The organism is Brucella thiophenivorans (assembly GCF_002252445.1).
GTDB lineage: Bacteria > Pseudomonadota > Alphaproteobacteria > Rhizobiales > Rhizobiaceae > Brucella > Brucella thiophenivorans.
The window spans coordinates 1-55,738 of sequence record NZ_NNRJ01000054.1 but is presented as its reverse complement, the minus strand read 5'-3'; the positions used below and the strand labels follow the sequence as shown (position 1 = coordinate 55,738).

Sequence of the window (55,738 nt, the reverse complement as noted above, 5' to 3'; positions counted from 1 at the left end):
GTGCGTTGGAATTATAGGCGACCAATAAGCTTAGCACAGCGCATAAAAATACAGTTTTCATAGAATTACCCCGTCGAAACATGAGGCAAAAAAACTAGTATTTGGTCAGGTGTCGAGCAAACCTAATAAGTGGGGAAAAATTTATTGGGGTCCGGCCTGGCGTTATCTTGGTCCGCATTGGCTATTTTTATTATTGCCCCGGTGATCTGCTTTTTGTCGCTGTATAAGAAAAGCCCCGGCACGTCTCCCAACGTCACGGGGCTGCGCACGTGGGCATGACCCGGTTTCCTCCACGCGGCGCGACCAAATTTTATCAAAAAATTTTTCGTTGAAAAGGGGTGAATGCAGCACACACGCAACACTGAACTATCTGTGAGTATATGGTGAGTAGAGATTTTGCCGGGAGGATGAAATTGAACTAAGTGCTTGATTTTACTGGTGCCGCTTAGCAGCATCTTATTGAAATAGCACAGAAAATCATCCCGTATCAGTCTCTATCATAGCTGTTGCACGTCAGTCGTGTTCTTGTTACGTTCGGTATCAAGGCTTATCATCCGCTTTCACCTAATCGCACATGTAAAGGTGGACTGTCGGGTGGATTAGAATGGCGCTGTAAGGAGCATCTTTGTGCGTTTAATGAATCGCTTGAGTGCAAGAGCAGTAGCTACGTTGGGGGCTGGCAAGCACAATGACGGTGCGGGCCTTTGGTTGCACAAACGCCCAGACGGAGGCGGGCAGTGGGTTCTTCGTATAACCATTCATGGCAGGCGCAGGGAAATGGGCCTCGGTTCTGCTCTTGAGGTTTCGTTGAAGGAGGCGAGGGAGGCCGCTGAGAAGTCGCGCGCGCTGGTCCGGTCAAACGTCGACCCTATCAAAGAACGGGAGCGCCAGAAGCAAGAAGCGACCCGGAATATGCATTTGCTCAGGGATATAGCTCTGGATGCATTCGAGAGCCGTAAAGCTGAACTGAAAGGTGACGGAGATGCTGGGCGCTGGTTCAGCCCACTCGAAATCCATATCCTGCCACGCCTTGGCAAGGTTCCGGTTGCTGAACTCAATCAGACAGACATTCGCGATACGCTTTTGCCGATATGGCATTCAAAAGCAGAGACAGCTCGTAAAGCAATCACGCGGCTTCAAATTTGCATGAGGCACGCGGCGGCGCTGGGCTTGCAGGTTGATTTGCAGGCGACCGATAAGGCGCGTGCGCTTCTTGGCAAGCAGCGTCATAAAACTCAGAACATCCCAGCTATGCCATGGCAGGAGGTGCCCGCCTTCTACGAAACTTTGGCCGACGACACGGTTACGCACCTTGCTATGCGCTTGCTCATTTTGACGGGTGTCCGCTCTGGTCCGCTTCGTTCAATTCATGAAAGTCAAATCGACGGTAACGTCTGGACCATTCCCGGTGAAGCGATGAAGGGGCGAAAGGATGCGACTGCCGATTTTCGCGTGCCTCTAACAGTTGAAGCAATGAAAGTTATCGAGATTGCTCGCCGCCATGCGCGTGCAGGCTTTCTTTTCCCGAATGTTCGTAGCGGCGTCATCAGTGATATGACCCTTGGCATGTTCATGCGCCGCGCGAAGCTTGACGCGCGTCCGCATGGTTTCCGCTCCAGCTTGCGAGACTGGATAGCCGAGACAACAGATACCCCTTACGACATTGCTGAAACAGTTCTCGGTCACATTGTCGGTGGATCGGTTGAGCGTGCCTATCGGCGCACTGATTTCTTGGAACAGCGGCGCGTTTTGATGGAGCGATGGTCCAAACATTTAACGCGCGGAAGCGCGCAAGTTCTAACAATAACAAGGGCGGTGTAGGTTAATGTCAAAAGGTAATGGTTTAAGTGCTTTTTCAAAATACCCGCTTGTCGAATTTGCGGGGCATAAATTCCGTAGTGTTCCGCGCAAGGATTACAGTTTGTTTCTCGATGTGGGCGCATCAGGTGAGGATTTTATATTATTCCCTGAAACGCCGGACGATGACTATTTAGAGTTTCCCGGCAGCGAACACGCGAAGTTTCAAGAATATGGCCCTTATGTAAGCGCTGGAATTGCCTCGTATGAGGTTCATCGAGGCGGCAAAACTCACTTTACGACAGGTGAAGATTTAGGCGGATTTACCGCGCGAGATGTTTCTTTTTTCAGCGAAATCGATTGGCATGGCGAATGCTTTTATGTTCTCGAAGCTCATAGATGGACGGTAAGCGGCAAAATATCCTCTGAATTGCAGGAAAAGCTGTCACAGCTTGAGGGTGCTGACTTTATCGAAGATGCTCGAGAGCAAGGAGGGGAAAATTGGCAATCGCTTCTCTTAGAAACAGCCGCAAAGCATTTCGCGAAGCCTCTTTCACGGCTTTGGTACGTGGCGAATATGATGGCACTCTATTACGTTCATGAGGATGATATTCGTTTCGGATATTTTTGGTGCGAGTATCAAGTCAAAAAGCGGCATGAGCTTTTTGCATTGAAGCACATGGAGCTCACCAAGAAAAACCGCGAAAACGGTAAAAATGGTGGCCAGGCTGAAAAGAAAGCTGAGCGCTATGAGGTTCTAAATCGGCTAGCTCGGATGAATTACAAGGAAATGGTCCCTGTCTCGGATAGGGAGCGCAGACGCAAGGCAAAACAGCTTGCAGCCAAGTATGATACCGAGAACGGCACCTGCCTGTTTGTGGAAAGACGGAAGCCGTTGAGCGATGGATGGTACGATGAGTGGATTACTCAGTTCCTGATTATCGCGAGAGGAGTTGAATAAACTCAAAGGGATAAGCCAAAGAGAACCAGTGGTTATTTGCGTATTTTCGGAATAACCAACGGTTCTTTACCAGTTTCATGTTCTACCATCGGTTAAGCAGAAATACCGGCCAGAACCGTCGGTTCTATTTTTGTTCTTATCATATGTTCAGCCCGTATCATTCAATTACGAGGCTGACAAATGCAAATCACCGATCCTCTTTTGACTGCTCGTGAAGGTGCTAAAATCCTTCAGGTGAGCATCCCTACTTTTTACCGCCGTATCGCTGACGGCACGCTGCCGAAGCCTATTAAGATGGGCAGCCTTTCCCGCTGGGCGCAGTCGGAAATCAACGCAGCAATTGAAGACGCCAAAGCAAAACGCCACGCCGCATAAAAAACGACCCCGCCAGACAAGGACGGGGCCGAAGGGCTTATTGAACTCTCTCAACGACAATAGCCCCTCCCGTTCTTTGGTGCAATTCCAAAGGATAGGCAGATGACTTCTAAAAATTATCTCTGGGGTTCTCGTATTTATCGCGTGACCAATCGCGGGGCAGAGCCTTTTTCCATTCGCGTGAAAGGCCGTGACCGTTGGGCGCTGGAAAACCTTATCAATGCCGGTGACGCTGGCTGCACACCTATCGATAATCCAGCCCCGCGCTGGTCGGCGTACGTTTTCAAGCTGCGCAGTTTCGGCGTTGATATTGAAACAGTTCATGAGAAGCATGAAGGCTCATTCAGCGGAACCCATGCGCGGTATGTCATTCATTCCAGCGTCTTGCCGTTTAATGGTGAAGGAGCCGCCGCATGACATCGGCCAGAGAGATTACCCGCGCTCTGGGTGGTCACTGGCACGGTCGGTATGGCGTAGCACGCTGTCCGGCTCATGGTGACAAGCGGCCCAGCCTGAGTTTATCGGACGGAACCGACGGCAGGCTGTTGCTGCGCTGTCATTCCGGTTGCGAGTTCACGCACATTCTCGATAGCCTCAAAGGGCTTGGACTGGTTGAGGGCGAGGGCAACTATTCCCCGCCTTCTGCTGCCGATCTGGAGCGCATCAGGCAATCCGAGATTGAGGAAGCCGAACGCAAGGAAGCGCTGGCACTTTCGTGCTGGCGTGATGCTCGTCCTATTCGCGGCACGATAGCGGAAACATATCTCAGGCATCGCGGCATCACCTGCGAGCTTGCAGACTGTCTGCGCTTTCATCCCGATTGCTGGCACCCTTCACGCAATCGCTTTCCGGCAATGGTCGCGCTGGTCGAGGGTGCGTCACGGCTTGCAGTGCATCGCACATATCTGCGCGCTGACGGTCTGAGCAAAGCCCAGATCGAACCAGCAAAGGCGATGCTCGGAACTGTGGCAGGCGGCGCGGTGCGGCTGTCTCAGGGCGATGACAAGCTGATAGCGTGTGAAGGCATAGAAACTGGCCTGTCGCTTCTGTCAGGGCTTGTGCGCGGTTCTGTGTCCGTATGGGCCGCATTATCAACCAGTGGAATGAAATCTCTCTCATTGCCGGATAGTCCGGCATTGCTGACAGTTGCCACGGATGGAGATGCAGCGGGCAGGGAAGCTGGCAATGCATTAGCAACACGCGCCACAGCAGAGGGCCGAAAGGTCAGCCTATTGCCAGCACCTGATGGTCACGACTGGAATGACATTCTGATGATGAAAGGTGCGGCTGCATGAATAGTCACGCCAATCCTGATGATATTTCTTTGGAAGCAGAGGAGTTTCCTTTTAGCCAATCGCAGGCAGAGGCAAAGATTGCTGAACTGTCGAAGCTGTCTGAGCTGGAATATGAGCAGTGCCGTGAAGACGCAGCGAAAGCGCTTTGCCTTCGCGTGTCCAAATTGGACGAGTTTGTCAGCGCAATGCGGCCAAAGTCTCCAGAGGAAGAAAGTAGTAAGCCGTTTGAAGATATGGATCCTTGGGTTGATCCGGTGGACGGCGCTGAGCTTCTGTCTGAGATACAAGCGACGATTCTCCGGTTTTCGGTTCTGCCGGAGCATAGCGCGCCTTTGATGGCTGTCTGGGCGCTGCACGCATGGTCACATGATACGGCTGACATTTCCCCTGTCCTTGCGTTCGTCTCACCTGAAAAGCGATGCGGGAAGACTACAGCCCTGTCAGTCATGAGCGCGCTTGTGCCGAAGGCAATGCACGCGGTGAACATCAGCACATCCGTTCTGTTTCGCGTGGTTGAAAAATATCGGCCCACTGTCCTGATCGATGAGGCCGATACATTCCTTGAAGCGAATGACGAACTGCGCGGCGTTCTGAATGGGGGGCATAACCGGCAAAGCGCCTATGTGTGGCGTTCGGTTGGCGATGACCATGAGCCGCGTCAGTTTCGTGTCTGGGCACCTAAGTGCATTGCTATGATTGGAAAGTTGCCGGACACGCTGGAAGATAGAGCGTTGGTCGTTCACCTCCGCAGAAAACAAGAGGGCGAGAAAGTTGAGCGGTTCCGAGCTGACCGCATCAATGAGTTTCGTCATCTTCGGCAGAAAGCGGCACGGTGGGCTGCTGATCATGAACAGCTATTGCGTGACAGTGATCCATCGGTACCGGACGAATTGAATGACCGCGCGCAGGATAACTCCAGGTCAATTTGTGCCATTGCAGACGTGGCAGGCGGAGACTGGCCGAAAGCTATCCGCGCAGCGCTGGTCGGTTCAGCAATCCAGTCAGATGAGGACTCGGCATCAACCGGCGTGACCCTGCTTCGCGATATTTCCGAAATATTCGAGAGCAGGCGTGCGGACCGGATTGGCAGCACGGAGATGGTTGAGGCTCTTTGTGAATTTGAAGAAAGTCCGTGGGCGGATTGGCGGCGAGGGACACCTATCACGACAAGAGGAGTGGCGAAACTCTTGAAGCCGTTTGGCGTGGTTCCACGTCGTGACATGAATCAACGCTTTTACGGGCGGTCGGACTTCGCAGATGCCTTCAATAGGTATCTCTCCGACAGCCCAAAAACAAGCGTCATAAGTGTCATAAGCGTCATGGATAAAGATAAGTCATTGAAAGATATGGAAAACTACAATGACGCTTTGAAGGGCTATGACGCTTCTAAGCGTCATAAAAAGTATGCGCAGGGGGAGGTTTGATGAGTGCAGTTTCTCTCGTAAAATCCCTGATTAGTGGCGGTGTCATCTTCTCGACAGACGGGGTGACAATCAAATGGGACAATGGTGGCAATAAGATTGACGATGCTGTTGTAGGTGAACTGCGTAAGGGAAAGGCGGAAATCATAACTTTCCTTTCATGCGACCAGCGCAACCCTATTGAGACTGGAAAGCACGAAGATCCGATATTCGCGGGACAATCCAAAGCGAAAAGCGAGCGCAGGCGCGTTATCCCGTTCCCCGGTCGAGAATGGACGCCAGACGCCAAAATCAGGCCGGACGATCCAGAGCGATACTTGGATGCGCTGCGCCTTCACGGCCCAATGTCTTACGGCATGGCAATGCGTGTCCTTCAGTGGGGCGGGACACGCGCAGGGCAGGCCGAAGATGCGCTTTTGAAGCAACGCCGGATCAAATTCAATGAACGCGGCTGGGCTTATGCCGTCGATAACTCGGAGGATACAAATGACCGATCCAGTTAAACGCGCCGCTCTATGGCTGGCAACCACACCAAACGCAGCAAAGCCGCGTCCTGTCATTCCATATCTTCGAGAGCAGTTTGGGCTGTCAGCGGTCGAGGCTGTGCGCGCAATCACTGAAAGCAACCTCATCAGAGCGAGGGCACAATAATGAACGCTATCGAGAAACGTATCCCACCAGCGGCAGGCAAGGGCAGGCCGAAAGGTGCAATGAATAAAACCACGGCTCTATTGAAGGATGCTATTCTGACCGCAGCGGCGGATGCTGGCAATAAGACTGGCGAAGACGGGCTGGTCTCATACCTGACGCAGCAAGCAGAGGAAAATCCGGTCGCGTTTATGGGGCTGCTTGGCAAGGTGCTGCCTTTGCAGATTTCAGGCGATCCAGATCAGCCAGTCAAAACCATTACGCGCATCGAACTTGTGCCGCTTCGTGCGGATTGAAGCGAGGGCACATAAATATTCACACTGCGTCCAATTTGGAAGTTGAACAGTTTCGCAAGATCTACGCGCCGAGCACTGGCGTCGCAACCGAGGGCGAACGCGCAGCAGTCAAGGCTAGAGCCAGCAAGATTGTCGTCTCAAGTTGTAAAGCTGTGGCAGTGTGATTATTAGAGGGTGAATGCTATCTCGGAGTTTGTCCTCAGCGGATAGTTTAATAAGGATGCATCGTGCCCTTGCCTTCTCGAAGAGTGTTAAAACGGACAGCGGCGGTATCGATTATCGCCGCTATTGTTTCCATCTCGATTTCAACTGGCATTCGCTTTGTTTTGGGTGTGCATTCTGACACCATCACCATTGTTGTTCGTTTAGTGCTGCCATTTTTAATCGCTATTCCAATAGCATTGATCTGGTTCAGCAAGCTTGAGCGCCTTGAAACGGCGTATCGGGTATTGATGCGACGAACTAATGAACTTGCACGAACGGCTAGTACAGATCCTTTAACTGGTGTCTTGAACAGACGCAGCTTTATCGAGCAATTTGAACGCGCAATGGAATTAGGTGTGCGGGGGTGGTTTCTTTTAGCGGACATTGATTATCTGAAAATGATTAATGACAACTTCGGCCATCTTGCAGGAGACGAAGCGGTGATTTCTACCGCGAGAGCGTTGGAAACTGTTTTGCCGGATGACAGCCTCATTGCTCGGATCGGCGGTGATGAGTTCTGCGCATTTGTTCCAGGCGTTTCTCAGGACAATATGTTCGCTTTCTCCAAACACATCAGTGATACAGCGGGAACGAATTTCAAAAAGGCCGTCCAGAGGGACAGAGCCGCCTTGTCGGTTTCGATAGGGAATATAGTTTGCAGGCCTATGCAGACGTTCAAGAACGTTATTGGCCAAGCTGACGAAAAACTGTATCGGAAAAAAAGGCTGCGTATTCTTCGAGCCTCATAATTATCCTGACAGGGCAGATTGTCGCACGTCTATGCCTCATCGGAATATGATGGAACATGATAGACGATGATGCAGCCTGATATAACTCAAGCCACTGATAATAAATAGCTTTATTCTGATGTTGCGCATCCTTTCGTGATACACTTGTTGCAACGAAAGGAGACCACCATGCGGTCAGAAGTTGCAATGTCAGGCTATATTCGCATCCGGGTTTTTCAGGAGGAAAAGCATTCCATGAAGAAAATGGCTGAGGAAAGGGGTGTCTCTCTTTCCGGCCTTATCCGTGACGCTGTTTTTGATGCTCCTCGTACTTCGAAGGCAACAAACAGGGAGCGCCGGATATGATTTACACGAAACAAAAGCCCTTTTCCGGTCTTCGGGAGCAGCCAGAGCCGTTTCGGGTGATAGGCTCAGTATCGCCTTCCGCAATGCAGCCGATCCGAGACCCGATGCAGGGCTTTGCGATGATGGCAAATGCGGCGGTGAAAAATACGACACAGGCAAGCAAGATCAAACTTGCTAGCTTATTCGGTCTTGGTCCAAGGGGGCTATACTAATGGCAACTTTTGAAATCCAACTTCCCGACGGTCAGATTTATGATGTCGAGGGCGCGAATGATGAGCAGGGCGCATGGCAGGCGTTGCAAACGCATTTAGGGCAGCAGCAGGCTGCGCCAGAACAGCAAGGTCAGAACGGCTTCCAAAGTGCGCCACTCGCAGACCCGCGGCAGGCAAGGCCTGTATCCAAGCTTTCAGAAATGCGCCAGAGATACCCTCAGTATCAGGATATGAGTGACCAACAGTTTGCGGACGCTTTTCATCAGAAGTTTTATTCCGACATGCCGCAAGCTGATTTTTATTCAAAGGTCGGGCTCGCTGAACAAGGCGGCGACCTGGTCACGCTCAGCATCGGCGGCAAGCGTGTAAAGGTCGATAGCAGTTTCATGCAGCTTTCACCTGAACAGCAGGATGTAACGGTAGATGAAATAGCAGCTTCGATTGGCGTTGGCCCGTCTGGAGCGCCAGCCGCTAAAAATTGGTGGGATGACGCACCATTGGTTCAACAAGGTGGTTCTACAGTTTCGCCTCAAGATGGATGGTCGCTTGATCAGAAAAAGGCCTTTGCACTTGCTTCTGCTAGGCGCAGGCGGGCGCAGCAGGAAGGCGAGGTGCAAGAACCTAATCAGGAATGGACCAGACAGCAGGCGGACAAGATTGAAGCTGCACGCCAGCCGGGAACCTTCTCCGATGCCACAGACAGCATTTTGCGAGGTATTCCGTTTGGTGACGAAATCGTATCTGGCGCTATGGCTCCATTGCGGGCCGGTGTCAGTGCAATTCAGGGCGAAGGTTTTGACATAGGCCGGGAATACAACCGTTCTATGGATTTGGAAGCAGAGCTGCGCCGCCGCCGCGAGGAACGCTCTCCAGTCGCTTCAACGGTAGGCAGTGTTGCCGGTGGCCTCGGTGTCGGCGGGGTAGCTGCGAAAAGTGGCCTGTCGCTTCTCAACGCTGCAAAGCCTACGCTGCTCTCTATGGGCGGTCGAGGCATGGTCGAAGGGGCACTTTGGGGCGCTGCCTATGGTGCTGGTGAGGGCAGCGGGCTGGATGAAAGATGGCGCAATGCTGTCGCAGGTGGAGCGATTGGGGGAGGTATCGGTGGTTTGACTGGCTCACTTGCACGCATCGGTGCTGGCAAGCTTGACACCTCCGCATTGCCAACGGCTGACGATTTGAAAAGCGCAGCATCAGCAGCATACCAGCGGGCTGATGATGCCGGTGTGGTTTATTCCAAACAGGGCATAGAGCGTATTCGTGATGCGCTGGTCAAAGACTTCACGGACTTTGGCTATCATCCTGAATTGCATTCTGGGGCAAAGGTTGCCTGGAATGAGGTAAATCGGCTTGCTGACGGTAATGTAACATTGAAGGGCTTGGACACTGCACGCAAAATCGCTGGCAATGCATTTCAGCCAGGCAACAAGTCGAACAATGCTCTGACGGCGAAAGTTTCGGGCGCGCTTGATGATTTTGTGGCAAGTCCGCAGGCCGATGACATTCTCATGGGTAACGGTGCAGAAGCCGCATCCGCTATCAAGGAAGCGCGCGGACTTTACGGCCAAGCCCGAAAGTTGGAACTGGTCAATTCGCTGTTTGAGAAAGCTGGCTTGCGGGCTGGTTCATCTGGTTCAGGCGCGAACATTGAAAATGCTACCCGTCAGGAGCTTTCAAAAATCCTCAAATCCAAGACGATGAAACGCGGCTTCAACAAAGATGAGCTTGCCGCCATAAAGCAGGCCGTCATGGGTACGAAAACGCAAAATGCGCTGCGTGCGGTCGGTAAGTTTGCGCCGTCTGGTGTTGTCTCTGGCGGCGTAGGAACGTCTACAGGCGCGTTCGTCGGCAATTTGATCGGTGGTCCGGTCGGCAGTGCTGTCGGCGCTGTTGGGCTTCCTGCTGTCGGCTTTGGCGCTAAAATGGCGGCTGATGCAGGCTCAAGGGGAAGCGCACGGCTTGTTGAGGCGCTTATTGCTTCTGGTGGTCGGTTGCCTCAAGCACAGCTTTCAGGGGGCATGAAGGCGCTCATCGATGCGCTGGCGCGTTCAGGCGCGCAGCAGCTTCCCGGCTACACAGGCCGATAGTAGAACACGCAACGTCTAATGACGCGTTGGCTATCGCGTCGGCAGTGGGCTTGATGTAGGGCTTTGCAAAAGGCACGAGAACTATCACGCAAAAAAGAACAAACGCCATCTGAAAGATAAACGGCTTGGCGTTTGCTCCGAAAAAGGGCTGCTTCTCTTTCGGCCTTTGGTCGAGTTCCTTCATAGCTTCCCGCAAATTTCCAACGAACAAAGGCTATATATGCAGGAAAACATTACTGATGTCGCGCTTGAATTGGCGGACTATGCTCGCGCCGCGCGTGAAGCAGGAAAATCGACCAGCGCAGACTTAAATGCGGTCATTGACCGACTGTTTCAGGCTGAAGGCGAGAAACCGGAGGATGCATTGGCTATTCTTGCTTATGCGCAGCTATTTCTTGTGGCACTGGCCACTTTAGATGATCCAGATAGCGATGACGGAGTGCTAAGGGGGGCATTCCGCTGTGTCCATAAGGCCGTTACCATTCTCGAAGGCTCGACCGGTAAGAAGGTGAGTGAGTATATTTGATCTTTACGGACCAGCGCAGACGTGAAGGAAGCGCAGTCAGGCTCTGATAATACAGGGAAAATACAGGGCAGTCACGTCCTGCTATCCATGCAAGCTTTACGAAGCCTTTCGCTCTGCTCTGGCGGCAGTGGTGCCGTCATCATCGAACGATATTTCATGCATTCCGCAGTTTCTTCCGCACCCGCTGGTCGCATATCGGTGCAGCCTGCTAACGGAAAGAAGGCCGCAAGGAAAACTGCCGCTTTTAAATTCATATCAAGTCTTCAGGAAGCTCGACACCGTCCATCAAATGGATGATAATTCGCTCATATTGTTGCGCTTCCTGAGTCAGCCATGTTTCGGCGTTCTTGATAGCATCGCGCACTGGCGACCGCTTGTCGCTGACATAACCCACCTTGTTGCGCGGGGAAGCCGTGCCATCGCTGAACAGCTTTACGATAATGTCTCTGTCTGTCCATTCAGAGTTATCGGTCGTTACATCATATTTCATGACTGCCTCGTGACTACGGTTAGGAAAAAGCGAGTTTGCTAAAGCTCATGACATCTATGGAAACAGGTTCAAGCGAAGTAAGTGAACCATTGTAATTCACCTTATAAGTCATGTCGTATTTGTCCGGCCCTGCCAACCACAGAAAAGCGGGCTGTCTCGCTCGTAAGGCTTTGACCTTGCGATAAGCGTTTAGTTTCGCTCCTTTGAGGCTGTCTTCTGCCACAGGTGGGACAGCGATATATTCTCGCATGTTTGTCGCTAATTGATCGACTTCACGGGCGGTCTTTTTTACTTCGCACAAAACATAGCCGTTCTCGTCAGCAGCATTCCTATAGATTACCGCATCGAACGCCCAATCACCTTTGGATTGCGCTCCTATGAGATTCACTGGCCAACCCAAATCTATATGCATTCTTGCTAAAACAGCCACGGTAATGATTGGCTCGAGCCAAAGCGAGAAGCCCCGAACTTCAACGCTTTTAGGACCTTCCCAGAAAAGCTTCTCCGTGGCGTTTGCTCGGCCAAGCCGATAGCTGCCATTGCCTGCATATTGGATGAAGCCAATATCCCAAGCATGCATGAACAGTTCTATGTCTGTCAGCGAAAGCTTATGTACATCGTTTTTAAAGCCTTGCGGGGTCATTCCCATTGTCGGGTGGGTGCAATATTCTGGTATCAGTGTGGTCTGAAGCAGCTCGCTAAATCGAGCAAACGCATTATCCATGAATAGTCCGCCCTAATTCATCGCCCAGAAATTCATCTCGCGAATAAACAGCGTAGCTTGAAAAATGACAATAGATGAGCAGTGGCAAATCGGATGCCGCGCCCCCTAATTACGGGAAGAATACGGGACAGGCCCCGTTTTATAACGGCGGATAACGGGCTGCTTTTTAGCGGGGAATAGCGGGTGAACGCTTTTTTTGAGTCAGCCTTTGGGCTGGATATGAGCGCTTTTTATCAGTGACCTTGCATACAATATTCCCACCCAATTTTTATGTTTCTCGATTTTGCATAATCGTTGCCGTTCGCTAGATTTTCGATTCAAAAAATCGAAGTAATGGGGAGAGAACTCAGGCTTCATATTTTCAACAATGATTCACATGTGTTCATTTGAACACTGGGGTTATCGGTGAAGCACAGTTTTCAAAGTTGAAATCGACATGTGACGCTGTTTGCATATCGCTCGGCGGGGATTTGTCCAAACTAGGAGCAAATCTATGTACTTGAGTGATTACAGCCGACACGCAGAAAGCGGACAGCGCGCGCGCAGACGTATGCAGTTCCTTGGCGAAACGCCGAAAGGTCATCCGCTATGGACGGCATCGGAAGATGCCATCTGCAAGCAGTATGGTTCAGATTATTCGGCATTGATGAAGAAGCTGCCGCACAGAACTTATCAGGCACTACGCAGTCGTTGTCAAAAGCTGGGAGTGAGGCCAAGACGTCAATTAATGACTGCCGCCGAATTGTCAAAGCTACGGCGACTTGGGCCTACCGCCCCCGTAAACAAACTCTTAGAGGAGTTTCCCACACGCACACTGCCTCAAATCCATGCCTTAAGGAAACATTACAAGATTCCCAGACCAAAACCGCCCCTATTGGCGACAGGTCATCCTGTCTTGGATGTTATTCGCCAGCGTTGCGCAGAGCTTCGATATTCAATGGTGGATCTTGATGAGTTGGCGGGCACCAAGTGTTATTTCAGGAAAGGTGACTGGCATAGGAGCGGCATCAACTACCTTGCTGTCTGCAAAGCAATCATCGCCCTCGATGGTGAAATCTCTGTTAGCTGGAGGTACGAATGAAACCCGACCGCTATTCAATCGCTGCCGAAATCGAACGCCTGATCGATATGCTTGACCAAATGGACGATGACCCTGACGTTGAGCCAGAGCCGCTAGAAGAACAGCACGACGCGGAGGATGATCTGACTTGGAAAAATGGTTGTGCGCCGGACTGGTTCGTTATTGCTGAGCGATCCAGACGAAAGGCTAACGGCAATTAGTTCAGGCTTCACCAGACTATTGACCATCCATTAGGACATGGGTGGTCAACAGCGAAATTAAAGTTTTATCAACTCAAGACGCTAAGCCTTCGGATTAAAATGCAAGCTAATTCCTTTGTGTCGAACACGAAAAGGGCGGCCCGTTTTGACATGCGGGTGCGTAGTACGGAAGACAAGACGATCTAAATCCAACTCCTCCACGCTTATTTCTTCCACGGAATCCGCTACCCGATTCCTCCATTCAGCAAGAATTTTATCCAGACGAGGTGCGTAAGTGTAAACTAGTATTTCTCCGCAGTCTTGCCCCTGCAAGCCGGTCGAGTAACGGGTACTTAGTTGCGACATTCCTTTTTGCAACCAGTTATAGTCTGAATGAATTTTAGCTTCACCAATCCATAAAAAGTCACTTTTAGCCCGCACCACAATATCGCAGTGCCCACCAATTTGCGTATCGTGAGCTGCGTCAAAGGTTAACGATTTCAGTATACCGATAATATCAATCGTTATTTTGTCTTCACCTAGTTTTTGATTGAGATGAGCATTTTCCGCCAGTTGAAGGGCAGCCCAATCAATTCCGTCTTCAATAAGTTTGTGTATTTCTTCGTGCGTATCAGCAAGGCACATTTCGAAAGCTATTCGACCAGGCGTAGTTGAACACATGGTCTTTTCGAGGTCCGTAATCGACAGGCCTAGGTGTGTCATTGCTTTGTTATCTCAGCATGTAGTCTTGCGCTGGCAGAAAATATCGGAAAAATGCGATCAGCAAAGTTAGGGACGTCTTCGCCAGTATCTGGGTGGATAAAAATCCCCGTACGTTTGGCATCATTCAGTTGTTTTAAAGATATCGGATATTCGGAATCGTACTCATCAACAAACATGGCATGAGTATCGAAAAGAGCAAAACTTGAGTTAGTCAAAATATTAACTGCTCCCAGAACTTCCAAATCGATAGAAGGGCGCTCAAGCATATTGGCAAAAGTCGTAAAAGTAATAAATTTCAGCTGATCTATTGGTATTACTTCTACTTTATCCAGTATTTTAACGCAGAGATCCGCTACCGGCAAACCTTGCCAGCGCTCCGCTATCTCCTTTTTAAAACGTTCTAGTGTCATTAAAGCCACTTTTTATTCAATTGTTATATTTTCACTATATAAGTAGTGCTCAATTCGTTCACGTACAAATAAATAATCTTCGAATCCCATACATTTGTGAACAAATGCAGTCGAAAGAACAGGGTTTTCAGAACCGGATGCTCTAGAGTTGCTATTTAGGCTAAGTTCTGGCGTCGAGAATGTTTCGGCATCAATAATGCGACGCCAAACGATACTTATTCTATGTGGCTCAATTTTGGTTTTAAGAGCGTTGCTGCCGCCTTTATGATATGTCTCTTGACGAAGGCACAGCCCTTTACGGCGCATTTTTTCGTGTTTAAGTGATGCGGTACTGGTACCAAAACCGAGTTCCACAACATGCCCCTCATTCGCAGCGAAATACATCCGATCGATAAGTGGAAATAGATTTACCTCCTGGGATAAAGTTTCCTCGCCCATCAGTGCATTAAAGCATTTTATCGTGTTTTTTAGGGCAGCTAGCGTTTGATCTATCTGTGCACCATTTGGGAAGTCTATCCGAATATCGATTAAATCACTATCATTAGGTATCCACACGATATCGAATGCGTGAAAGCGCCGTATCTTGAGCCCGACGATTTCATCAAACTTGCTAAATAGCTGTGCCGCTTCGTTGGGAAAATCTTTTTCATTAAGTGCTTCACGTGAAGTGAGTATACGCGGCGAACAAAAAACAATAGCAGTACCATTTTCGAATGCTTCGATGGCGGTCAGTTGAGCGCCTAAAGGCTGCTTAGAGAGCTCATCCTCACTTAGAACAAAGGGATACGCTGTTTGAAAGCTGTTCTTTTCGACAGAAAGACCTGTAACAGCGCGCCTCAATCGAACTGCGGCCTCTTTGTCCAGTGAAAAGAATGTACTCGCTTTCTCTCCACATAAAATGTGTTCCCGAAGCGCTTCTGTGAGTATATCCGTCTGTTGGCTGTAATCAGCCTTAGTGTCACTTATTTGCTCTAGAGTTCGGTCCCATCCCATCGAGCGATGAACTTCGCATTCAGCCAGAACTTTCTGTGCTACGCTCCACGGCATCCTGTTCTTCATATTGCGAATAATGATTTCGACCGACACGATTGTTAAGCCCCCCCACTAAAACAATTAACTAACCGTAAAGAGCCAACAATCCGGAAAAAATCCAGTCATATTCTTGCCGTAATTGACGACTGACGAATATGAGCGGCTCCATAAATAAAAATCCCAAGATTATTCAAAGGTATACATTTAATCTTCCGATTAAGGATTATCTTAGAAAAGCTTTGATGCTCGCAGATTTTTTCCAGATCAGGGAACTTCGTTGCCTGTCAGAAAAAGATTTCTCCGTAATGATTCGCTTGGTGGACGGCTGAATTTCGTGTTCAACGGGCTTTAACTGCCGACTTTCTTCAACGCCACTCCCGGCCCGTTTGCTACCTGTCCATCTTCGAGAAATTGGACGCCTGCTGCTTCCAGCACTTTTATTACGGTCTCGACGTTTCCGGCAGAGCTTCTCTGAGGGCCTATAGCATCATCTTCCATGCGTCGGATGGTTGTTAACGAGAGGCCGCTGGCTTCTACGAGCGCACCTTGTGACCAATTTAATAGAGCGCGGGCTGCGCGAATTTGTTTGGCGTCCATTGCTTTTCCTCATTTTCTGGTTATGGATAAACATTTTTTGCCTATATGTAAATTTTTATTGTTGACCATGGTAAACAATTAGTGTCTATATATAAACACAAAATGTTTATGGAGGCTAAAATGTTCAACCTGTCAGCAATCATGAATGAAGCATGGGCCACTTATCGCCGGTCGTACAGCAAACGCTCATTCAAGCGGAGCACGTTCAACTGGCTTTTGATGCTGGCGTGGAAGCGCGCCAAGGATGCAGCGTTGCGCATCAGCAATCCGGTACTGGCAAAGGTGGAAGCACTTCGCGAGCAGATTGAACTGCTTTCCTATAAGCCGTGGAGCGTCGACATTCAGAGCCGCCGCCGCGATATGGAAGCAAAGATTTCAAGGCTTTTGGCGGTATAGTATGACGCTTGCAAGTGTCATGATTTTCTAAGTGTCATGAAAAAACATAATAAAATCAATAGGTATGACGCTTATGACACTTATGACGCTTATTTTGAATCCCTCTGAGAGAGTATGCCCGACAAGGGCAAGACCGATCTAACCAATTCTGAAAATCTGGAGAAGTCCAATGACGGAACGCACCATTCCGGCTAACGCCGAAGGCTTGTCTAAAATCGTGCCTGACACCCTGCAAGCAGAAGACCCATGGATGAAGTCGCGTCGTCTTGCGCGAGAGTTGGCCCTTTGTTTGGGTCAGATGGACCCGAACATTGAATACGTCATGATCTGCCCTGCAAGCAAAGCTAAGCCCGAAGGCAGCAGCTTTATCGCATTTGGGCCGTACAACGAGGAAGGAGCGCCAGAATGATAAACCGTCGCTCTTTTCTAAGCGCCGCTCCTTGTGTCGGTGCCGCGCTAGCCTTTGGCTCTATTGCCGCTGTTCCGGTACCTGACCCTATGCTTGAACTGATACAGGCGTACCGAGCGGGAAAGATTGCGTTCAACGATATCCCGGATCACCTGATTCCAACCGTGGAAGATGAAAACAGGGCGATTGATGAAACGTACGGCCCTTATATGGAAGCGATTCTTCGGAATGGCGAAAACACGCCCGAAACAACCAGCATTGCGGGTGTTCGTGAGGCAATCCGTTTAGCCTTGGAAGAAGACACAATAATCGACTGCATGTCTGAAAATGCACTTCGGTCGGCGCTTCGATATTTAGAGACGGTGGACGTACAGCGCACGGAGCTTTCAGTATGAAACTCATCCGCGTTGTTCTGGCGCTTCTCATTCTCAAAGCCGCGAGGCGCGTTGCTTTCGCCTCATTCCCGAAGAATGGAGGCACGAAATGAGCAGCCCAGCCATTCACCGCCTTCGCCGCCTTTTTCTGGAGCAATGGATTGATGAAGCTATCGCGCTTCTCGATCAGATTGATGGAGATGCTGACTTTGAAGACACCGACGAGGATTTCGTAGACGAACGCGAAAACCCGGAAAGGATGCTGGGAGGGCAAGGAGCATGAACCAGCCCGCCAATTCATCAGCCGAGGTTCACGCATTCCCACGCCGTCAAAGCCCGAATGCGTTCGATCAGGCAAAGCAGGAACTCGCCGCGTTCAAGTTCTCGCTATTCGAGACGGTTGCAGCCGATCCGCTATTGCGCGCTGGTCAGTGCCTCAATCTGATTATCGTCTATGCATCCCTTGTCACCATCGACAAGAAGACGCTCCAGGCAACGACCGCTTACGCATCAAACAGTCGTGTCTTTATTCGCGCTGGTCTGCGTTCGCACCACACCGCTGTTAAGGCCCGCAGACTTCTTGAGCAGCACAGCTATCTCATCCCGGTTGGCCGCAGAAATGGCATCACGGTTTATCGCATCGACAACCCGCATCATGAGCGAGTTCAGATGCATATTCAGGAATTGGAAGAACGCCAGCGCGAGATTAAAGCCGATCAGAATGTACGCAATAGGCCGCAATCCAGCATGGCAAGTAATGCCCACCTTGAACCTGCAAGGGTGGCAGAAGTTGCCCACCCTGAAAATGACAAGGACGGCAATATATGCCCACCAAGGATGGCAGAAAGTGCCCATCAAGGTGGGCAGAAAATGCCACCAATTACCTTTAAGGAATACCTTACAGGATTACCTGTAATAAACGGCTATGAAGACAGCGACGGTTCTCCAGTTATGGGTGACGTTGAGGGGGAGCGAAGCGCGCAAATCAAAAGCGCTGTAGCAAGCTCCCCCGACTTCCCGGCAAAGAAAAAAAACGGGTATGCACTCGCGGCAAACGGCGAAGAAGAAAACACGCCATTTTCGGCTCCAGCATCGCAGCAAGAGGCCGATAAATTTTTAGCGACCGTACTCGGCTCAGATTTGAGCAGATTGCATGAGCGCGTGTTGGATGGATGCCGCAAGCGGCTGATGAATGGATTGCTCACCCCGGCGTTTGTTCGGGCGCGTATCGATGCACTGGAAAAACAGCACCCAGCTTTCGGAGGTGCTTCCCATCCTCGTTAAGCTCGTGCCCCGCCACGTTAAAGCGCCGAGCCAATCTATTTTGCGATTATTGTGATTGTGAAGGCCTTGAAACCGATAGATTGGTAACTAAATCGAAACCGTCATTCCAACATTTAACGTTCGATCAAATGGAGGTTTCGATGAGCGACCGTTTGTTTGACAGTCCTGTTTTTGTGAAGGACGGCCCTTACCTTGTTCGAGAAATTGCCAGCATCGGGGATGCTTTAGATTTGCTTTATGAGTGGCCCGAATACGACCGTGGCCTCATTTATGAAACCGCTTGGAAAGCGTGCTGCGATAGCCACGATGGCATCAAACCAGTGGAAGCAGCAGAGAGCGCCATTCGAGGTTTCGCCAAGAAGACCGGAATTCTCGAAGAACCAGAAGTCGCGCTTCCATGGATGAAGGGCAAAAAATCAGGAGGCGGCCTAGTTCAGGCTTGAAGACGCATCATGATTTGGTTTCTAATAATTGAAGCGGCTATTCTTGCAGCACTATCATATGTGTTAGCTTTTATCGGCTGGAAAGAGATCCGGTATTACCTGAACCACCGCCGTAAATTATAACCCGCTGATGAACCGAGCCCCGGCCTAATCGCCGGGGTTTTTGTTTTGGCTTGGTTTTTCGATTGCTCATCCGACCGAACAAGCGTTAGGCTCAAGTCTGTTCGCTTTAAAGGCATTTTAGGAGGGCGGAATATGTCCACAATAACTAGGTTCGCTTTAATTGTCTTGGCTGGCTCATTTTTCATATACCCGGCTACCGCAGCAGTGGATTGCACAGGAGTAGATCAAGCACTAACGAAAGAGCGAAAGACTGAATACGCGAAACTTATCTCTGAAAGCCTCAAAGAAAAGGTCAAACCAGCCAAGGTCGAAGTTGACAGTTTTATGCAGTCGGGTGACTGGACTGTAGTTTATGCCTCAACGCCTGTGGCCGATCCCGGATATTTTTTCTTTGACAATTCCTCTGGCAAGCAGACGTTCAAAGATGTTTGGGGCGGTATGGCTGATGACGGTGACGGGCCTAAGCTGGTGAAATTTGCAGAGGACCTCGGAGCCAACCAGAAAATCGCGGTTTGTTTTTCTAAGGTGGTCATGAGCGATTAATCATTTGCAATAATCTGGAAGCCCCTTCTGCGAGGAGCATTGCCGGAAAGCATACACAGGCAAAGCCGAACGCTTCATGGATCGGAGCCTAAAATAGGCTGTTTTACGGGGAAACCGCAAAACTTCCTGCAATGCACAGTGTCAGCGCCCCGCCGCGGGGCGAGTAAGCATCGTCTGGTTTTCAGATGATGTTGTTATGGATTTCGTTCCTACCTCAAACCGGGATAATCCCGCTTCGGTCAATATGGGAAATTTCCATAATGACGATCAGGACGAAATTTCCGGCAATGAACATGAGGGGAAAGCCATTCATCCAATTTTGGTGAAAAGTCCGATACGTCCAAAACTGGACGCATTAGGGTATGCTCAAAACTGAGCAGACCCTTCTACGGCTAACCGATATTCCTGATCTCCACTCGCCATAGCCGGACGCATACAAATAGTAAGGCACAGCCAATAACCGATGGCAGTGCAATTTGCGGAGGGTGTATTCCCGCAAATCCAGCTAAAGCGGCTCCTGTCGCTCCCCCAATAAAACCAGTCGCCATAATCCCAGAAACCCAAATGCCGATAACTCGTGCCTTATCCATTTACCCGCCCCGTTGATTTAACTGCGCGTCACTAACCCGCGCCAGGTAAACTTTCATTGAAGGTTGTGGTTGACCACCCGCTGCGCGTCTGCCAGCTTGCCTAAACAGGGGGCGACCATGAAGCGATTTATTCCAATCACTCTAAGCATCTGCGCAGTTGCGTTGGTCACGGCATGTACGACAAATGATGCCTCCAAAGGTAGCAGCTCGACACCTATCGCTACAGCTACGCAGGAAAAGGCTGCACCCAAGCTCGTAGACAGCTACACCGCTCATATCAGCGAAAAAGATAAAGTCGATAACAAGGGTGTTAAGCTCACCGATGCAAAAGCAATCTTATTGCAAGACCGCAGGAACTATTACGATTTCAACCTGCGAGATAAGGGCGACACTCCGAGCAAAGTATTCGCCAGCAAGGAAAATAGGTGGGGCGAAGGCAAGCCAATTTCCGAAATGAAATGGGAACCTGTTTCTTCGAGGCACCCTGAAAAGGGTTATCAATGGAAGATGCGGCAGGGGGTTGAATATGAAATCATCGAGGGCAATCCTGATCTGACAATCCAAATCTACAATGATGGCAACATTCACGTTGATCAAATGCAGCCGTATTAGCCGTTGCGGACGCAGATAAGGCCGTGATGTAAATTGGTAATCATGAGCGCCGGACGCACGAGAGACGCTGGCCGGACGCATCGCTCAAATCTGAGGCGTCTAACATTCCCCAGTGGGGAAATCCGGTCAAACCCAGCCATGCCACAAGCGCATGGTCCAGCATGGAATTTAATGTTCAGAGTTCAGCGGCTTTCGCGCCGCTTTTTGATAGCCGATAATTACCTCGCCCAACCCGAATGAATAGAACTTTTTCATCGAGTTGATTGCTATCACAGTTCGACGCGAGGAAACTAAAGTGATCAGTATAACGCCAGCCGGAAATTACTCGTCGTATATCCTTAGCCGTGAATGGCTCAATAAGGGTCCCATCGACGTGTACGGCAGTACGAATTAGCTCATAGGCCTTCTTCGCCGAAATTTTCATAATGCGATGGTATATATAACCAGCAAATTAGCAACCTAACATTCGTTAGGGTTATTGGTCTCGCTCACGCGGGCCTTTTTCTTTTTCTGCAACCAAAACGGATTTTATGGGTTCATCTGCCAGCCGGGATGCACCCCGCGTTCGGTATTACTCCAAGTGGGGTCAACGCCGTGGTAGGTGTCATATGCTCGCTTGAAAATCGCCACGATCAATACAACGCCGCATATGATCAAGATTGGAGTCAAGAACTTCCTAGGCGGCAGCATGTGAGGCATTCCACATCTCCAGTAATGCAAGATTTACTAGCAAGCTTGCATTTGGGGAGGTGAATATATGTTTAATATATCGAATTCGATTAGAATGATTGTACTAACGCGCCTGTCACGATTGCCCAAGTTAGGTAGATGCCAGCCACTGCCGATGAGATGTAGATTGATCTTTTTAGCAACGTATCCATCCGGGGCGTTTAGACAGGCTGTCTTTAAACTGCAATAAAAAAATAAATGAACACACAGTTCATCACCGCTTCGTTCGGAGTTTTGTCATTCTGGGAGAGGCAATCACGAGATGCTTTCAGCATGCAGAATAAGACGAGCTATTTGATAAGGTTCTTCAACGCCGCTGTCGTAGATTTTATAAACCATCTTCGCGATTTTCAGGGTTTCTACTTCTGTTGGCGATGACACTCCGAGCAAAATACACGTTTCAAGATACGCTCGTTGTAAGGCCCGCATCTGCGCTGGCTTATATGTTCCAACAAATTGGTCCGTACGGAATGGCAAAGCAGTATTTCCTGAATCTCAATTATCGTATCGCTCTCTCATTAAGCAATAGGGCTAAATAGTGGCGCTCGATTTAAAACAAGGGGCGAAAACAACCGCCAAGCTTCTCGTTCTCTCTGCGTTTATCCTCGTTGCCTCATGCGCATTGCAGACGGTGATAGTTTGCGCACCATTTGCAGCGGCGTTGATTTTCCCAATCGCTCAACAGTTTTCAAATGGCTTTCATCTCAGCCGGAGTTTTCCGACCAATACGCGCACGCGCGCGAGGCTTCACCGATTAATCTGCCATCACTACGCGAGAGAAACACCGATTTAAGTCCGGTCATCACGCGAGCAAAAGCGGGCACAGGTCTCTCCAAATCAGGATAGGCTGCTAGTGGAGAGGTTTGCGACCGAGCGTCTATTTCAAGGATAATATCAAACTGCTCAAGCCACCCCATGTTACCGAAACACCGATAGCTAAAAGCAAGAATGCGGTTAATCTCGTCAAAACCGCCGTTCCTGCTGGTCCGACTTTCTTAAAGATTGCGTCTGAGTACCTGTAGCAAATCGCAACGCATATGAAGACCAGAACGATTCCGCAGACCGCTCCGGCATAGGATGAGACCTCGTTCTGTAGGCCGCCTTCCATTTTGCTGGATAGTGTGAGGATTATTGCAATAGTACCGGCCCCGGCTGTGATGGGCATAGTCAACGGGAAGAATGCTATATCTGCTGACTTGTCGCGACCTGTAGGCGTTTCTGCTACACCCGCTGGCGGAGCAGGATCTGCTACCAACATGCGCCAAGCCGTAAAGAAAACGAATATGCCTCCTGCTACCTGTATATCGGCAAGAGCGACACCAAAGAACTGAAGGACGCTCGGACCGATGAACAACGTTATGATGAGCAGGATAGCGCCGTAGCAGGCCACCCTATAGGCAAGCTTGTGACGTTCCTCTTTGGGCTGGCGACTGGTTTGAGCCAAAAAGACAGGGGCCATACCAATCGGGTTGACCATTGAGAACACCGACATGAAGGTAAACGTCAGAGTGTGAATGAAAGTCCATTCCATACGTAGCGCCCCTGAGACAAATTCTATCCATGCCTAACATCATCACTAAATTACTGCGTTTTAGTGAATATACAGCTCGCGGTAGATCAGTGGTTATGAATTGTCTCACCGTTTCAGAAAGGTCGAGGCGTATCAAGCACAGTTGACGGACCAATACGCGCGCACGCGCACGCGAGGGCTTTCGGTCATGTGGCGGATTGGCTTTGAAAACAATCAGAGGGAATCAAAACGTGCCGGATGGAAAGGTGAGAATGAAAGGTCTTAGGGGACTTTTGGGAGCAGTACGCGCACGCGCGCGAGGGAAATCATTTCGGATGCGGAATTATGTGCAGCATCGGAGGCGGTTAACCGAATGCACAAGGGTGGATTTTAAGGGGGGTAGAAGTCTCCTTAATTAATCTAAGTATATGAATTTGAAGTAAAATTTATTTATATATGGTGCCGCTTAGCAGACTCGAACTGCTGACCCCATCATTACGAATGATGTGCTCTACCAACTGAGCTAAAGCGGCCCGGAACAAAAGTTCCTAACTCCGTAAGGAGTGTCGATTTTTTTAAATCGAACGTTGGGCTGATAACGAAAAGGCGGATGGAAAGCAAGGTCCAAAACGCACATTTTTGATGTTTGTTTCAGACATCGCCTACAATATCAAACAAGGGTCTTTAACAGTTTGCGCAGACGCGTTCGCGTGCCGCAGCATATTCGGTTGCGAGGCGGTCGACGAGTTGCGCTGCAGGCGTAATCTCTTTCACCGCACCAATTCCTTGTCCGCAGCCCCATATGTCCTTCCAGGCTTTTGCCCCTTCCTGCTGTGCTTTGTCGAAGTCCATTTTGGATGGATCGGCTACCGGTAGATTATCAGGGTCGAGGCCGGAATTGGCGATCGATGGTTTCAGATAATTGCCGGATATGCCGGTAAAATAGTTGGAATAGACGATGTCGGATGCGTTTGAGTCCACAATAGATTGTTTGTAAGCGTCGCACGCACGGGCTTCTGTGGTCGCGATAAAGGGTGAGCCGATATAAGCAAGGTCTGCGCCCATGGCTTGTGCTGCCAAAATTGCACCGCCATTGGCGATTGCGCCCGAAAGCAGCAGCGGTCCGTCAAACCATTCTCGGATTTCCTGAATGAGTGCAAAAGGAGACAGTGCACCTGCGTGGCCGCCAGCACCTGCTGCCACAGCGATAAGGCCGTCAGCACCCTTGCGAATGGCGGAATTGGCGTGGCGATTGTTGATGACATCGTGCAGCACGATGCCGCCATACGAATGGATTGCCGCGTTTACATCAGGTACAGCTCCCAGCGAAGAAATGACGATTGGCACCTTATATTTTACACATAGACCGAGGTCATGTTCGAGCCGCTTGTTGGAGCGGTGAACAATCTGGTTGACTGCAAATGGGGCCGCAGGGCGTTCGGGATTTGCGGCATCATAAGCGGCGAGATTTTCGGTAATCTCTGCCAACCAATCATCAAGCTGTGCTTCAGGGCGTGCATTGAGCGCCGGAAATGAACCGACAATGCCTGCCTTGCATTGCGCCAGCACCAAAGCCGGATTTGAAATGATAAACAGTGGCGCTCCGACCACGGGAATGCGCAGCCTGTTTTGCAAAATATCCGGCAATGCCATTTCATCCTCCAAAAAGTTGACGTTTGCGTAAACGTAATATTTCTAACACGGCTTTCGCCAACCACAACATGAAAAATTGAGTGGTAAAATGGCTGTTATTGGGCGTGAAATGTTGGTTGTTCCACCATAGGTGAGGGGAAAATGCGCCTTAAAGTTAATGTTTGGTATCTTTAACAGTTGTCACGGGTAGCCAAAATGGGTTCAGAACAGGTAAATGCCTTGATTCAGACGTTAATTTCGCTGAGGCTCATTTAATATACTGTGTCTGAAAGACTCAGTTAGCGTATGCAATCTCCTGAATACGGGAATCGAGGAAGAACGGCCCTTTGGAAAGTATCGAGCGCGCAATCAGAAATGCATTCGCAAAGTCGGATGCGCATAATCCGGCTACCCGTCAGCGTATTTACGAGGCGGCATGGGGGGCGCATGAGCGCGCGTTGACGTCCAATGCGGCACTGAGTGAAGAGCAGAAGCAGCAGCGACGCCAGAAGATCAAAGATGCTATTTCGGAAATAGAGGCCGAGTTTAAATCTGGTCGGCCGACAAGCGCTCAGCACGAGCCGTCGCTGGGTGTGCCGCATTCTTCTGATCCTGTTCTGGGCGGAAATGATTTCGAAGCTGGGCCCGCACTTGATACCGCAGATATTCGTTCGACTTCGAAAAAGGACAAACGCGCTGCGGCCGATCTTGGTTATGAGGCAGGTGTAGCGCGCAAGGATCGCAAAAAGAAGCGTAGCTCGCCGCTTATAAGCGTTGGCATTCCGGTACTGGTCATCATTGTTCTTGGGCTTATTGGATTTTCGCTTTATAATAGCTTTGCGGATTTCACGCGCGGAAGTGGTTCTAGTCCGCTGTTGACTGACAATCGCATGGCTCCGATCAAAGAAGGTGAGGATCCGGATGGACGCACCTGGATCAATATTTTTACCCCTGAAGATGCGACACGCATGTCAGTTCAAGGTGGGGCTACGGCAGATATTATGCGTGAGGGTACGAACAGCTTCGTGCGGGTTCAGTCGAAGAGTGCAAGTGACACTGTCACGTTTGATGTTGGCGAAGGTGTGCTCAATCAACTAGCAGGCAAGAAGGCGACGTTTGATATTGTTGGGCGTAGCGGTGACGGCCAAACCACTCAAATGTCGATCAATTGTGATTTTGCAGGCTTGGGCGATTGTGGACGCAGACGTTATGACGTTCGCGATTCACTGAATAATTTCCTGTTCGATCAGGAGTTTCAGACTGGTCAGTCCGCTGGTCGTGGCGGAAAGATCACGATCAATTCTGATTTGAGCGGTACCGGCAAGGTCGTTGATATTTTTGCAATTCGCGTAACCACTGCGGGTGAATAACTAAGCGAGAGCGTATCCCGAAAAGTGTGAAACGGTTTTCGTAATAGATGCGCGTCAACATAAATGTTTAGATCGCCGCTCTAAAAGTTTTTCGAGCGTTTCGAGACGATCCGCTTCGCGCGGTGGCTTGTCCCAGCGTAATCGCGAGAAACGCGGAAAGCGCATGGCAACACCTGACTTGTGACGGGTTGAACTGTTGAGGCCTTCAAAAGCAACCTCGACTACAAGCCCATGATCCGGTTCGGCGCGAACAGAGCGTACCGGGCCAAAGCGCTCAATCGTATTATCACGCACGAATTTGTCGAGGAGTTTTAACTCCTCATCGGTAAAACCAAAATAAGCTTTGCCCACCGGCACCAGAACAGGTTTGTCTTCTGGCCCCGTCCACACGGCAAAGGTGAAGTCCGAATAGTAGCTCGAACGCTTGCCATGCCCACGCTGGGCATAGACCACCACGGCATCAACAGTGAAAGGATCGCGTTTCCATTTGAACCACGGCCCCTTCGGGCGACCGGGAACATAGGCGCTGTCGTGGCGCTTGAGCATGATGCCTTCGATAACCGGGTGAGGCGGGTTAAGACGAAGCTTGGCCAGTTCATCAAAGTTGGAAAATTCCAGCACCGGCGAAAGATCAAATCGGCGCTTGTCGAGCTTCTGGATGAAATTGACAAGCCGCGCCCTGCGCTCTGCAAATGGGATCGCGCGTAGATCTGTGCCTGTCAGCCGCGTGCCGTCTTGCATAAGATCATAGGCACGAATGAATGCCGGAAATTCCTGCAATTGCTTTGCTGTCACGGTCTTGCGGTTGAGCCGCTGTTGCAGATCGGAAAATGTCGCGGTTTCAATACCTGTTTCGCCATGATGGCCGACAAGCAATTCACCATCAATAGCGCCTTCGAAATCCATGGCCTCCAGCACATCGGGAAACGTGCTGGAAATATCGTCGCCTGTGCGTGAATAAAGTCGTCTGACGCCGTTTTCCGAGACAGCCTGAACACGGATACCATCCCATTTCCATTCGGCACTATAGGCGGATGGATCAAGCGCGGGAATTTCGGCCTCGTCAAGTGCCGTTGCCAGCATGACTGGCCGGAAAGGCGCATCGGCAGCTGCCGCAGGTTTCGCTTCTCGGCCTTCCAGCCATGCGAAAAGTTCGGTGAACGGCGGTGCCTGTCCGTGCCAGAGTTCCTCGATCTCCACCACATCGACATTGCCGTAATCAGCCAGTGCCTGTTTTGCAAGACGCGCTGAAACGCCGATACGCAGACCGCCGGTGACTAGTTTTAGGAGAGCATAGCGTTCAGAGATACCAAGCAGATCGAGCCATCCAGCAATCAATAACGGACCTTCGCGACGCGAGGCATTTTGCAATTCGTGCACCACCACGCTTAACGGCAGATTGTCACCTGCGCGAGTTTCGTTCGGTCCCGGCCAGATTAGCGAAATGGTTTCGGCCAGATCGCCGACATAATCATAGGAATAGGCGAAAAGCGTGGGATCGCTGCGCTCAGCAATCAATGCGCGCAGCATAGCAGGTTTTACACTCTGCAATTCCAGATCACGTGTGATTGCTGCAAGTGCCAGACCGCGATCAGGATCAGGCGTGGTGCGAAAATAATCGACCAGCAGGCGCAGCTTGCCATTGCGTTGCGGTGTAAGCACGAGACGGTCGAGGAGTTCAGCGAAAGCTTGCATTAATCACCCTCATCTTCATAGCCAATGAGATGCAGAGGCCGCGCCGGAATATCCTGCAATTCGCACCATCGAACCAAGGCTTCTTCGCGCCCATGCGTAACCCAAACTTCGGCGGGTTTTATTTCGGTGATGGTGGCGATTAATTCGTCCCAATCACAATGATCGGAAATGATGAGAGGCAGTTCCACGCCACGTTGCTTTGCACGCTGGCGAATGCGCATCCAGCCGGAGGCAAAAGCAGGCAGAGGATCGGGAAAGCGCCGCGCCCAACGATCAGCCAGAGCGGAAGGCGGGCCGACCACGATTTTTCCGGCAAAGTCGGGATTGGCTGCGCCGCGTTCCAGTGTTGCCGGCTCCAATTGACCAAGATCGATGCCTTGCGATTGATAATAATCGCAGAGTTTCTGAAGACTGCCGTGAATATATATAGGCTCGCTATAACCTGCATCGCGGATAAGCTTTATAACGCGTTGGGCTTTGCCGAGCGAATAAGCCCCTACAAGATGCGCACGTTCGGGAAATTGCAACAGTGATTTCAGCAATGTTGCAATTTCATGCGAGGCTTCGGGATGGCGAAAAACGGGAAGCGCAAAGGTTGCTTCCGTGATGAAGACGTCACAGGCAATTGGCTCAAAAGGCGCACAGGTTGGGTCTGACGCGCGTTTGTAATCGCCGGAGGCGACAATGCGTGCACCATTTTTTTCAACGATGATTTGCGCCGAACCTAGCACATGACCTGCCGGGTGAAAGCTAATTCTGACGCCGTTTATAGTTAGGGCTTTGCCGAAATCTGCAGGTTGTGAACTGCCCGCAAAATTTGCGCCATAGCGAATAGCCATGATCTCTAGTGTTTGTTGGGTCGCCAGCACATGATCGTGTCCCGCACGTGCATGATCGGAATGACCATGGGTTATGAGCGCACGATCAACTGGCCGCACCGGATCAATATAGAAATCTCCAGGCGGGCAATAAAGACCATTGGGTGTTGAACGCAGAAGTTCGTTGAAGCGCATGAAGTCTTAAATAGGTCAGAGACTTGCAGACGGAAAGAGCCTGTAGTACCACTCCTGACAAAATGAGAACAAAAGTGAACAGGCATCTTGGCGACAGGCCACGCAAGCACTAGATTGAGCGTGTGAAGCTGAACCTGACCACCACAACGCAGACTGCTGCTTTTGATTTGCCGGACCGTTTTGTGCAATGGTTTGCGCAAAAGGGCTGGTCGCCGCGCGCACATCAGTTGGAACTTTTGTCGCGTGCAGAGCAGGGGAAATCGACGCTGCTGATTGCACCGACAGGTGCAGGCAAGACGCTGGCCGGTTTTTTGCCCGCGCTGGTCGATCTGGAGCGCAAGAGCAACAAAGCAATTTCAGGAAAAGTGGGAACCGGTTTTCCGTCAAGAATTGCGTCTAAAACAAAACAGGGCGTTCATACGCTTTATATTTCGCCTCTCAAAGCTTTGGCCGTCGATATTCATCGCAATCTGACGGTGCCTGTTGAGGAAATGGGGCTGGACATCACCATTGAAACGCGAACGGGCGATACACCAGCACACAAGCGGCAAAGACAGAAACTTGCACCCCCGGATATACTTCTCACAACGCCTGAGCAGCTTGCGCTCCTGATCGCCTCCAAAGGGGCGGAGCAGTTTTTCAAAAGCTTGCGTTATGTGGTGCTGGATGAGTTGCACTCACTGGTGATTTCCAAACGCGGGCATTTGCTGGCGCTTGGGCTTGCGCGGCTTCGCAGGTTGCAGCCTGATATGCAGACGATAGGTCTATCTGCAACCGTTGCTCAGCCGGATGAGTTGCGCCGCTGGCTGGTTGAGCAGGATGGCACCGATCCGAAATCCGGACTTGTTACAGTCGATGGCGGGGCAAAGCCCGAAATTACCATTCTCGATTCTGAAGAGCGCGTGCCATGGGCTGGGCATTCGTCGCGCTATGCAATTCCTGACATTTATGAGGCTGTGCGTGCGCATCGCACGACATTGCTTTTCGTCAATACGCGCAGTCAGGCAGAAATGCTGTTTCAGGAATTATGGCGTGTCAACGAGGATACGCTACCGATTGCGCTGCATCATGGTTCGCTTGATGCCAGTCAGCGCCGCAAAGTCGAGCAAGCGATGGCGTCCAATGCTTTGCGCGCCGTGGTTGCGACATCTACACTTGATCTTGGTATCGACTGGGGCGATGTGGATCTCGTCATCCATGTAGGCGCGCCCAAGGGTGCTAGCCGTCTTGCGCAACGTATCGGTCGTTCCAATCACCGCATGGATGAACCGAGCCGCGCTATTTTGGTGCCTGCCAATCGTTTCGAAGTGATGGAGTGTCGCGCCGCACTCGACGCCAATTATGTTGGCGCACAGGATACGCCGCCATTGATCGAGGGCGCGCTGGATGTGCTGGCGCAGCATGTATTGGGCATGGCCTGCGCCGAGCCGTTTAATGCCGATCAGCTTTATAGGGAAGTGCAGAGCGCTGCACCCTATTCGAATATTACGCGCCAAACCTTCGATCGTATTCTCGATTTCGTTGCGACCGGCGGCTATGCGCTCCAAACCTATGAGCGTTTTGCCAAAATCCGTAAAACCGTGGACGGAACATGGCGTGTTTCCAATCCGCGCATCGCGCAGCAATATCGTCTGAATATAGGCACGATTGTTGAAGCGCCGGAATTGAATGTCCGGCTCACAAGTCGCGGCAAGGGAGCGAATGCGAGAGGTGGGCGTGTGCTGGGTCGGATTGAGGAATATTTCCTTGAAACGCTGACACAAGGCGACACATTTTTATTCGCGGGAAAAGTGTTGCGGTTTGAAGGTATCCGCGAGAACGAATGCATGGCTTCCAATGCGGCAGGACAGGATGCAAAAATCCCTGTCTATGCGGGCGGTAAATTTCCGCTCTCCACCTATCTCGCCTCGCAGGTGCGGGCGATGCTGGCGGATCGCTCGCGCTGGCAGTTTCTGCCCGAACAAGTACGGGAATGGCTGGAAGTGCAGAAATTCAAATCCGTTCTGCCGCGCACCGATGAGCTGTTGATCGAGACTTTCCCCAAAGGAGGGCGTTTTTACATGGTCGCTTATCCGTTTGAGGGCAGGCTGGCGCATCAAACGCTTGGCATGTTGCTGACGCGACGTCTGGAGCGGATGGGCGTGCATCCCCTGGGTTTTGTCGCCACCGATTACTCCCTGGGGCTATGGGGTCTCAAAGATATGGGTGCGATGATCGGCGCTCGAAAGCTTAGCCTTTCCCGCCTCTTTGATGAAGATATGCTGGGTGACGATCTGGAAGCATGGCTGGATGAAAGCTATCTCTTGAAGCGGACTTTCCGCAATTGTGCGGTGATTTCCGGTCTGATTGAGCGGCGGCATCCGGGGCTTGAAAAGACAGGGCGTCAGGTGACTATTTCAACAGACTTGATTTATGATGTTTTACGCACGCATGAGCCGGATCATATTTTGTTGCAGGCAACGCGTGCCGATGCCGCGACCGGACTTCTGGACATCAAACGTCTTGGCGATATGCTGGCGCGCGTAAAAGGACACCTTCTGCATAAGCCGCTTGATCGCATTTCCCCGCTAGCGCTGCCTGTTATGCTTGAAATCGGTCGCGAACGCGTGGCAGGTGACGGTGACGAAATGCTGCTTGAAGAAGCGGCAGATGATTTGATCAGAGAAGCGATACAATGAGAGCAGTTTGGGGAAATGGTGAGGCGTACAGTCTGGCGCATGCAGAATTGCGCGGCGTCGCAACCATCTATGACCCGTCGGGTGCACTTTTTCTGCCGGATTTGCACATGCTGGTGGTTTCCGACCTGCATCTTGAAAAAGGCTCGTCTTTTGCGCGACGCGGTCAGTTGATCCCGCCCTATGATACGGCTGCAACGCTCGATATGCTGGCTGCTGTCATTGCACGCTATCAGCCGCGAACAGTTATCAGCCTCGGCGATAGTTTTCATGATCGGAAGGCGAGCGAGCGCTTACCATCGCTTTATGCGATCCGGCTGAAATCACTGATGGAGCATCGGGACTGGTTCTGGATCACCGGCAATCACGATCCTGAGCGTCCCGCAGACTTGCCCGGTGATTGTGTCGAGGAGCTTTCTATCGGGCCGCTTATATTTCGGCATGAACCAGCACGTTTGAAGACGCAGGGTGAGGTTGCGGGGCATCTCCATCCTGCAGCACGCATCGTCAAGCGTGGGCGTTCTGTGCGGCGACCGTGTTTTGCCAGTGATGGCGAGCGGCTTATCATGCCTGCTTTTGGTGCGTATACGGGCGCGCTTAACGTGCTGGACCGCGCCTTTCGTGGATTGTTTGTTGAGACAACATTGCGCGCTTACATGCTTGGGCAGGGCAAGGTTTACCCGATCGCACATGCTGCACTGGTCGGTGGTTAATCCCGTTTAAACAGCACTCGACCGGCCCAGCCGGTAAATACCGCAAGAAACACGGCGAAAAGACCATAAAAGAAGCTGTATTTATGGGCTGCATCATAGATGCTTTGCTCTACACCAGCTTTTACGATTTCAAGGCTTGCATTGGCTTCGCGCAGGAACACACCGTTGCGAAACAAAAGTGCGCGTGCGCGGTGACGGCCGATTGGCACGTTTGCCGACAAATTAAGCGTTGCGCGAAAAAGGGTACGGGAGAGGAATTCCACGCCGCCGATACGCTGGTTATAAAGGCCCTGCCGAATTTTCATCTCGCGCAGTTCGTTACCGAATTTGGGGATATTGCCTGACAGGCTCGCCGGATCCTCCGGTCGCAAATAAAAATTGCGGACACCAACGGAAAGCTGCCGGTAAACTTTTTCGTCTGCAATATCCTGCAAATTGCGCGTTGAAGCGAGCGAATAGGATAGCGGTACACCGAGAAATGTCTCGGAATCCGCGTTTACCCAGACACCGAGATAGCGCTCTTTCTTGCGCACAACCAGATCACGTGACGGCCCTTGCAAAACGACAATGATGTCATAACGCCCACGGCGCAGGATTGACGGATCGGCATTATCCAGAGCGCCAAAGATTGTGAGATCCGTGCCGCCAAAATTAGAGGTAATGGCAATTGTTTCGGTCGAAAGCCCAATCTCGATGGTTTCTTCGGCGGGGTTTTGTAATTGCGGAACGGTGTTCCCATCACCATTGGAATTGATTTGTGCGGATGCCGGGATGGTTGCAAAGCCTAGTAGCAAAGCCGATATGAGTGTGAGTTTCCTCATGTCACATATCCGCGATCGAGATTGAGAACAGATTATCGGGCCGCACGAACAAGCCAAACGCAAGTCGTAAACCCACGGCAAGCACCAGTAAGGCTAGCAGCAGGCGCAATTGCTCGCCGCGCAGTTTTTGACCGGCACGCGCACCATATTGCGCGCCGATCACGCCGCCGAGCATCAATAGGAATGCCAGTACAATATCGATGGACTGGTTGGTTGTTGCCTGCATCACGGTGGTAAAAGCAGTGACAAATGTAATTTGGAACAGCGATGTACCAACAACCACATTGGTCGGCACATGCAACAGATAAATGAGCGCTGGCACCATGATGAAGCCACCGCCAACACCCATTATCGACGACAGAAGGCCGATAAAAAAGCCGATGCCGAGCACCGGGATAATGCTGACATAGATGGTCGATGCACGAAAACGCATCTTAAACGGAAGCTTGTGTATCCAAGTGTGCTGACCGGGGCGACGAATAGCACCTGCCTGACCTTTTTTCACACGGCGAAGTGCACGCACACTTTCAACAAGCATCAACCCGCCGACAGTGCCGAGGAAAAAGACGTAAAGGATCGAAACAATCAGATCAAGCTGACCCAGATCACGCAGCCAGGAGAAGACGAAGATACCGATGAGTGAACCCAATATACCGCCCGCAACCAGAAATAGTCCCAGTTTTATATCGAGCGTTCGACGTTTGAAATGCGCAAGTGCACCCGAGACCGACGAAGCGATAACCTGATTTGCGCCGGTTGCAACGGCGATGGCGGGAGGGATGTTATAAAATATCAGCAGCGGCGTGATGAGAAATCCGCCGCCCACGCCGAACAATCCGGAAAGAAAGCCTACGGCAGCACCCATGCCGAGCAGAACCAGCATGTTGACCGACAATTCCGCAATGGGAAGGTAAATACCCAATTCCGAACCCGGTTTTACAACGCATAACACGCAGCCCTTTGCGGTCGCGCTTTGCCGCAAGAACTGTATCAGAGTGTATTCCGATTTAATAAAATCAGATCGACGCTCTAATCACCCATTTTAACGCGCATCTTGTCCAAAAACTGCTTCACACTTTTTCGGATGCGCTCTAACCCTTTAAATTGTCTTGCTCTTTCACCAAGGGGAAGTCAAACCCCGATTGAGAATAGCGTTACTTTGCCGGGATATGTGAAGAAAATATGGAGCATTGTTGTTTCAAGACAACAATGTTGCCAGCCAGGCTGTGTGGGACATTATATTTGGGAGCGTTGTATCGGTGAAAATTGCTCTGATTTTGTAATGCAAAACAGAGCTATTTTCGCCATATCCCTACGTATTGTGGTGGGTTTGTAGCTCAAGGTATGGAAGAGCGCGTGGGGAGATACGATCTCTCTCGTTTAGAAACAAATTCCTCTCGCGCTACGACCGAAAAATAATTTTTTAAATGGTCTAAAATCAGAGAGTTCACCTAATAATTTCACTCCGTCAGGTTCTGGCGATTACTCACCACGATTTGAATGCCGTCCTTTGGCGTTATGAGCGCGTAGGTTGAAGACGGATAAAACTGTGCCCTCATAGAGATGTTGTTCGATATTTTGTTGTCTGGCAGCGTGCCGGTCTTAATCACGTAAAGATATGGGTTGATGAGACTTGCACTATAGCTGCCGGCAAATTTGCTGCCGGACGTGAAGCCGAAGGATGATAAGCCTCCCGAATAATAATCACCGTTGGTAATCAACCAGTCTTCTGTTGCTCCAGAACGCCCTATGGCGGTCTTTTTACCATCTGGTGTTGCAAAGCTGAGATTGAATGAAAGCGCTATATACAGGTTTCTGAGTTCGGTTGTCCCAGATAACACTTTGAACAGCGACTTATAGGGATGACAATCATCTGTCTGTATCAGATGATTGTCAGCGGACGATATTTCAAAATCAATGGCGTCGCCTTGAAATCCCTTGATGTCCTTGTCCAGAGCAAGAGGAATTTTGGCAACTATCCCATTTTCCATTTCGTTATTCACATGCAACAGCATTACATCCCCCTCGTTTTATTATTCAGATAATAAAACGAGGGGTAAGGATTCAACCTGTTACTTCCTACATCAGATAAATGTGGCTATTTGTTTTTTTCAAGCAAAAGCTGCACGAGCTGCTGGTTGACTTCGCCGGTTGGCTCTTGCCCGTTGGCTTTCTGAATTTCAGAGATGGCGTTGCGGGTTTTGTTTCCCATCACGCCGTCGGCCGTGCCAACATCATATCCATTTTTCTGGAGAATAAGCTGAATATTGCGAACAGCCTTTTTCATATCGACAGAAGCGGTGGTAATGGGCTTTTCGTCTGACCAGCCTTCGGGGATGTCGAGTGAGTTGGCTTCCTGATTGAGCGGCTTCGCTTTCCAAAGTTCAACAGTGTCTTTGGCGCGTGCCAGTTTTTGAGGCGTTAGGGCTGCGCCGATCTGATCGCGCTTCTCGGCTGCATCTTTGTCGCCAGCCTTGGCGGCAAGTGCAAACCATTTGTAGCTTTCTTCCAGATTAACCGGCATTCCAAGGCCTTTGGCGGCCAAAATACCAAGATTATACTGGCTGTCCTTAACGCCGAGTTCTGCGGCGTCGGTAAACCAGCGCACGGCAGATGCGTTGTCTGGTGAGCCACCGCTGGCACCCGATGCGTAAAGCACTGCCAGATTATGCATGGCGCTGGCATTGCCTTCATTTGCGGATTGCTGATACCAGCCGATTGCCTGTGAGATATTGCGGGGCATGCCAAGCCCCTTTTCGTTCATGTTTCCAAGGCGGTAGAGTGCAGGCGCAAACCCTTGCGCAGCCGATTTCTCATACCATTTTGCAGCCTCCGCTAGGTCTTTCGTAACGCCGTGACCTTCCGTGTACCGATTGCCGATTTCAAACAAGGCGCGTGGATCACCTGTAATCGCTGCTTCGCGTAATGCTGCAGGACCTGCATCAACTGGAACGTCGACTTTGGTCGCTTCTGGCTCCTGTGCCACAGCCGTATCAGGAACAGGCTGCGCTTGCGCTTCCGGTGCTACGTGCGGTGGAACCAGATTGCTTTCGTGTTGCGGTTTGGCGATCGTGGTCTCAGGCGCAACCATTTCCGGCATTGGCTGGATGTCGGAGGCTGGCATTGTCTGATCAGCAGGCGCAATCGAAGCAGTCGTGCCGTTGTCGATTTCCGGCGCTTCGGTTTTTGCAGAAAGCTCTGCCTGCTCGTTGTTTTGCAGAAAAGCTGCCCCCACCTGCAACCCGGCTATTGCCAACATCACCGCACCAATCGCCATCAGGATAGGCTTGCGCTGACGGCTAAAAAGGTTGCTGATCGATCCCTTCTTTTCATCCACAGTGTTTTCGGCGTTTTGTTCGAGCTTGCTCGATTCTTCCGCCGCTTGCTGTGCTGCACGACGTGCCACGCTGATCAGGTCAGCTTTGCCGCCGGTTTTCGCCTTTGCATCGTCTTGCTGGCTGCGTTCTTCACGCACACGCTTCATGATCGTGTTCAGATCAAGGACGCTGTCATTATCAGGCTGTACGGAGTCAAGCGACGTGCTCAGTTCCGGCTCCTGCCGCATTTTTGGCGTCAGTTTTGCGAGCTTTTCCTCAGCATTTGGCGCATCGACGACAGCTTTTTCAACTGGTTTGCTTGCAAGTGTCGGAAATACCTGTGGTGCGTTCGAGTATGGGTTTGCAACGGGATTGGCATTTGGCGTCGTATGCGGCGTGTAGGCGTTAACATCCATCTGCTGTTCGAGATTTGCCAGCCGGTCAACGACTTTGACAAGTGTCTCATGCACGACTTCGAAGGTTTTAGTGTTGCGCTCGTCGGCATTACGCGCAAGTGCTTCAAGCGACTTCATGTCATTGGCAAGCTGGAGTGCAACCGCCGTATCATGCTGCGATCCATGCTTTAAAACATTGGCAACGGCAGTTTCAGCGGCTTCTCTTGCAGCATCCAATACATTTTCGCGGTTTTCCGCAATCGAGCGTTCGATTGTATCGAGGCGCGGCTTTAGTTCAGCAAAATCCGATGATGGCTTGGCAAGCTGTCTAGCAAGATTTGCGATCTGGCTTTCGAGACCGCGAATGGCTTCGCTTTCAGCAAGTGCAGCATCTCCAGAGTGTGGTGTCTGCAAAAGACTGAGCGAAATCTGCTGCGAAATATCGTCAAGACGTCCTTCAAGCGTATGCAAAACGCCACCTTCAGCGTAATGGCTCGCATATTGCGCATCCAGACGCTTGGTCAGTTCCTTGAAGCGATTATCGATCTTTTGCAGAACGGCCGGATTTGGCTCACGCGCCCATTTTTCGGCGGCTGCAAGCTTCTGGCCGATGGCCTCAAGACGTGCATCGACACTATGGTAATCGGATTGGCTGAGGTTCTCCATAACCTTGCCGACCTGATGCGCGAGGAGATTGATTTGCTGTGCCAGTTGCTCAATTGCATTTTCTGGTAAGTGCGCGCCCTGGCTTAAAGCATCAATGCGCTGTGATAGTTCACCAAGGCGACGAAACAGCGTATCGGCATTTTGTTCAGCCACTGAGCTGTCGAGCTGATGTGTAAGTTGGCTTAAGCGACTCTCGATGCGCTCCAGACGCAACGCTTCTTCCTGACCGGAATGCAGATGCTGATTGGCTGTGATGACGGCATGGCTGATTTCATTGAGGCGATGGTCGATCTGGCGCAGTATATTTTTTTCGGAAGGCTCTTCGCGCAGTTCTGCAAAGCGCGGTGCTGGCTGTCTGTCGAACTGTTCTGCTTCGTTTTTTTCTCTGTCGAGACGGCGCAGATGTTCTGCAATTTCTGCAAGACCCTCAATGCGCTTCTCGGGTTCAATGGCGCGTGGGCGAGGTGTTATCACGCTAAGGCCGCCCAAGCGCTTTTCGAGTTCAGCCAAAGTGTTTTGAAGTTCATCCATGGCACTTGGCTTTGGCGCCGCAGGTGCCGCATGACGCTCACGCAGGGCGTTGAGTTCGTCGATGATCGAACGAGAACCGTATGCCTGATGTGGGTTTGCCATGAGAAGTTCACTTTTCAAAAATAAGCGCGGTCGACATAATGATTTGCTCAGTTCAGTTTCTTACAAACGTGGTAAATAAGTCGTTAAGAAATAGTTGGATATGAACAAATACGGCCTCCATAAAGGAGGCCGTGACTACTTTTAAGCTTCGGAAAATATTGATTATTCGGTCGCAAGCACTTCACGCGGACGCAATGTAAGAGCGAGTGCCAGAAAGATCAGGCAGGCAATCGTGACAAAGATGGGCAGGCCGTGTGTCAGATATTGCTGGGCAATGCCTGCAAAAAGTGGTCCGATCAAAGCCCCGACGCCCCACATCAATCCCATACTGGCATAGATTCCAACAAGTTGAGCGCCTTTAAACTGGCTCCCAACGACGCTTAACATGATCGTATAAATGCCGACGAATGCACCGCCCCAGACAAAAAGCAGCGTATAGGTGAGCCATGGCAAAGTGAGCGCCCATGGCCAGATCGCAGCACCGGCTGCTGATAGCCCAGCAAGGATGATCAGCAGTGTCTGACGGTTCATTTTGTCGCCGAGAAAACCGATAGGAATCTGGAGCATAATCGCGCCAAACATCATGACAGACATCAGCTGCGTCGCCTGATTTTCATTCCAGCCGAGATCCACCGCATAAAGTGGCAGAAATGAAAGCCCTGCGGATTCGATTGCAGCATTGAGCACGGTAGCGGCCAGCGCCACAGGTGCAAGCGCCAGATAATGCAACGGACTTCCATGCGGCTTGTCGTTGATTGGCGGGGCGCTGACCTTGGGACTTGCAATCAGCAGAGCTGCAACAATGGCCAGTGCGGAGCCAATCAGATAGGGCAGGAACCCGGTAGAACCGACGAGCGAAAGGATCAAAGGTCCAAGCGCAAAGCCAAGCGAAAGTGCCGCTGTGTAAATACCCATGGTTTTTGAGCGGTTTTCGTCGGTGCTCAATGAATTGAGCCATGTTTCCGACACCACAAACAACGTTTCTGATGCGGCTCCCAATAGAATACGCAGCGGGAACCAGAGCCATATCAGTGGGATAGCAGGGAAAAGCCCAAGAAGCAGCGCCGCTGCTGCAAGTGCCACAATCACCAGTATACGCATGCCGAGCAGTGCACTCAGGCGCGGCAGCAGAAAGGCCATGCAAAGTACGCCGACAGCATGCATTGCAGCATTCGCACCTATGATTGCTTCGCTGAACCCCATTTCATCGAGATCAAGCGCAATGAGCGCGGCGCTCAGACTATATGTCAAGCCGAATATCATCGCCGTGCTGGTGACTGCTGTGCGCGAAAAAATAACGTTGGAAGGGGTTTGTTCTGTGGTCACAGCGATAATCCAAACGAGCTTTAACAATAACTGTACTTAGATATTAAGCTTTGCTGGAACTCAACTGTTTATGTTTATCTTTCCGATAATAGGATTTCTTACCCCCAGCCATGCGCTGCAAGTCCATATATCCATGGATTTTTGGCTTTTCTGTTTAAAAACTGCTTTCCTCTCGACATCGTTGTAACAGTGTCAAAAACGCCAAGCCGACATTGCTCAAGATAATCTGCGAAAGCGCCGTGCTTTTCGCGAGTATCGACACGCGCAAATTCTCCCTTGAGATTTTGCAGGTGGATTGCGGTAAGTTGGATTGCATCCTGATCATTGCTTGCCACAATAGGGCCGATGACCTTGCCGCGCCCAAATTCGCGGCAGAAGGAATAGCCGACCAGTTCACCATTGCGTTTCAGGCCATAGATTTCGGCTTTTTCGGACAGAAGTTTCAGCAGATCGGCGCGGTTAACACTGAATGCTTGGGCGTCGAGCTTTGCAAGGCTTGCGACTTCATCGTTCGAAAGTTTAACAATCTCGCCTTCCGGGGCGGGAATTTCCGGAAGCGTCAGTGCTATTTCGCCCTGACATTGATAGACGGTCGCTTCATTCTTGAACCCGAGCGCAAGGTAAAGACTATAGGCGGCATGGGTCGCATTGAGGCTGAGGTTTCGACCGCTGCAACGCTCCAGCACCTGATCCATCAGCCAGCGCCCATTTCCCTGCGCCTGAGCGCGTGGAGACGTAATCACCATGCCGATTGTTGCAAAGTTGTCCCCGTATGGAAACCACATTGCACTGCCAAAAACCCGGCCAATCCCGTCGACGGCGACAATTCCCTGACCCGTTTGCAGAATATGCTCCCAGTCATTGGGACGGTGCGGCCAGCGGACCCCCATTGATAATCCATGCAGCAGGCTGACATCGACGTCTTTGATGTCCTGAGCCATCAGTTCAAATGATTTCAGTCGCACTGAATTCTGCATATCAGCGTCCTAACCCAATACCCAAGCCTGCAATATGCAGTGTTTTTGATCCTGCCGATGAATGCAATGCATCTGACAGACGTATTTTGCCGCATCTTCTCATGTCGGAGGCCGCAGGATTTGCTTCTTGGCGCGGTCAATTCGCAATCTTTGTTCAAAGCCACGTCTTATTCGGCATGGAACCCTTCGCTAAGCCTTTATGCTGATAAAAGTCCCGAAGATTGTTTTTCGCATGTGGTGTTCATGAACGTCGAAGAAATTCTCGCAGCATTAATCGGTTTTCCTTCTATCGTGGGTACTCCCAATAACGCGATTGTCGACTGGATCAGCGCCTATGCGAAAGCATCGGGGGCGGAAGTATCAGTGCTTCCCGGACCAGAAGGTGACAGGGCAAATCTGTTTATCACAATCGGTCCACGCGATGTTCCAGGCTATATTCTTTCCGGTCATACGGACGTTGTGCCCGCCGGAGAAGCGGAGTGGACCACCGATCCATTCAAACTCCATAAGGACGGAGAAAAGCTTTATGGTCGTGGCACGACCGATATGAAGGGTTTTCTGGCATGCGCGCTTGCGGCATTGCCAAAATTTGCTTCCAGCCAATTGCTGCGTCCAGTTCATTTGGCGTTTTCCTATGATGAGGAGGCGGGCTGTCGCGGTGTGCCGCATTTGCTTGCAGCGCTTCCTGATCTGTGTGCAAAGCCGCTCGGTGCCATCATTGGTGAGCCAAGCCGGATGCAGGCCGTGCTCGCGCATAAGGGCAAAGCTGCTGCTCGGCTGGAAGTGATTGGGCGTTCGGGCCATTCATCGCGCCCTGATCTTGGGTTGAATGCCGTTCATGCTATGGCTGGCGTGATTGCAAAAGCCGCTGCCTACGGGAAGACGCTGGAAGCTGGGCCGTTCGATACCAATTTTGAGTCGCCTTATTCGTCGTTACAGTTTGGCGTCATCGCTGGCGGGCAGGCCGTTAATATCATTCCTGATCGCTGCACCGCCGATATTGAAGTGCGTGCAATTTCCGGCATGTCACCAACCGAATTGCTGGAGCCTGTAAAGGCAGAATTATTCGCTCTGTGCGACGGCGGCTATCAAGTGCTTTGGCATGATTTGAGTGCCTATCCTGCACTTTCGCTCTCAGCTGAGAGCGAACTCTCCCAATTGTTGGTCGAGCTGACGGGGCAGGAAACGCTTGCAGCGGTTAGCTATGGCACAGAAGCCGGACTTTTTCAGCAGGCGGGCATTGATGCAATCATCTGCGGTCCGGGCGATATCAGCCGTGCCCATCGTCCGAATGAATATATTGAAATCAACGAGCTGCATGCGTGCCAGAAGATGATCGAAAATCTTGCCGCTCGCCTCACCTCTTAATCGGAAGCAATCATGGCGTTTCTTTTTAATTCCGATGCCGCACGCGGTGCTGTTTTTCGTGAGGCTTTTGCGAAGGCGCTTCCTGATGTTGCGTTTTATCAGGCAGGCGACGAGGTCGATCCCAATGAAATCCGTTATCTGATCAGTTGGGTAGCACCCGATGAGATTGCGCGTTATAGCAATCTTGAGGTGCTTTTTTCGATTGGCGCTGGCGTTGATCAGTTCAAGCCGGGAACTGTGCCAGAACACGTCAAGCTCGTGCGTATGGTCGAGGACGGCATTATCCGCATGATGCAGGAGTATGTGGCGATGGGCGTACTAACGCTCCATCGCGAAGCTATTGCGTATAGAGAGCAGCAGAAAAATGAGGAATGGCGCGCGTTTGCGACGCCACAGGCCAGTGAACGCCGGGTTGGTTTCTTAGGGCTGGGCATGCTCGCACAAGCTTCCATTGAAAGGCTGCTTCCATTTCAGTTTCCGCTGTCCGGTTGGAGTCGCAGCCGAAAAGACATTGCAGGCGTTGAGTGTTTTTACGGTGAGGGTCAGTTTGCGAGCTTCCTGCGGCAGACTGATATTCTTATCTGCCTGCTGCCGTTGACCGACGAAACACGCGGTATTCTGAATGCCGATCTGTTTGCCTTGCTACCAAAGGGTGCGCGATTGCTGCATACGGGGCGTGGGCCGCAGCTTGATCAAAATGCACTGATCGAGGCGCTTGATAGCGGCCATCTTTCAGCAGCCATGTGTGACGTAACTGATCCCGAACCACTTCCTGCGGGGCATCCACTCTGGTCGCACCCGAAAGTGCTTATCACACCGCATATCGCGTCCGTTACGCAACCACATACGGCTGCAAAATCTGTCATCGAAAATATCCAGCGTCATCTCGCTGGAGAAGAACTGATCGGCCTGATCGATCGCACACTTGGTTATTAACCCAAAGGGGAATGCTATGTCACTTCTGATTACCATCGATCCAAATCCTGATTTTGCACCGAAAGAAGCGCTGCCAACCGAGGATCGTCTGATCTCTGGCGCGCCATCGTTCAAAACTTGGGCGCAGGATGCTTCGAAGAATGATAAGGTTCTGACAGGTGTTTGGGAAGCAACGCCGGGCGAGACCCATTCCATCAAGGGTACGACGCTTGAGTTCTGCCATATCCTGTCTGGCCTCGTTGAAATCGAAGAAAAAGACGGTGAAACCAAGACCTATCGCGCAGGCGACAGCTTTGTCATGAAGCCGGGCTTTGTTGGTATCTGGCGGACGATTGAAACCGTACGCAAGATTTACCTCTGCGTTTATGAATAAGCCAGAATAATCCGCCGCATAAAGCCCGCCTGACGCGATTGAAAACCGCCAGGTGGGCTATTCTTGATCAAAAATGCGGTGCCTCCGGCACTATACTTTTCTCAAAGAAAGTACGAGGTGCGCCATGACTTTAAGCTTCGATCCTGAAACGCTCGAACTTCCGTTTTATCATTATATCGGTGGGGAGCGCGTGGATGCCACAGGTGGCCTTGAAATGCGCAGGCCTTCCGATGGCAAGGCCTATGGTGATTGCCCGATAGCTGATGAGGCGCTGGTTGATCGCGCAGTACAAAATGCCAAGGCTGCGCTGAAATCGAGCGGATGGTCCGATACGCTGCCACGCGAGCGGTTGAATGCGCTGCATCGATGGGCTGACCTGATCGAGCAGGAAGCATTGACGCTGGCGCGTATGGAAGCGGTTTCTTCAACCCGACCGATTGCGCATCTTATCGAAGGCGACATCGCAGTTACCGCCGAACAGATCCGCTTTTTTGCTGAATTTGCCGATAAGGAAGGCAGCGAAGTCGTTCCGACAAGCGCCAACACATTTGGTATGACTCTGAGTGAGCCCTATGGCGTGATCGGTGCCATTACACCATGGAACTTCCCAATCTCTATGGCGGGCTGGAAGCTTGGACCGGCACTGGCGGCAGGCAATGCTGTTGTTCTTAAGCCTTCAGAGATAACGCCTTTCACCACACTCTATATCGCTGAACTTGCGGTTAAGGCTGGCATCCCCGCTGGCCTTATTAATATCGTCTTGGGTGATGGTCCGACGACCGGCAATGCTATTACCGGGCACTCGGATATTTCAAAGGTCAGCTTTACAGGGTCAACGGCGGCGGGTGCTGCTATTATGCAGAATATCGCGCGAACTGGTGTTAAGCCAATGACGCTGGAGCTTGGCGGAAAAAGCCCGCAGGTGGTGTTCGCCGATGCGGATATCCAACTGGCTGCCTCTGCTATTACGCGCGGAATTCTAAGCAATGCCGGACAGGCCTGTGTCGCTGGCTCGCGTCTTATTGTTGCGGAAGAAATTGCCGATGCGCTAAGCGAAGCCATTGCGCGGCATATGGCTAATATCAAGCCGGGCGTCACATGGGACGAGAACACACAATATTCGCCGATCATTTCCGAACGTCAGATTTGCCGTATTGATGAGATTGTGCAGAAGGCAGTCAAGCTCGGCGCACACAGTGTTGTAGGCGGAAAGCGGATGGATCGCGAGGGCTATTATTATGAGCCTACACTGCTTCGCGGTGTCGATGAAAACTCTCCAGCCGTGACCGAGGAAATTTTCGGTCCTGTGTTGACGCTTCAGACATTCAAACACGAGGAAGAGGCGCTCGCCCTTGCTGATCACCCGATTTATGGGCTGGCAGCGGGTCTTTTCACGCGGGATCTGTCGCGCGCACTTCGCGTCACCAAGGCTTTGCAGGCAGGAACAATCTGGGTCAACCGCTATGGCCGCTCACGCGATCATATTCTGCCAACTGGCGGCTATAAAAGCTCTGGTATTGGCAAGGATCTCGGACGCGATGCCTATCTCGCAAATCGCAAATCCAAAAGCGTGCTTATCGATCTCTAGAGGGAATTCTTGATGACAACTTATTCGATTGCTTTGATCCCGGGTGACGGTATTGGCAAGAATGTAACTGATGCAACATGGCAGGTTTTGCAGGCAGCTTCAAAGCGCAATGGCTTTACGCTTGAAGGCACAAACTTTCCTTGGTCATGCGAATATTATCATGAAAAAGGCTCCATGATGCCTGCGGATGGCATCGAGACATTGCGCAAGTTCGATGCGATTTATCTCGGCGCTGTTGGCTGGCCTGCTGAGGTGCCGGATTCTGTTTCGCTGCATGGTTTGCTGCTACCGATCCGAAAGGCGTTTGTGCAATATGCCAATATCCGTCCGCATCGTCTGTTGCCGGGTGTGACAGGTCCGCTGCGTTCTGAAGGCTTTGATATTCTTTGCATTCGTGAAAACACAGAAGGTGAATATTCGGGTGCCGGTGGGCGTGTGCATTCCGGCACGAAGGATGAAGTTGCTGTCGAAACTGCGATTTTCACTCGCACGGGTGTTGAGCGTATTATCCGCTTCGGCTTCGAGCAGGCACGCTTGCGTCGCAAGAAGCTTGCTTCGGTTACCAAGTCCAATGCGCAGAAATATTCGATGGTTTTCTGGGATGAGGTGACAAAGGATGTCGCCAAGGAATATCCTGATGTTGAAGTTTCGCATTACCATATTGATGCCATGGCAGCGCGCATGGTGATGGCACCGGAAAGCCTTGATGTGATCGTGGCGTCCAATCTCTTTGGCGATATTCTGACTGATCTTGGTGCTGCCATTCAGGGCGGCCTTGGCTATGCGGCTTCTGCCAATATCAATCCTGACCGCACAGCGCCTTCGATGTTTGAGCCAGTTCATGGCTCTGCACCTGATATTGCGCATCTTGGCATTGCCAATCCAATTGCAGCGATCTGGTCTGGCGCAATGATGCTTGAGCATCTTGGCGAGCATCAGGCTGCGAAAGATGTGATGGCGGCAATTGAGGCGGCTACGGCGCAAGGTATCGGAACAGTTGCGGGCAGAGACAAAACGGATGCCATCACGCAGTCCGTACTTGCTGCACTTGCATAATAAGGGAACGTAAAGATGTTAAAAGATCACGGCCTTTTCAGGCAGCAGGGTCTCATTGGCGGTGTCTGGCAGGATGCCGCTTCCACCGCGACTTTGGATGTCACCAATCCGGCAAGTCTTAGGGCTTTGGGCACGATCCCCGACATGGGGATCACGGAAACGCGCGCGGCAATCGACGCAGCGGCAGCTGCTTTCAAGCCGTGGAAAAAGAAAACCCATGCGGAACGTGCTGCCTTGCTGGAACGCTGGTTTGCACTGATGATTGAGCATGAGCAGGATCTTGCTCTGCTGTTGACGCTGGAACAGGGCAAGCCTCTCCCTGAAGCGCTCGGCGAAATCCGCTATGGCGCATCTTTTGTGAAGTGGTTTGCAGAGGAAGCGCGTCGCATCGATGGAGGCAGCATTCCTTCGCCAACCGCAGATCGTCGCATTCTTGTTTTGAAAGAAGCGGTCGGTGTCTGTGCTATCATCACGCCGTGGAATTTCCCCAATGCGATGATTACGCGCAAAGTGGCACCGGCACTTGCGGCTGGCTGTACTGTCGTTATCAAGCCTTCAGAGTTTACGCCGTTTTCAGCACTAGCGCTCGGCGCACTTGCAGAACGCGCAGGCATACCGGCAGGCGTCATCAATATTGTCACTGGTATGCCGAGCGAAATCGGCAACGAGCTGATGGCCAATGAAACGGTGCGCAAGATCTCCTTCACTGGCTCAACGCGTGTCGGTTCGCTTCTGATGAAGGGTGCTGCCGACAGTATTAAGCGCTTGAGCCTTGAGCTTGGCGGCAATGCGCCATTCATAGTGTTTGACGATGCTGATCTGGATCAAGCGGTTGAAGGCGCTATCGCCTCTAAATTTCGCAATGGCGGACAGACCTGCGTTTGCTCAAACCGCATTCTGGTGCAGGCAGGTATCTACGATGCTTTTGCAGCTAAGCTTTCAAGCCGCGTTGCGCAGATGAAAGTCGGCATTGGTACCGAAGAAGGCGTTGTGATTGGCCCGATGATCAATCATGCGGCGATTGAAAAGATCGAACGCCATGTGAGCGATGCTTTGGGACGCGGTGCAAAAATTCTCGCACAAAGCGAGACAATGCCGGAAGGTCGACAATATGCGCGGCCGATCGTGCTGGGTGATGCAACAACCGATATGCTTCTCGCATCCGAAGAAACGTTTGGACCCGTTGCACCGCTTTTCCGCTTTGAAACGGAAGAGGAAGCGATTGAAATTGCAAACGGCACGCCATTCGGCCTTGCGGCCTATTTCTTTACCGAGAACCTGAAACGCTCATGGCGTGTGGCAGAAGCACTTGAGTTCGGTATGATAGGCCTCAATACAGGTGCTATCTCAACTGAAGTCGCACCTTTTGGCGGTGTCAAGCAATCGGGGCTTGGCCGTGAGGGATCAAAGCTCGGCATTGAAGAATATCTGGAGATTAAAACACTGCATGTCGGCGGGCTGTAAGAATACAAAAAGGGCGGTTTAACCGCCCTTTTTTGTATCTTGAATTTACTGAAATTTGTCGAGCATTTTGTAATAGAAACCAACCATCGGCAGAAACCAAGGCTTGCCGGAATAGCCCGGAATGGTAGGCCAATCGAGACCAGAAATCGGATTGTTGTCGCCACGCCCCAGGATCGCGTCGGCAAGATAAATGCCCATCTGGGTCGACATCTGTGCGCCATGGCCAGAATAACCCATTGCATACCACACGCCATCTGCAAAGCCTGCGCGTGGATAGCGATCCTGCGTCATGTCGACGAGCCCGCCCCAGCAGTAGTCGATTTCAACATTGGCTAGATGCGGGAAAATCTTGACGAGGCTCTCGCGCAAAATTGCGCCGCTCTTGTTGTCGGACCGCTGGTCGGAGGTAGTCGAGAAACGTGCGCGACCGCCAAAAATCATGCGATTATCGGGTGCAAGCCGGAAATAATTGCCGATATTCATCGATGTTACATAAGTCCGATTGCCGGGCATTGTCGCAGCAATTTCGCTTGGCGTCAGTGGTCGGGTCGCAATAATGAAACTGCCAACGGGAATGATGCGCTTGCGGAAATAGGAGAAACTGTCTGTCGTGTAGGCACCGGTTGCCAGAATGACATTTTCAGCGGTCACAGTGCCGCGCGATGTCACGATCTGATGCTTGTTGTCGAGTTTTTTCCGCTCAAGGACCGTGGTGTTCTCAAAAATAATCGCACCGTGACGGGCGGCAGCGGCAGCTAAGCCGGTTACATAGCGTCCCATATGCATCATGGCGCTTTTCTTTGAAAGCATGGCACCATGGAAATCATTTGACCCGACTTCACCCGATAACTGATCGCGGCGTAGAAGTGCTGTATCAGGATCAACTTCCGCATGAATAGATTCGAAATTGCGTGCAAGGCTATCAAAATGGGCTGGCTTGGAAGCCAGTTTCAGCTTGCCTGCGCGTCGGAATGAACAATCGATATTTTCCTCTGCAACGATGCGTTCAATCGTGTCAACTGAATCGTCAAAGGCTTTGTAGAGAGCCTTGGCACGTTCTGCGCCAAGGTGTTGTTTTGCAGCGATAAAGCTGTGTGCGAGACCATTGTTCAAATGGCCGCCATTGCGTCCCGAAGCGCCAGAGCCAACAAGCCCGGTTTCAAAGACGGCAACGCGGCTGCCCGCCTTGGCAAGATGCAATGCAGCCGAAAGCCCGGTGAAGCCTCCGCCGATGATGGCAACATCATAATGCCCTTCCGGCGGGTTCTTTTCCGCATCGGTGAAAGGCGGTGTTGTGTCGTGCCAGTAGGGTTTAAATTGCATCTTGCTAAGCCTTATTTACAGACCAACTACACCGGCGAGGCCGGAAATATCCTTGATTTCGGTATAGCCGTAATAAGGATTTGCAGGCTCGTGACCACGATTGACCCAGACCTTGTTCTTGATGCCGAGATCATGAGCCGACATCAGATCGTAGCGGAAGGATGACGAGACGTGCAGAATATCCTCCGGATTGGCGTTAAGCTGGTCGAGCATATATTCAAATGCCTTGAAGCGCGGCTTGTAAGCCTGTGCCTGCTGGGCTGTATAAACGGCATGGAACGGAGCGCCGAGCTTTTCGACATTGTGGTGAATCTGCTCATTCATAGCGTTTGAAAGAATGACGAGCGGGATTTCCTTGGCGATCTTGGAAAGACCGGCTGGCACGTCCGCATGCGGCCCCCAGGTTGGAACGCGTTCATAGACTGTGCGCGCATCTTCTGCCTTGAACGTGACATTGTTCTTCTTGCAGGTGCGTTCAATCGCATTGTGAACGACTTCATTATAAGGCTTCCAGTCGCCGAGGATTTCATCAAGACGATAGGCTGCAAAATTCTTGATGAACTGCTGCATGCGCTCTTCATCAAGCTGCTCGCCATAAAGATCGCGTGCGGCTTCCGCCATCTGGAAATTGGTCAGTGTGCCGTAGCAATCGAAGGTGATGTATTTTGGTCTAAACTGGGCCATGATTTGATCCTTCCAAGCCTTGCAGGCACTGCTGTGCCGTTCTCATACATCATAATGAGCGGCGAATGGACTAATCACTGCATTCATATCCGTGCAAAGCAGATTGTTTCGTATCTCGATCAAGCTTTGGCAGAGAGTTTCGTCTGGTATGCATCGATGTGGGCACAGGGGATTGGTTTGGGCCGCTCTACGATATATGGCGCGGCATAAGATGCGGCGGCGGTATCGAAGGACAGTGAAAATTGACTGGATATAGATGCTGGTCGGGATGAACTGCTGCGCGCATCATTCTAATTTGAACCTATGAAAAATTCTGCTCGGAAATAGCTATGACCGCCTCGCAAATCACTCTTGGAACGATGACGCCAGATCATCTTGATGGTGCTGTTGTTCTGTCTCAACAGGCTGGCTGGCCGCATCGTCGCGAAGACTGGGCCTTTGTACTGGCGCTTAGTAATGGCGTGGTTGCGCTTGTAGATGGTCGTGTCGTTGGTACCGCAATGTCCACGCCATTAGGCGGCGGTACTGCGACCGTCAATATGGTTATTGTCGATGAAGCCATGCGCGGGCGCGGTGTTGGTCGCAAGCTGATGCAGGCAGCACTTGATGCAGCCGAAGGTCGGACATGTTTGCTGGTTGCTACACAGGATGGCCTGCCGCTTTATGAAAAGCTGGGCTTTATAGCCAACGGCGAAATCATTCAGCATCAGGGGTTGGTTGCAAAGGTTGATGCGCCAGGTGGCATCTCCTGGGCTGCGAGCGATGATTTTGCGCGTCTCGCGGAACTTGACCATTCGGCAACCGGCCATAATCGCACGAATATCATGCAGCTTTTGAAAGAAAGCGCGCAATTTTCGGTCATCCGCAAAGGCGATCAGGTCGAGGCATTTGCCGGCATTCGCCCCTTTGGTCGTGGGCTTGTTATTGGTCCGGTCGTTGCAAAGAGCAGCGATGATGCGCGTTCACTGATCGATTTTTTGCTTTCGCAGCATGCAGGTGAATTTGTTCGCGTTGATACAAACATTGCGACAGATCTTGGCCCTTGGCTCACCGAGCGCGGACTTGTGCATGTCGGCGGTGGCATAACAATGCGCCGTGCAGTTCGGCCAGTTCAAGAAAATAGCGGCAGTGAATACCGCACATATGCGCTTGTAAATCAGGCATTAGGTTGATTTGGAGAATATCATGCTGAGCAATTCGTTGATCGAACTTGATCGCGCCCATCTGGTGCATCCGGTTTCATCGTTCCGCAGTCACGAAGCCGCTGGCGTGCGTGTTCTGAAGTCCGGCAAGGGTGCAACCGTTACCGATGCTTCGGGTCATACACTGCTCGACGGTTTTGCTGGTCTTTGGTGCGTCAATGCCGGTTATGGTCAGGATAGCATCGTTGAAGCAGCCACCAAGCAGTTGCAGGAACTTCCATACGCAACAGGCTATTTCGGTCTGGGTTCAGAGCCTGCTATTCGCTTGGCCGCTGAACTGGCCGAGCGCGCGCCCGGTGATCTCAATCACGTCTATTTTACGCTTGGCGGTTCCGATGCTATCGACAGCACGATCCGCTATATCCGCTACTATTATCATGCCAAGGGTACGCCGCAGAAAGACCAGTTCATCTCGGTTGAATACGGCTATCACGGCTCCTCCACTGCCGGTTCAGGTCTGACCGCACTTCCTGCATTCCATGCGGGCTTTGGCGTTCCATATGACTGGCAGCATAAAATTCCATCGCACTATGCCTATCGCAATCCGGTCGGTACAGATCCACAGGCGATCATTGATGCCTCTGTTGCAGCCCTTCGCGCCAAAATCGAAGAGCTGGGTGCGGAACGCGTTGCAGCATTTTATGTTGAGCCTATTCAGGGTTCGGGGGGTGTGCTTGTGCCGCCCACCGGCTGGCTTAAGGCGATGCACGCGCTGTGCAGGGAATATGACGTCCTGTTCATCGCTGATGAAGTCATCACAGGTTTTGGTCGCACGGGTCCGCTTTTTGCCTGTTCCGAAGATGACGTCGTGCCGGATTTCATCACCACGGCCAAGGGACTGACTTCCGGTTATGTGCCGATGGGCGCGCTCTTCATGTCTGAACATGTCTACAACACCATCGCAGATGGTGCCGGTAAGGCTGCTGTCGGCCATGGTTATACCTATTCTGCGCATCCGGTGAGTGCGGCAGTGGGCCTGGAATGCCTGCGCCTTTATGAAAATGGGTTGCTGGAAAACGGCCGCAAGGCTGGCGAACGCCTGATGGCAGGCTTGCAGTCGCTTGCTGATCATCCGCTGGTTGGCGATGTTCGCGGTCGCGGTATGCTGGCAGCCATCGAGTTGGTAACTGACAAGGAACGCAAGACGCCGCTTCCCGCAGCTGCCGATCCCGCACGCCGCATTTTTGATCGTGCTTGGGACAATGGTCTGGTGATCCGCGCCTTTGCGAATGGCGTGCTTGGTTATGCACCGCCGCTTTGCTGCACTGATGAAGATATTGATGCGATTATCGAACGCACACGCAAGACACTTGATCTGACGCTTGCTGATGAAGACGTTCGCGCAGCGATGAAGGGATAAGGCATTGCGGGCAGCGGCATGAGGTTGCGAACCGGAATTTCGTTAACGCACGAGATTCGCAATATTATGCTGCTGCTCTTCATCAATTCAGCGCAATCAATGCGCATGTTCGTAACAAACTAATATCGCTGCAAAAGGTGAAGACGAGAGGCGATCTACTGGATTGAGTTTGGATGATCGAATAACGCGCGTCAGGCGCAGGGCAGTTCCTTAACTCGCTATGCTGTTTCGTTCGCACTTTAATTCAGCGTTGTTACGACTGAATTTCTGAACACGGTGTAACCGGTGACAATAAACCGGCCCACCCCATGTAACTGTTACAATCAAGGGGAATTGCTATGAGCGACAAGATTAACAATTGGACTTCGTCTGACGACCGGATGATCGAGAATGCAATTCGTCGCGGGGCAACCCGGCGTGAATTGTTGCAAATGTTGCTGATGGGTGGTGTTGCGGTTGCAGCTGGCACGACTATCCTGGGCCGCGCGACTTCCGCATATGCTGCGACGCCGGTCAAAGGCGGCTTCATCAAGGCCGCTGGTTTTAGCGCCTCCACTGCCGATACACTTGATCCTGCCAAGGCTTCAAACGCCACCGACTATGTGCGCTGCTGTGCGTTTTATAATCGCCTGACCTTCCTTGATGGTAAGGGCGAAACACAGATGGAACTTGCTGAAAGTGTTGATAGCACAGATGGTAAGGTCTGGACCGTCAAGCTGCGCAAGGGTGTAACGTTCCATGATGGGAAGTCGCTGACTGCTGACGATGTGGTGTTCTCACTCCAGCGCCACCTTGATCCGGCTGTCGGCTCCAAGGTCAATGCGATTGCCAAGCAGATTACTGGCGTTAAGAAGATCGACGACTCCACAGCCGAGATTACGCTCGAAAGCGCGAATGCCGATCTTCCAACCATTCTTGCGCTACATCATTTCATGATTGTTGCAGACGGCACGACTGATTTCTCCAGGGGTAACGGCACAGGCCCGTTCGTCTGCAAGGAATTCCAGCCGGGCGTGCGCTCGATGGCCGCGCGCAACGAAAACTACTGGAAGAACAACGGTCCACATCTTGACTCGTTTGAGTTCTTTGCAATCTCCGATGAATCCGCGCGTATGAATGCGGTTCTTTCTGGTGACATTCATCTTGGTGCGAACCTCAACCCGCGTTCGCTGCGCGTGCTTGAAAACAATCCGGCTGCAAAACTCTTCATTTCCAAGCTTGGCACCTATACCAACCTCAATGTTCGTCTCGATATGAATCCGGGCGACAAAGCTGGCGTGGCCGAAGCGCTGAAATATCTCACCAACCGCGAAGTTATCCAAAAGTCCGTGCTGCGCGGTCTGGCCGAGATCGCCAACGATCATCCCGTGCCGGATACAAGCAAATATTTCAATGCCGAACTCAAGCAGCGCGAGTTTGATCCTGAACGCGCAAAATCATTGCTTGAAAAAGCCGGTGTGCTCGGTCAGGAGATCCGCATCACGGCAGCAGAAGCTGCATCGTCGTCGCTTGATTATGCTATGGTTCTGCAACAGGCCGCATCCACCATCGGTCAGAAAATCGCGATTGATCGTGTGCCATCGGACGGCTACTGGTCGAACCATTGGCTCAAGGATGCCGTGCATTACGGTAATATCAATGCGCGTCCAACGCCCGACATTCTGTTCTCGCTGCTCTATAAGTCCGACGCACCGTGGAACGAAAGCCAGTACAAGTCGGAGAAGTTCGACTCTATGCTGCTTGAAGCCCGTGGTTCTCTCGATGAAGCGAAGCGTAAGGAAATCTACGGCGAAATGCAGGGTATGATTTCCAATGAAGCCGGAACGGTCATCCCGGTTTTCATGTCGAATGTTGATGCCATTTCGCCAAAGCTCAATGGTCTTGAGCCAAATCCGCTGGGCGGCATGATGGGCTATACATTTGCTGAGCATGCCTGGCTGGAAGCCTGACCGTTCTCAGGTAATTTAGACAGAACTGTTCGGGCAAGACACAGGTTTTGCCCGAACTGATCGTTTCCCCCAAATATTGGGCTGCGCATGACCATGAAGTCGCCTTTGCTGAATCTTATCGCCAAACGCCTCGTCGTTGCATTCTTTACGCTTCTGATAGTTGCGTTTACGATTTTCTTTGCAACAGCGATGCTTCCTGGTGATGTGGCTGAAATTCTTCTGGGGCAGGCCGCAACGCCGGAGGCTGTTGCCGGACTTCGCCATGCGATGAATCTCGATCAGCCAGCTTTCCTGCGCTTTATTTATTGGTTGGGCAATCTTTTGACCGGCGATCTTGGCGTATCCTATGCCAATAATGTGCCGATTGCCGATCTGATCGGCAACAGATTGATGAATTCGCTCAAACTCGCAGGTGTTACGGCAGCAATTTCGGTGCCGATTGCATTGTTTCTCGGTATCACCGCCGCCATCATGCGCGGCACGATCTATGACCGGGTTGTTTCCATCATCACAATCTCGGTCATTTCGGTGCCTGAATTCATGGTCGCGACCATCGCCGTGATCGTGTTTGCTGTTTATCTTGGCTGGTTACCAGCACTGTCGATGGCCAATGAGGTGACATCGTTCTTGGGTCTTCTTAAAGTTTTCGCCATGCCGGTTATTACTTTGAGCTTTGTGATTTCAGCGCAGATGATCCGCATGACACGTGCAGCCGTACTTGAAACGCTCAACACACTTTATGTTGAAATGGCGCTTCTCAAAGGCGCATCGCGCTCGCGCATGGTGATGGTTCATGCATTGCCAAATGCGCTTGGACCAATCGTCAATGCGGTAGCACTTTCATTGTCCTATCTGCTGGGCGGTGTCATCATTGTCGAAACCATCTTCAATTATCCCGGCATAGCCAAGCTGATGCTTGATGCGGTTGCAACGCGCGATCTTCCTCTGATCCAGACTTGCGCGATGATCTTCTGTTTTGGCTATCTCCTGCTCATTACGATTGCGGACATCATCGCCATCGTTTCCAACCCGAGGCTGCGATAATCATGACCGCTTCCGTTTCAAGTCAGCGAAAATCAAAGTCTCCGCGCTTCGGATATAAGATCAATCTCGTTGGCACCGTGTCCTTCCTGATTATTCTTGGCTGGGCCCTTGTTGCCATTTTTGCACACTGGATTGCGCCACATCCGGTGGGCGAAATCGTCGATTTCGACTTCTTCGGACCAATGAGCGCACAATACCCGCTTGGAACCGATTATCTGGGCCGCGATATGCTCTCGCGTATCATTTATGGCGCGCGCTTTACCGTTGGTATTTCGCTGGCGGCGGTGGTTCTCGCCTGCTTTTTCGGCGTGACACTCGGCATGACAGCAGCGGTTATCGGTGGCTGGTTCGATTCAGCGCTTAGCCGTTTTCTCGATGCCTTAACATCCATTCCAAGCAAGATTCTGGCGCTGGTGATTGTTGCAGGTGTTGGCTCGTCCATTCCGATCCTGGTTATCACCATGGCAGTTATCTATACGCCCGGTAGCTATCGTTTCGCGCGTGCATTGGCCATCAATATCAACACGATGGACTATGTGACGGTCGCTCGCGCACGCGGCGAGAAGATCGGTTACCTTATCCGTTCGGAGATTCTGCCGGGGATCATCGGGCCAGTTCTGGCCGATTTCGGTCTGCGCTTTGTCTTTATCGTCTTGCTTCTGTCGAGCAAGCATCGACGTTGCGAAACAGAATATAGTTACGCTTTCCGAGCGGAAACGCTCAAAAAAACGCGGCACTGAAGTATCTTATGTGCCGCAAAGTGCGGCTGCGTCCTTCAATCCTGCACATCGCATCATGGATCAGGTCATCGAAGTGACCAAAATCCACAAACTGATGCCGAAGGAAGACGCGCGTAAAAAGGCGATTGAGCTGTTTAAGGCGCTGGCCTTGCCAAATCCTGAAACGATTGGCGACCGTTATCCGCATCAGGTTTCGGGCGGGCAGTTGCAGCGACTTTCAGCGGCAATGGCGCTTATCGGTGATCCTAAGCTGGTG

General features: G+C 51.4%; 59 protein-coding genes, 1 tRNA gene and 3 pseudogenes. 42 read left to right on the top strand and 21 right to left on the bottom strand.

Features of this window, described 5'->3' with window-relative positions; genetic code table 11:
- Positions 1 to 627: 627 nt before the first annotated feature.
- The 14 genes from CEV31_RS17745 to CEV31_RS17690 all read left to right on the top strand — a co-directional run bounded on the left by CEV31_RS17745 (position 628) and on the right by CEV31_RS17690 (position 10,913).
- Positions 628 to 1,821: a tyrosine-type recombinase/integrase gene (locus tag CEV31_RS17745; protein ID WP_235818148.1), complete on the top strand. Its 1,194-nt coding sequence runs from the start codon at positions 628 to 630 to the stop codon at positions 1,819 to 1,821.
- 4 nt (positions 1,822 to 1,825) lie between these two features.
- Positions 1,826 to 2,758: a hypothetical protein gene (locus CEV31_RS17740; RefSeq protein WP_094509056.1), complete on the top strand. Its 933-nt coding sequence runs from the start codon at positions 1,826 to 1,828 to the stop codon at positions 2,756 to 2,758.
- 180 nt (positions 2,759 to 2,938) lie between these two features.
- Complete coding sequence (locus tag CEV31_RS17735) at positions 2,939 to 3,133, top strand: helix-turn-helix transcriptional regulator (RefSeq protein WP_094509054.1); 195 nt, start codon at positions 2,939 to 2,941, stop codon at positions 3,131 to 3,133.
- 102 nt (positions 3,134 to 3,235) lie between these two features.
- Positions 3,236 to 3,550: a winged helix domain-containing protein gene (locus tag CEV31_RS17730; RefSeq protein WP_094509052.1), complete on the top strand. Its 315-nt coding sequence runs from the start codon at positions 3,236 to 3,238 to the stop codon at positions 3,548 to 3,550.
- A complete protein-coding gene (locus CEV31_RS17725) occupies positions 3,547 to 4,428 on the top strand; it encodes a DUF7146 domain-containing protein (protein WP_094509050.1) in 882 nt (293 codons plus the stop codon). Before CEV31_RS17730 ends, CEV31_RS17725 begins: the two co-directional genes overlap by 4 nt.
- The gene (locus CEV31_RS17720) at positions 4,425 to 5,852 is read left to right on the top strand and encodes a DUF3631 domain-containing protein (protein ID WP_094509048.1); all 1,428 of its coding nucleotides are present in this window, start codon (positions 4,425 to 4,427) and stop codon (positions 5,850 to 5,852) included. Before CEV31_RS17725 ends, CEV31_RS17720 begins: the two co-directional genes overlap by 4 nt.
- Positions 5,852 to 6,352: a hypothetical protein gene (locus CEV31_RS21505; RefSeq protein WP_328587693.1), complete on the top strand. Its 501-nt coding sequence runs from the start codon at positions 5,852 to 5,854 to the stop codon at positions 6,350 to 6,352. The genes CEV31_RS17720 and CEV31_RS21505 overlap by 1 nt, the downstream gene beginning before the upstream one ends.
- Positions 6,336 to 6,500 (top strand): hypothetical protein, encoded by a 165-nt coding sequence (locus CEV31_RS21170; protein WP_168436402.1) that lies wholly within the window; start codon positions 6,336 to 6,338, stop codon positions 6,498 to 6,500. Before CEV31_RS21505 ends, CEV31_RS21170 begins: the two co-directional genes overlap by 17 nt.
- Positions 6,500 to 6,793, top strand: coding sequence for a hypothetical protein (locus tag CEV31_RS17710; RefSeq protein ID WP_094509046.1), 294 nt, complete (start codon positions 6,500 to 6,502; stop codon positions 6,791 to 6,793). Before CEV31_RS21170 ends, CEV31_RS17710 begins: the two co-directional genes overlap by 1 nt.
- Positions 6,794 to 7,020: 227 nt before the next feature.
- A complete protein-coding gene (locus CEV31_RS17705) occupies positions 7,021 to 7,746 on the top strand; it encodes a GGDEF domain-containing protein (protein WP_094509044.1) in 726 nt (241 codons plus the stop codon).
- A gap of 168 nt (positions 7,747 to 7,914) precedes the next feature.
- Positions 7,915 to 8,091 carry a plasmid mobilization protein gene (locus CEV31_RS21165; protein ID WP_169717390.1) on the top strand — a complete coding sequence of 59 codons (177 nt, stop codon included), beginning with the start codon at positions 7,915 to 7,917 and terminating at the stop codon, positions 8,089 to 8,091.
- On the top strand, positions 8,088 to 8,303 hold the full coding sequence (locus CEV31_RS17700; RefSeq protein ID WP_094509042.1) for a hypothetical protein: 216 nt from the start codon (positions 8,088 to 8,090) through the stop codon (positions 8,301 to 8,303). The genes CEV31_RS21165 and CEV31_RS17700 overlap by 4 nt, the downstream gene beginning before the upstream one ends.
- Entirely contained in the window at positions 8,303 to 10,387 is a 2,085-nt protein-coding gene (locus CEV31_RS17695; protein ID WP_094509040.1) for a hypothetical protein, read from the top strand. The genes CEV31_RS17700 and CEV31_RS17695 overlap by 1 nt, the downstream gene beginning before the upstream one ends.
- 220 nt (positions 10,388 to 10,607) lie before the next feature.
- Complete coding sequence (locus CEV31_RS17690) at positions 10,608 to 10,913, top strand: hypothetical protein (RefSeq protein ID WP_094509038.1); 306 nt, start codon at positions 10,608 to 10,610, stop codon at positions 10,911 to 10,913.
- 71 nt (positions 10,914 to 10,984) lie between these two features.
- Here CEV31_RS17690 and CEV31_RS17685 read toward each other — a convergent pair whose 3' ends face one another.
- Genes CEV31_RS17685 through CEV31_RS17675 form a run of 3 tightly spaced genes read right to left on the bottom strand, consistent with a single transcriptional unit; the run spans position 10,985 to position 12,127 of the window.
- Entirely contained in the window at positions 10,985 to 11,167 is a 183-nt protein-coding gene (locus CEV31_RS17685) for a hypothetical protein (RefSeq protein ID WP_094509036.1), read from the bottom strand.
- The gene (locus CEV31_RS17680) at positions 11,164 to 11,403 is read right to left on the bottom strand and encodes a hypothetical protein (RefSeq protein WP_094509034.1); all 240 of its coding nucleotides are present in this window, start codon (positions 11,401 to 11,403) and stop codon (positions 11,164 to 11,166) included. The genes CEV31_RS17685 and CEV31_RS17680 overlap by 4 nt, the downstream gene beginning before the upstream one ends.
- A gap of 19 nt (positions 11,404 to 11,422) precedes the next feature.
- Positions 11,423 to 12,127: a hypothetical protein gene (locus CEV31_RS17675; RefSeq protein ID WP_094509031.1), complete on the bottom strand. Its 705-nt coding sequence runs from the start codon at positions 12,125 to 12,127 to the stop codon at positions 11,423 to 11,425.
- Positions 12,128 to 12,620: 493 nt separating this feature from the next.
- On the opposite strand from CEV31_RS17675, the gene CEV31_RS17670 reads away from it, so the two are divergent.
- A complete protein-coding gene (locus CEV31_RS17670) occupies positions 12,621 to 13,208 on the top strand; it encodes an SANT/Myb domain-containing protein (RefSeq protein WP_094509029.1) in 588 nt (195 codons plus the stop codon).
- Positions 13,205 to 13,408 (top strand): hypothetical protein, encoded by a 204-nt coding sequence (locus CEV31_RS17665; protein ID WP_094509027.1) that lies wholly within the window; start codon positions 13,205 to 13,207, stop codon positions 13,406 to 13,408. The genes CEV31_RS17670 and CEV31_RS17665 overlap by 4 nt, the downstream gene beginning before the upstream one ends.
- 81 nt (positions 13,409 to 13,489) lie before the next feature.
- Here the strand turns inward: CEV31_RS17665 and CEV31_RS17660 are convergent, their stop codons facing one another.
- The 4 genes from CEV31_RS17660 to CEV31_RS17645 form a co-directional block, all read right to left on the bottom strand.
- Positions 13,490 to 14,068, bottom strand: a complete 579-nt coding sequence (locus CEV31_RS17660; protein WP_143850979.1) for a hypothetical protein — start codon at positions 14,066 to 14,068, stop codon at positions 13,490 to 13,492.
- Between the two features lie 38 nt (positions 14,069 to 14,106).
- The gene (locus tag CEV31_RS17655) at positions 14,107 to 14,520 is read right to left on the bottom strand and encodes a hypothetical protein (protein WP_094509023.1); all 414 of its coding nucleotides are present in this window, start codon (positions 14,518 to 14,520) and stop codon (positions 14,107 to 14,109) included.
- A gap of 12 nt (positions 14,521 to 14,532) precedes the next feature.
- Positions 14,533 to 15,606 (bottom strand): hypothetical protein, encoded by a 1,074-nt coding sequence (locus tag CEV31_RS17650; protein WP_143850978.1) that lies wholly within the window; start codon positions 15,604 to 15,606, stop codon positions 14,533 to 14,535.
- A gap of 294 nt (positions 15,607 to 15,900) precedes the next feature.
- A complete protein-coding gene (locus CEV31_RS17645) occupies positions 15,901 to 16,149 on the bottom strand; it encodes a helix-turn-helix domain-containing protein (protein ID WP_094509018.1) in 249 nt (82 codons plus the stop codon).
- 120 nt (positions 16,150 to 16,269) lie between these two features.
- On the opposite strand from CEV31_RS17645, the gene CEV31_RS17640 reads away from it, so the two are divergent.
- The 10 genes and pseudogenes from CEV31_RS17640 to CEV31_RS17605 all read left to right on the top strand — a co-directional run bounded on the left by CEV31_RS17640 (position 16,270) and on the right by CEV31_RS17605 (position 20,923).
- On the top strand, positions 16,270 to 16,545 hold the full coding sequence (locus CEV31_RS17640; RefSeq protein ID WP_143850977.1) for a hypothetical protein: 276 nt from the start codon (positions 16,270 to 16,272) through the stop codon (positions 16,543 to 16,545).
- Positions 16,546 to 16,714: 169 nt separating this feature from the next.
- Positions 16,715 to 16,954, top strand: a complete 240-nt coding sequence (locus tag CEV31_RS17635; RefSeq protein ID WP_094509014.1) for a hypothetical protein — start codon at positions 16,715 to 16,717, stop codon at positions 16,952 to 16,954.
- On the top strand, positions 16,951 to 17,349 hold the full coding sequence (locus CEV31_RS17630; RefSeq protein WP_094509012.1) for a twin-arginine translocation signal domain-containing protein: 399 nt from the start codon (positions 16,951 to 16,953) through the stop codon (positions 17,347 to 17,349). Before CEV31_RS17635 ends, CEV31_RS17630 begins: the two co-directional genes overlap by 4 nt.
- Before the next feature lie 88 nt (positions 17,350 to 17,437).
- Entirely contained in the window at positions 17,438 to 17,611 is a 174-nt protein-coding gene (locus CEV31_RS21160; protein ID WP_169717389.1) for a hypothetical protein, read from the top strand.
- Positions 17,608 to 18,244: pseudogene (locus CEV31_RS17625) on the top strand (hypothetical protein). The gene CEV31_RS21160 and the pseudogene CEV31_RS17625 overlap by 4 nt, the downstream one beginning before the upstream one ends.
- Complete coding sequence (locus CEV31_RS17620) at positions 18,199 to 18,612, top strand: hypothetical protein (RefSeq protein WP_094509010.1); 414 nt, start codon at positions 18,199 to 18,201, stop codon at positions 18,610 to 18,612. The pseudogene CEV31_RS17625 and the gene CEV31_RS17620 overlap by 46 nt, the downstream one beginning before the upstream one ends.
- A 140-nt stretch (positions 18,613 to 18,752) precedes the next feature.
- The gene (locus tag CEV31_RS17615; RefSeq protein WP_094509079.1) at positions 18,753 to 19,055 is read left to right on the top strand and encodes a DUF982 domain-containing protein; all 303 of its coding nucleotides are present in this window, start codon (positions 18,753 to 18,755) and stop codon (positions 19,053 to 19,055) included.
- Between the two features lie 255 nt (positions 19,056 to 19,310).
- A complete protein-coding gene (locus tag CEV31_RS17610) occupies positions 19,311 to 19,721 on the top strand; it encodes a hypothetical protein (RefSeq protein WP_094509008.1) in 411 nt (136 codons plus the stop codon).
- 196 nt (positions 19,722 to 19,917) lie between these two features.
- Positions 19,918 to 20,097 carry a hypothetical protein gene (locus CEV31_RS20995; RefSeq protein ID WP_143850976.1) on the top strand — a complete coding sequence of 60 codons (180 nt, stop codon included), beginning with the start codon at positions 19,918 to 19,920 and terminating at the stop codon, positions 20,095 to 20,097.
- 331 nt (positions 20,098 to 20,428) lie between these two features.
- Entirely contained in the window at positions 20,429 to 20,923 is a 495-nt protein-coding gene (locus CEV31_RS17605) for a hypothetical protein (protein WP_094509005.1), read from the top strand.
- A gap of 984 nt (positions 20,924 to 21,907) precedes the next feature.
- Here the strand turns inward: CEV31_RS17605 and CEV31_RS20990 are convergent.
- Positions 21,908 to 22,129: a hypothetical protein gene (locus CEV31_RS20990; protein ID WP_143850975.1), complete on the bottom strand. Its 222-nt coding sequence runs from the start codon at positions 22,127 to 22,129 to the stop codon at positions 21,908 to 21,910.
- 138 nt (positions 22,130 to 22,267) lie between these two features.
- Between CEV31_RS20990 and CEV31_RS21580 the strand changes: the two genes are divergently transcribed.
- Positions 22,268 to 22,498 (top strand): terminase small subunit-like protein, encoded by a 231-nt coding sequence (locus tag CEV31_RS21580; RefSeq protein ID WP_094509001.1) that lies wholly within the window; start codon positions 22,268 to 22,270, stop codon positions 22,496 to 22,498.
- Between the two features lie 31 nt (positions 22,499 to 22,529).
- Here CEV31_RS21580 and CEV31_RS17590 read toward each other — a convergent pair whose 3' ends face one another.
- From CEV31_RS17590 to CEV31_RS17580, 3 genes are all read right to left on the bottom strand, one after another.
- The gene (locus CEV31_RS17590; RefSeq protein WP_094508999.1) at positions 22,530 to 23,183 is read right to left on the bottom strand and encodes a MarC family protein; all 654 of its coding nucleotides are present in this window, start codon (positions 23,181 to 23,183) and stop codon (positions 22,530 to 22,532) included.
- A 436-nt stretch (positions 23,184 to 23,619) separates the two neighbouring features.
- Positions 23,620 to 23,695 (bottom strand) — tRNA-Thr (locus CEV31_RS17585).
- Positions 23,696 to 23,846: 151 nt separating this feature from the next.
- Positions 23,847 to 24,815: an NAD(P)H-dependent flavin oxidoreductase gene (locus CEV31_RS17580; protein WP_094508997.1), complete on the bottom strand. Its 969-nt coding sequence runs from the start codon at positions 24,813 to 24,815 to the stop codon at positions 23,847 to 23,849.
- Positions 24,816 to 25,141: 326 nt separating this feature from the next.
- Between CEV31_RS17580 and CEV31_RS17575 the strand changes: the two genes are divergently transcribed.
- Entirely contained in the window at positions 25,142 to 26,164 is a 1,023-nt protein-coding gene (locus tag CEV31_RS17575) for a hypothetical protein (RefSeq protein WP_094508995.1), read from the top strand.
- Between the two features lie 54 nt (positions 26,165 to 26,218).
- Here CEV31_RS17575 and CEV31_RS17570 read toward each other — a convergent pair whose 3' ends face one another.
- Together CEV31_RS17570 and CEV31_RS17565 are read right to left on the bottom strand one after the other, a co-directional pair.
- A complete protein-coding gene (locus tag CEV31_RS17570; RefSeq protein ID WP_094508993.1) occupies positions 26,219 to 27,859 on the bottom strand; it encodes a cisplatin damage response ATP-dependent DNA ligase in 1,641 nt (546 codons plus the stop codon).
- Positions 27,859 to 28,872 (bottom strand): ligase-associated DNA damage response exonuclease, encoded by a 1,014-nt coding sequence (locus CEV31_RS17565; protein ID WP_094508991.1) that lies wholly within the window; start codon positions 28,870 to 28,872, stop codon positions 27,859 to 27,861. The genes CEV31_RS17570 and CEV31_RS17565 overlap by 1 nt, the downstream gene beginning before the upstream one ends.
- A gap of 122 nt (positions 28,873 to 28,994) precedes the next feature.
- On the opposite strand from CEV31_RS17565, the gene CEV31_RS17560 reads away from it, so the two are divergent.
- Both CEV31_RS17560 and pdeM read left to right on the top strand, forming a co-directional pair.
- Positions 28,995 to 31,550, top strand: coding sequence for a ligase-associated DNA damage response DEXH box helicase (locus tag CEV31_RS17560; protein WP_094508988.1), 2,556 nt, complete (start codon positions 28,995 to 28,997; stop codon positions 31,548 to 31,550).
- On the top strand, positions 31,547 to 32,260 hold the full coding sequence (gene pdeM, locus CEV31_RS17555; protein ID WP_094508986.1) for a ligase-associated DNA damage response endonuclease PdeM: 714 nt from the start codon (positions 31,547 to 31,549) through the stop codon (positions 32,258 to 32,260). The genes CEV31_RS17560 and pdeM overlap by 4 nt, the downstream gene beginning before the upstream one ends.
- Here pdeM and CEV31_RS17550 read toward each other — a convergent pair.
- From CEV31_RS17550 to CEV31_RS17525, 6 genes are all read right to left on the bottom strand, one after another.
- A complete protein-coding gene (locus CEV31_RS17550; protein WP_094508984.1) occupies positions 32,257 to 33,081 on the bottom strand; it encodes a TIGR02186 family protein in 825 nt (274 codons plus the stop codon). The two genes, pdeM and CEV31_RS17550, sit on opposite strands and share 4 nt — an antisense overlap.
- Before the next feature lies 1 nt (position 33,082).
- A complete protein-coding gene (locus CEV31_RS17545) occupies positions 33,083 to 34,003 on the bottom strand; it encodes a sulfite exporter TauE/SafE family protein (protein ID WP_094509077.1) in 921 nt (306 codons plus the stop codon).
- Positions 34,004 to 34,541: 538 nt separating this feature from the next.
- Positions 34,542 to 35,096 carry a hypothetical protein gene (locus CEV31_RS17540; RefSeq protein ID WP_094508982.1) on the bottom strand — a complete coding sequence of 185 codons (555 nt, stop codon included), beginning with the start codon at positions 35,094 to 35,096 and terminating at the stop codon, positions 34,542 to 34,544.
- 83 nt (positions 35,097 to 35,179) lie between these two features.
- Entirely contained in the window at positions 35,180 to 38,092 is a 2,913-nt protein-coding gene (locus tag CEV31_RS17535; RefSeq protein ID WP_374847328.1) for an SEL1-like repeat protein, read from the bottom strand.
- Positions 38,093 to 38,254: 162 nt separating this feature from the next.
- The gene (locus tag CEV31_RS17530) at positions 38,255 to 39,418 is read right to left on the bottom strand and encodes an MFS transporter (RefSeq protein WP_328587692.1); all 1,164 of its coding nucleotides are present in this window, start codon (positions 39,416 to 39,418) and stop codon (positions 38,255 to 38,257) included.
- Positions 39,419 to 39,516: 98 nt separating this feature from the next.
- A complete protein-coding gene (locus CEV31_RS17525) occupies positions 39,517 to 40,395 on the bottom strand; it encodes a GNAT family N-acetyltransferase (protein WP_094508980.1) in 879 nt (292 codons plus the stop codon).
- 243 nt (positions 40,396 to 40,638) lie between these two features.
- On the opposite strand from CEV31_RS17525, the gene argE reads away from it, so the two are divergent.
- The 6 genes from argE to CEV31_RS17495 all read left to right on the top strand — a co-directional run bounded on the left by argE (position 40,639) and on the right by CEV31_RS17495 (position 47,180).
- Positions 40,639 to 41,763: an acetylornithine deacetylase gene (gene argE, locus CEV31_RS17520; RefSeq protein ID WP_094509072.1), complete on the top strand. Its 1,125-nt coding sequence runs from the start codon at positions 40,639 to 40,641 to the stop codon at positions 41,761 to 41,763.
- Between the two features lie 12 nt (positions 41,764 to 41,775).
- On the top strand, positions 41,776 to 42,699 hold the full coding sequence (locus CEV31_RS17515; protein WP_094508978.1) for a 2-hydroxyacid dehydrogenase: 924 nt from the start codon (positions 41,776 to 41,778) through the stop codon (positions 42,697 to 42,699).
- A 16-nt stretch (positions 42,700 to 42,715) separates the two neighbouring features.
- Positions 42,716 to 43,072, top strand: coding sequence for a cupin domain-containing protein (locus tag CEV31_RS17510; RefSeq protein WP_094508976.1), 357 nt, complete (start codon positions 42,716 to 42,718; stop codon positions 43,070 to 43,072).
- Between the two features lie 124 nt (positions 43,073 to 43,196).
- Positions 43,197 to 44,660 (top strand): aldehyde dehydrogenase family protein, encoded by a 1,464-nt coding sequence (locus CEV31_RS17505; RefSeq protein ID WP_094508974.1) that lies wholly within the window; start codon positions 43,197 to 43,199, stop codon positions 44,658 to 44,660.
- Between the two features lie 12 nt (positions 44,661 to 44,672).
- A complete protein-coding gene (locus CEV31_RS17500; RefSeq protein WP_094508972.1) occupies positions 44,673 to 45,716 on the top strand; it encodes a tartrate dehydrogenase in 1,044 nt (347 codons plus the stop codon).
- A 15-nt stretch (positions 45,717 to 45,731) separates the two neighbouring features.
- Positions 45,732 to 47,180, top strand: coding sequence for an NAD-dependent succinate-semialdehyde dehydrogenase (locus tag CEV31_RS17495; RefSeq protein ID WP_094508970.1), 1,449 nt, complete (start codon positions 45,732 to 45,734; stop codon positions 47,178 to 47,180).
- A gap of 45 nt (positions 47,181 to 47,225) precedes the next feature.
- On the opposite strand, the gene CEV31_RS17490 is transcribed toward CEV31_RS17495, so the two are convergent.
- Both CEV31_RS17490 and CEV31_RS17485 read right to left on the bottom strand, forming a co-directional pair.
- Positions 47,226 to 48,503 (bottom strand): NAD(P)/FAD-dependent oxidoreductase, encoded by a 1,278-nt coding sequence (locus CEV31_RS17490; RefSeq protein ID WP_094508968.1) that lies wholly within the window; start codon positions 48,501 to 48,503, stop codon positions 47,226 to 47,228.
- Positions 48,504 to 48,518: 15 nt separating this feature from the next.
- Positions 48,519 to 49,187, bottom strand: a complete 669-nt coding sequence (locus tag CEV31_RS17485) for a haloacid dehalogenase type II (protein ID WP_094508965.1) — start codon at positions 49,185 to 49,187, stop codon at positions 48,519 to 48,521.
- A 329-nt stretch (positions 49,188 to 49,516) separates the two neighbouring features.
- On the opposite strand from CEV31_RS17485, the gene CEV31_RS17475 reads away from it, so the two are divergent.
- From CEV31_RS17475 to CEV31_RS17450, 6 genes and pseudogenes are all read left to right on the top strand, one after another.
- Positions 49,517 to 50,359 carry a GNAT family N-acetyltransferase gene (locus CEV31_RS17475; RefSeq protein WP_094508961.1) on the top strand — a complete coding sequence of 281 codons (843 nt, stop codon included), beginning with the start codon at positions 49,517 to 49,519 and terminating at the stop codon, positions 50,357 to 50,359.
- 13 nt (positions 50,360 to 50,372) lie between these two features.
- Entirely contained in the window at positions 50,373 to 51,749 is a 1,377-nt protein-coding gene (locus CEV31_RS17470) for an aspartate aminotransferase family protein (protein ID WP_094509071.1), read from the top strand.
- Between the two features lie 338 nt (positions 51,750 to 52,087).
- Positions 52,088 to 53,698 (top strand): ABC transporter substrate-binding protein, encoded by a 1,611-nt coding sequence (locus tag CEV31_RS17465; RefSeq protein WP_094508959.1) that lies wholly within the window; start codon positions 52,088 to 52,090, stop codon positions 53,696 to 53,698.
- Between the two features lie 93 nt (positions 53,699 to 53,791).
- Positions 53,792 to 54,742, top strand: coding sequence for an ABC transporter permease (locus tag CEV31_RS17460; RefSeq protein ID WP_094509069.1), 951 nt, complete (start codon positions 53,792 to 53,794; stop codon positions 54,740 to 54,742).
- Positions 54,739 to 55,407 (top strand): annotated as a pseudogene (locus tag CEV31_RS17455) (ABC transporter permease); the annotation flags it as partial. The gene CEV31_RS17460 and the pseudogene CEV31_RS17455, both read left to right, overlap by 4 nt.
- Positions 55,408 to 55,438: 31 nt before the next feature.
- Positions 55,439 to 55,738 (top strand): annotated as a pseudogene (locus CEV31_RS17450) (ATP-binding cassette domain-containing protein); the annotation flags it as partial.

Bases quoted from the DNA above. Each gene is read 5' to 3' on its own strand.
- CEV31_RS17740 (WP_094509056.1), top strand. From the start codon at position 1,826: ATGTCAAAAGGTAATGGTTTAAGTGCTTTTTCAAAATACCCGCTTGTC.
- CEV31_RS17735 (WP_094509054.1), top strand. From the start codon at position 2,939: ATGCAAATCACCGATCCTCTTTTGACTGCTCGTGAAGGTGCTAAAATC.
- CEV31_RS17730 (WP_094509052.1), top strand. From the start codon at position 3,236: ATGACTTCTAAAAATTATCTCTGGGGTTCTCGTATTTATCGCGTGACC.
- CEV31_RS17725 (WP_094509050.1), top strand. From the start codon at position 3,547: ATGACATCGGCCAGAGAGATTACCCGCGCTCTGGGTGGTCACTGGCAC.
- CEV31_RS17720 (WP_094509048.1), top strand. From the start codon at position 4,425: ATGAATAGTCACGCCAATCCTGATGATATTTCTTTGGAAGCAGAGGAG.
- CEV31_RS21505 (WP_328587693.1), top strand. From the start codon at position 5,852: ATGAGTGCAGTTTCTCTCGTAAAATCCCTGATTAGTGGCGGTGTCATC.
- CEV31_RS21170 (WP_168436402.1), top strand. From the start codon at position 6,336: ATGACCGATCCAGTTAAACGCGCCGCTCTATGGCTGGCAACCACACCA.
- CEV31_RS17710 (WP_094509046.1), top strand. From the start codon at position 6,500: ATGAACGCTATCGAGAAACGTATCCCACCAGCGGCAGGCAAGGGCAGG.
- CEV31_RS21165 (WP_169717390.1), top strand. From the start codon at position 7,915: ATGCGGTCAGAAGTTGCAATGTCAGGCTATATTCGCATCCGGGTTTTT.
- CEV31_RS17700 (WP_094509042.1), top strand. From the start codon at position 8,088: ATGATTTACACGAAACAAAAGCCCTTTTCCGGTCTTCGGGAGCAGCCA.
- CEV31_RS17695 (WP_094509040.1), top strand. From the start codon at position 8,303: ATGGCAACTTTTGAAATCCAACTTCCCGACGGTCAGATTTATGATGTC.
- CEV31_RS17690 (WP_094509038.1), top strand. From the start codon at position 10,608: ATGCAGGAAAACATTACTGATGTCGCGCTTGAATTGGCGGACTATGCT.
- CEV31_RS17685 (WP_094509036.1), bottom strand. From the start codon at position 11,167: ATGAATTTAAAAGCGGCAGTTTTCCTTGCGGCCTTCTTTCCGTTAGCA.
- CEV31_RS17680 (WP_094509034.1), bottom strand. From the start codon at position 11,403: ATGAAATATGATGTAACGACCGATAACTCTGAATGGACAGACAGAGAC.
- CEV31_RS17675 (WP_094509031.1), bottom strand. From the start codon at position 12,127: ATGGATAATGCGTTTGCTCGATTTAGCGAGCTGCTTCAGACCACACTG.
- CEV31_RS17670 (WP_094509029.1), top strand. From the start codon at position 12,621: ATGTACTTGAGTGATTACAGCCGACACGCAGAAAGCGGACAGCGCGCG.
- CEV31_RS17665 (WP_094509027.1), top strand. From the start codon at position 13,205: ATGAAACCCGACCGCTATTCAATCGCTGCCGAAATCGAACGCCTGATC.
- CEV31_RS17660 (WP_143850979.1), bottom strand. From the start codon at position 14,068: ATGTGTTCAACTACGCCTGGTCGAATAGCTTTCGAAATGTGCCTTGCT.
- CEV31_RS17655 (WP_094509023.1), bottom strand. From the start codon at position 14,520: ATGACACTAGAACGTTTTAAAAAGGAGATAGCGGAGCGCTGGCAAGGT.
- CEV31_RS17645 (WP_094509018.1), bottom strand. From the start codon at position 16,149: ATGGACGCCAAACAAATTCGCGCAGCCCGCGCTCTATTAAATTGGTCA.
- CEV31_RS17640 (WP_143850977.1), top strand. From the start codon at position 16,270: ATGTTCAACCTGTCAGCAATCATGAATGAAGCATGGGCCACTTATCGC.
- CEV31_RS17635 (WP_094509014.1), top strand. From the start codon at position 16,715: ATGACGGAACGCACCATTCCGGCTAACGCCGAAGGCTTGTCTAAAATC.
- CEV31_RS17630 (WP_094509012.1), top strand. From the start codon at position 16,951: ATGATAAACCGTCGCTCTTTTCTAAGCGCCGCTCCTTGTGTCGGTGCC.
- CEV31_RS21160 (WP_169717389.1), top strand. From the start codon at position 17,438: ATGAGCAGCCCAGCCATTCACCGCCTTCGCCGCCTTTTTCTGGAGCAA.
- CEV31_RS17620 (WP_094509010.1), top strand. From the start codon at position 18,199: ATGCCACCAATTACCTTTAAGGAATACCTTACAGGATTACCTGTAATA.
- CEV31_RS17615 (WP_094509079.1), top strand. From the start codon at position 18,753: ATGAGCGACCGTTTGTTTGACAGTCCTGTTTTTGTGAAGGACGGCCCT.
- CEV31_RS17610 (WP_094509008.1), top strand. From the start codon at position 19,311: ATGTCCACAATAACTAGGTTCGCTTTAATTGTCTTGGCTGGCTCATTT.
- CEV31_RS20995 (WP_143850976.1), top strand. From the start codon at position 19,918: ATGGATTTCGTTCCTACCTCAAACCGGGATAATCCCGCTTCGGTCAAT.
- CEV31_RS17605 (WP_094509005.1), top strand. From the start codon at position 20,429: ATGAAGCGATTTATTCCAATCACTCTAAGCATCTGCGCAGTTGCGTTG.
- CEV31_RS21580 (WP_094509001.1), top strand. From the start codon at position 22,268: ATGCGCATTGCAGACGGTGATAGTTTGCGCACCATTTGCAGCGGCGTT.
- CEV31_RS17590 (WP_094508999.1), bottom strand. From the start codon at position 23,183: ATGGAATGGACTTTCATTCACACTCTGACGTTTACCTTCATGTCGGTG.
- CEV31_RS17580 (WP_094508997.1), bottom strand. From the start codon at position 24,815: ATGGCATTGCCGGATATTTTGCAAAACAGGCTGCGCATTCCCGTGGTC.
- CEV31_RS17570 (WP_094508993.1), bottom strand. From the start codon at position 27,859: ATGCAAGCTTTCGCTGAACTCCTCGACCGTCTCGTGCTTACACCGCAA.
- CEV31_RS17565 (WP_094508991.1), bottom strand. From the start codon at position 28,872: ATGCGCTTCAACGAACTTCTGCGTTCAACACCCAATGGTCTTTATTGC.
- pdeM (WP_094508986.1), top strand. From the start codon at position 31,547: ATGAGAGCAGTTTGGGGAAATGGTGAGGCGTACAGTCTGGCGCATGCA.
- CEV31_RS17550 (WP_094508984.1), bottom strand. From the start codon at position 33,081: ATGAGGAAACTCACACTCATATCGGCTTTGCTACTAGGCTTTGCAACC.
- CEV31_RS17540 (WP_094508982.1), bottom strand. From the start codon at position 35,096: ATGCTGTTGCATGTGAATAACGAAATGGAAAATGGGATAGTTGCCAAA.
- CEV31_RS17535 (WP_374847328.1), bottom strand. From the start codon at position 38,092: ATGGCAAACCCACATCAGGCATACGGTTCTCGTTCGATCATCGACGAA.
- CEV31_RS17525 (WP_094508980.1), bottom strand. From the start codon at position 40,395: ATGCAGAATTCAGTGCGACTGAAATCATTTGAACTGATGGCTCAGGAC.
- argE (WP_094509072.1), top strand. From the start codon at position 40,639: ATGAACGTCGAAGAAATTCTCGCAGCATTAATCGGTTTTCCTTCTATC.
- CEV31_RS17515 (WP_094508978.1), top strand. From the start codon at position 41,776: ATGGCGTTTCTTTTTAATTCCGATGCCGCACGCGGTGCTGTTTTTCGT.
- CEV31_RS17510 (WP_094508976.1), top strand. From the start codon at position 42,716: ATGTCACTTCTGATTACCATCGATCCAAATCCTGATTTTGCACCGAAA.
- CEV31_RS17505 (WP_094508974.1), top strand. From the start codon at position 43,197: ATGACTTTAAGCTTCGATCCTGAAACGCTCGAACTTCCGTTTTATCAT.
- CEV31_RS17500 (WP_094508972.1), top strand. From the start codon at position 44,673: ATGACAACTTATTCGATTGCTTTGATCCCGGGTGACGGTATTGGCAAG.
- CEV31_RS17495 (WP_094508970.1), top strand. From the start codon at position 45,732: ATGTTAAAAGATCACGGCCTTTTCAGGCAGCAGGGTCTCATTGGCGGT.
- CEV31_RS17490 (WP_094508968.1), bottom strand. From the start codon at position 48,503: ATGCAATTTAAACCCTACTGGCACGACACAACACCGCCTTTCACCGAT.
- CEV31_RS17485 (WP_094508965.1), bottom strand. From the start codon at position 49,187: ATGGCCCAGTTTAGACCAAAATACATCACCTTCGATTGCTACGGCACA.
- CEV31_RS17475 (WP_094508961.1), top strand. From the start codon at position 49,517: ATGACCGCCTCGCAAATCACTCTTGGAACGATGACGCCAGATCATCTT.
- CEV31_RS17470 (WP_094509071.1), top strand. From the start codon at position 50,373: ATGCTGAGCAATTCGTTGATCGAACTTGATCGCGCCCATCTGGTGCAT.
- CEV31_RS17465 (WP_094508959.1), top strand. From the start codon at position 52,088: ATGAGCGACAAGATTAACAATTGGACTTCGTCTGACGACCGGATGATC.
- CEV31_RS17460 (WP_094509069.1), top strand. From the start codon at position 53,792: ATGAAGTCGCCTTTGCTGAATCTTATCGCCAAACGCCTCGTCGTTGCA.